Source organism: Amycolatopsis samaneae, assembly GCF_039541975.1.
GTDB classification, from domain to species: domain Bacteria; phylum Actinomycetota; class Actinomycetes; order Mycobacteriales; family Pseudonocardiaceae; genus Amycolatopsis; species Amycolatopsis samaneae.
Window position 1 is genome coordinate 1 of the sequence record NZ_BAABHG010000031.1, and the last position, 55,772, is coordinate 55,772.

General features: G+C 68.2%; 60 protein-coding genes and 3 pseudogenes (1 of these 63 running past the window's edge). 39 read left to right on the forward strand and 24 right to left on the reverse strand.

Translation table 11 applies throughout. The annotated features are described in order from the left end of the window. A pseudogene (locus ABD987_RS43630) lies at window positions 1-245 on the forward strand (hypothetical protein); the annotation flags it as partial. A gap of 615 nt (window positions 246-860) precedes the next feature. On the opposite strand, the gene ABD987_RS43635 reads toward ABD987_RS43630, so the two are convergent. From ABD987_RS43635 to ABD987_RS43645, 3 genes are all read right to left on the reverse strand, one after another. Next, window positions 861-1,142: a hypothetical protein gene (locus ABD987_RS43635; protein ID WP_345408763.1), complete on the reverse strand. Its 282-nt coding sequence runs from the start codon at window positions 1,140-1,142 to the stop codon at window positions 861-863. Window positions 1,143-1,279: 137 nt separating this feature from the next. Then, on the reverse strand, window positions 1,280-2,488 hold the full coding sequence (locus ABD987_RS43640; protein ID WP_345408765.1) for a M20 family metallopeptidase: 1,209 nt from the start codon (window positions 2,486-2,488) through the stop codon (window positions 1,280-1,282). A gap of 5 nt (window positions 2,489-2,493) precedes the next feature. Next, the gene (locus tag ABD987_RS43645) at window positions 2,494-3,315 is read right to left on the reverse strand and encodes a hypothetical protein (RefSeq protein WP_345408767.1); all 822 of its coding nucleotides are present in this window, start codon (window positions 3,313-3,315) and stop codon (window positions 2,494-2,496) included. Between the two features lie 174 nt (window positions 3,316-3,489). Here ABD987_RS43645 and ABD987_RS43650 point away from each other — a divergent pair, with 174 nt between their 5' ends. The 5 genes and pseudogenes from ABD987_RS43650 to ABD987_RS43665 all read left to right on the forward strand — a co-directional run bounded on the left by ABD987_RS43650 (window position 3,490) and on the right by ABD987_RS43665 (window position 7,283). Further along, window positions 3,490-4,455: a TauD/TfdA family dioxygenase gene (locus tag ABD987_RS43650; RefSeq protein WP_345408769.1), complete on the forward strand. Its 966-nt coding sequence runs from the start codon at window positions 3,490-3,492 to the stop codon at window positions 4,453-4,455. Further along, window positions 4,452-6,023: an NAD(P)/FAD-dependent oxidoreductase gene (locus tag ABD987_RS43655; protein WP_345408771.1), complete on the forward strand. Its 1,572-nt coding sequence runs from the start codon at window positions 4,452-4,454 to the stop codon at window positions 6,021-6,023. The genes ABD987_RS43650 and ABD987_RS43655 overlap by 4 nt, the downstream gene beginning before the upstream one ends. After that, a pseudogene (locus tag ABD987_RS44700) lies at window positions 5,993-6,109 on the forward strand (hypothetical protein); the annotation flags it as partial. The gene ABD987_RS43655 and the pseudogene ABD987_RS44700, both read left to right, overlap by 31 nt. Further along, on the forward strand, window positions 6,106-6,705 hold the full coding sequence (locus ABD987_RS43660) for an acyltransferase (protein WP_345408773.1): 600 nt from the start codon (window positions 6,106-6,108) through the stop codon (window positions 6,703-6,705). The pseudogene ABD987_RS44700 and the gene ABD987_RS43660, both read left to right, overlap by 4 nt. A 50-nt stretch (window positions 6,706-6,755) precedes the next feature. Beyond that, a complete protein-coding gene (locus tag ABD987_RS43665) occupies window positions 6,756-7,283 on the forward strand; it encodes an NUDIX domain-containing protein (protein WP_345408775.1) in 528 nt (175 codons plus the stop codon). Here the strand turns inward: ABD987_RS43665 and ABD987_RS43670 are convergent. Together ABD987_RS43670 and ABD987_RS43675 are read right to left on the reverse strand one after the other, a co-directional pair. Next, window positions 7,280-7,459: a DUF397 domain-containing protein gene (locus ABD987_RS43670; RefSeq protein ID WP_345408777.1), complete on the reverse strand. Its 180-nt coding sequence runs from the start codon at window positions 7,457-7,459 to the stop codon at window positions 7,280-7,282. The two genes, ABD987_RS43665 and ABD987_RS43670, sit on opposite strands and share 4 nt — an antisense overlap. After that, window positions 7,456-8,331, reverse strand: a complete 876-nt coding sequence (locus ABD987_RS43675) for a helix-turn-helix domain-containing protein (RefSeq protein WP_345408779.1) — start codon at window positions 8,329-8,331, stop codon at window positions 7,456-7,458. Before ABD987_RS43675 ends, ABD987_RS43670 begins: the two co-directional genes overlap by 4 nt. Before the next feature lie 307 nt (window positions 8,332-8,638). Between ABD987_RS43675 and ABD987_RS43680 the strand changes: the two genes are divergently transcribed. The 11 genes from ABD987_RS43680 to ABD987_RS43730 all read left to right on the forward strand — a co-directional run bounded on the left by ABD987_RS43680 (window position 8,639) and on the right by ABD987_RS43730 (window position 16,579). Then, on the forward strand, window positions 8,639-8,887 hold the full coding sequence (locus ABD987_RS43680; RefSeq protein ID WP_345408781.1) for a hypothetical protein: 249 nt from the start codon (window positions 8,639-8,641) through the stop codon (window positions 8,885-8,887). 578 nt (window positions 8,888-9,465) lie between these two features. Next, window positions 9,466-9,828 (forward strand): hypothetical protein, encoded by a 363-nt coding sequence (locus ABD987_RS43685; protein WP_345408783.1) that lies wholly within the window; start codon window positions 9,466-9,468, stop codon window positions 9,826-9,828. Then, complete coding sequence (locus ABD987_RS43690) at window positions 9,828-10,706, forward strand: hypothetical protein (protein WP_345408785.1); 879 nt, start codon at window positions 9,828-9,830, stop codon at window positions 10,704-10,706. Before ABD987_RS43685 ends, ABD987_RS43690 begins: the two co-directional genes overlap by 1 nt. Window positions 10,707-10,712: 6 nt before the next feature. Beyond that, window positions 10,713-11,210 (forward strand): helix-turn-helix domain-containing protein, encoded by a 498-nt coding sequence (locus tag ABD987_RS43695; RefSeq protein WP_345408787.1) that lies wholly within the window; start codon window positions 10,713-10,715, stop codon window positions 11,208-11,210. 315 nt (window positions 11,211-11,525) lie between these two features. Further along, window positions 11,526-12,050, forward strand: coding sequence for a response regulator transcription factor (locus ABD987_RS43700; protein WP_345408789.1), 525 nt, complete (start codon window positions 11,526-11,528; stop codon window positions 12,048-12,050). Between the two features lie 72 nt (window positions 12,051-12,122). Further along, a complete protein-coding gene (locus ABD987_RS43705) occupies window positions 12,123-12,929 on the forward strand; it encodes a helix-turn-helix domain-containing protein (protein WP_345408791.1) in 807 nt (268 codons plus the stop codon). After that, complete coding sequence (locus ABD987_RS43710; protein WP_345408793.1) at window positions 12,926-13,450, forward strand: NUDIX hydrolase; 525 nt, start codon at window positions 12,926-12,928, stop codon at window positions 13,448-13,450. Before ABD987_RS43705 ends, ABD987_RS43710 begins: the two co-directional genes overlap by 4 nt. A gap of 105 nt (window positions 13,451-13,555) precedes the next feature. Then, entirely contained in the window at window positions 13,556-13,810 is a 255-nt protein-coding gene (locus tag ABD987_RS43715) for a hypothetical protein (protein ID WP_345408795.1), read from the forward strand. A gap of 123 nt (window positions 13,811-13,933) precedes the next feature. After that, complete coding sequence (locus ABD987_RS43720) at window positions 13,934-14,254, forward strand: hypothetical protein (protein WP_345408797.1); 321 nt, start codon at window positions 13,934-13,936, stop codon at window positions 14,252-14,254. 4 nt (window positions 14,255-14,258) lie between these two features. After that, the gene (locus tag ABD987_RS43725; RefSeq protein ID WP_345408799.1) at window positions 14,259-15,983 is read left to right on the forward strand and encodes an alpha/beta hydrolase; all 1,725 of its coding nucleotides are present in this window, start codon (window positions 14,259-14,261) and stop codon (window positions 15,981-15,983) included. Then, the gene (locus tag ABD987_RS43730) at window positions 15,980-16,579 is read left to right on the forward strand and encodes an LppA family lipoprotein (protein ID WP_345408801.1); all 600 of its coding nucleotides are present in this window, start codon (window positions 15,980-15,982) and stop codon (window positions 16,577-16,579) included. Before ABD987_RS43725 ends, ABD987_RS43730 begins: the two co-directional genes overlap by 4 nt. A gap of 236 nt (window positions 16,580-16,815) precedes the next feature. On the opposite strand, the gene ABD987_RS43735 is transcribed toward ABD987_RS43730, so the two are convergent. Further along, the gene (locus ABD987_RS43735; RefSeq protein ID WP_345408803.1) at window positions 16,816-17,712 is read right to left on the reverse strand and encodes a LysR family transcriptional regulator; all 897 of its coding nucleotides are present in this window, start codon (window positions 17,710-17,712) and stop codon (window positions 16,816-16,818) included. A gap of 72 nt (window positions 17,713-17,784) precedes the next feature. Here ABD987_RS43735 and ABD987_RS43740 point away from each other — a divergent pair, with 72 nt between their 5' ends. From ABD987_RS43740 to ABD987_RS43750, 3 genes are all read left to right on the forward strand, one after another. Beyond that, on the forward strand, window positions 17,785-19,254 hold the full coding sequence (locus ABD987_RS43740) for an MFS transporter (protein WP_345408805.1): 1,470 nt from the start codon (window positions 17,785-17,787) through the stop codon (window positions 19,252-19,254). Window positions 19,255-19,364: 110 nt separating this feature from the next. Beyond that, window positions 19,365-20,513 (forward strand): hypothetical protein, encoded by a 1,149-nt coding sequence (locus tag ABD987_RS43745; RefSeq protein ID WP_345408807.1) that lies wholly within the window; start codon window positions 19,365-19,367, stop codon window positions 20,511-20,513. 164 nt (window positions 20,514-20,677) lie between these two features. Beyond that, window positions 20,678-20,917, forward strand: coding sequence for a hypothetical protein (locus ABD987_RS43750; protein ID WP_345408809.1), 240 nt, complete (start codon window positions 20,678-20,680; stop codon window positions 20,915-20,917). 118 nt (window positions 20,918-21,035) lie between these two features. On the opposite strand, the gene ABD987_RS43755 is transcribed toward ABD987_RS43750, so the two are convergent. Both ABD987_RS43755 and ABD987_RS43760 read right to left on the reverse strand, forming a co-directional pair. Continuing rightward, on the reverse strand, window positions 21,036-21,203 hold the full coding sequence (locus tag ABD987_RS43755) for a hypothetical protein (RefSeq protein WP_345408811.1): 168 nt from the start codon (window positions 21,201-21,203) through the stop codon (window positions 21,036-21,038). 136 nt (window positions 21,204-21,339) lie between these two features. After that, entirely contained in the window at window positions 21,340-21,642 is a 303-nt protein-coding gene (locus ABD987_RS43760; RefSeq protein ID WP_345408813.1) for a hypothetical protein, read from the reverse strand. A gap of 400 nt (window positions 21,643-22,042) precedes the next feature. Here ABD987_RS43760 and ABD987_RS43765 point away from each other — a divergent pair, with 400 nt between their 5' ends. Continuing rightward, window positions 22,043-23,104, forward strand: coding sequence for a hypothetical protein (locus tag ABD987_RS43765; protein ID WP_345408815.1), 1,062 nt, complete (start codon window positions 22,043-22,045; stop codon window positions 23,102-23,104). Window positions 23,105-23,171: 67 nt separating this feature from the next. Further along, window positions 23,172-23,642 carry a DUF4262 domain-containing protein gene (locus ABD987_RS43770; RefSeq protein ID WP_345408817.1) on the forward strand — a complete coding sequence of 157 codons (471 nt, stop codon included), beginning with the start codon at window positions 23,172-23,174 and terminating at the stop codon, window positions 23,640-23,642. 127 nt (window positions 23,643-23,769) lie between these two features. Here ABD987_RS43770 and ABD987_RS43775 read toward each other — a convergent pair whose 3' ends face one another. Together ABD987_RS43775 and ABD987_RS43780 are read right to left on the reverse strand one after the other, a co-directional pair. Further along, window positions 23,770-24,264 carry a hypothetical protein gene (locus tag ABD987_RS43775; RefSeq protein WP_345408819.1) on the reverse strand — a complete coding sequence of 165 codons (495 nt, stop codon included), beginning with the start codon at window positions 24,262-24,264 and terminating at the stop codon, window positions 23,770-23,772. An 18-nt stretch (window positions 24,265-24,282) separates the two neighbouring features. Next, window positions 24,283-25,206: an endonuclease/exonuclease/phosphatase family protein gene (locus ABD987_RS43780; protein WP_345408878.1), complete on the reverse strand. Its 924-nt coding sequence runs from the start codon at window positions 25,204-25,206 to the stop codon at window positions 24,283-24,285. A 436-nt stretch (window positions 25,207-25,642) separates the two neighbouring features. Here ABD987_RS43780 and ABD987_RS43785 point away from each other — a divergent pair, with 436 nt between their 5' ends. Continuing rightward, window positions 25,643-26,071, forward strand: a complete 429-nt coding sequence (locus ABD987_RS43785; protein WP_345408880.1) for a histone-like nucleoid-structuring protein Lsr2 — start codon at window positions 25,643-25,645, stop codon at window positions 26,069-26,071. Between the two features lie 83 nt (window positions 26,072-26,154). On the opposite strand, the gene ABD987_RS43790 is transcribed toward ABD987_RS43785, so the two are convergent. From ABD987_RS43790 to ABD987_RS43810, 5 genes are all read right to left on the reverse strand, one after another. Next, on the reverse strand, window positions 26,155-26,526 hold the full coding sequence (locus ABD987_RS43790) for a hypothetical protein (RefSeq protein ID WP_345408821.1): 372 nt from the start codon (window positions 26,524-26,526) through the stop codon (window positions 26,155-26,157). Window positions 26,527-26,586: 60 nt separating this feature from the next. Then, entirely contained in the window at window positions 26,587-26,829 is a 243-nt protein-coding gene (locus ABD987_RS43795) for a hypothetical protein (RefSeq protein WP_345408823.1), read from the reverse strand. Window positions 26,830-26,964: 135 nt separating this feature from the next. Continuing rightward, on the reverse strand, window positions 26,965-27,606 hold the full coding sequence (locus tag ABD987_RS43800; RefSeq protein WP_345408825.1) for a prepilin peptidase: 642 nt from the start codon (window positions 27,604-27,606) through the stop codon (window positions 26,965-26,967). Further along, window positions 27,603-28,019, reverse strand: a complete 417-nt coding sequence (locus ABD987_RS43805; protein ID WP_345408827.1) for a helix-turn-helix domain-containing protein — start codon at window positions 28,017-28,019, stop codon at window positions 27,603-27,605. Before ABD987_RS43805 ends, ABD987_RS43800 begins: the two co-directional genes overlap by 4 nt. A gap of 88 nt (window positions 28,020-28,107) precedes the next feature. Next, window positions 28,108-29,028: an ADP-ribosylglycohydrolase family protein gene (locus ABD987_RS43810; RefSeq protein WP_345408829.1), complete on the reverse strand. Its 921-nt coding sequence runs from the start codon at window positions 29,026-29,028 to the stop codon at window positions 28,108-28,110. A gap of 579 nt (window positions 29,029-29,607) precedes the next feature. Between ABD987_RS43810 and ABD987_RS43815 the strand changes: the two genes are divergently transcribed. From ABD987_RS43815 to ABD987_RS43830, 4 genes are all read left to right on the forward strand, one after another. Further along, window positions 29,608-30,162 (forward strand): hypothetical protein, encoded by a 555-nt coding sequence (locus tag ABD987_RS43815; RefSeq protein WP_345408831.1) that lies wholly within the window; start codon window positions 29,608-29,610, stop codon window positions 30,160-30,162. Beyond that, the gene (gene ltrA, locus ABD987_RS43820; RefSeq protein ID WP_345408833.1) at window positions 30,156-31,607 is read left to right on the forward strand and encodes a group II intron reverse transcriptase/maturase; all 1,452 of its coding nucleotides are present in this window, start codon (window positions 30,156-30,158) and stop codon (window positions 31,605-31,607) included. The genes ABD987_RS43815 and ltrA overlap by 7 nt, the downstream gene beginning before the upstream one ends. A 368-nt stretch (window positions 31,608-31,975) precedes the next feature. Beyond that, window positions 31,976-35,056 (forward strand): Tn3 family transposase, encoded by a 3,081-nt coding sequence (locus ABD987_RS43825; RefSeq protein ID WP_345408835.1) that lies wholly within the window; start codon window positions 31,976-31,978, stop codon window positions 35,054-35,056. 481 nt (window positions 35,057-35,537) lie between these two features. Further along, complete coding sequence (locus ABD987_RS43830; RefSeq protein ID WP_345408837.1) at window positions 35,538-35,966, forward strand: hypothetical protein; 429 nt, start codon at window positions 35,538-35,540, stop codon at window positions 35,964-35,966. A 35-nt stretch (window positions 35,967-36,001) separates the two neighbouring features. Here ABD987_RS43830 and ABD987_RS43835 read toward each other — a convergent pair whose 3' ends face one another. Further along, the gene (locus ABD987_RS43835; RefSeq protein WP_345408839.1) at window positions 36,002-37,348 is read right to left on the reverse strand and encodes an FAD-binding oxidoreductase; all 1,347 of its coding nucleotides are present in this window, start codon (window positions 37,346-37,348) and stop codon (window positions 36,002-36,004) included. Between the two features lie 51 nt (window positions 37,349-37,399). Between ABD987_RS43835 and ABD987_RS43840 the strand changes: the two genes are divergently transcribed. From ABD987_RS43840 to ABD987_RS43850, 3 genes are all read left to right on the forward strand, one after another. Continuing rightward, window positions 37,400-38,371, forward strand: coding sequence for a helix-turn-helix transcriptional regulator (locus ABD987_RS43840; RefSeq protein ID WP_345408841.1), 972 nt, complete (start codon window positions 37,400-37,402; stop codon window positions 38,369-38,371). A 249-nt stretch (window positions 38,372-38,620) separates the two neighbouring features. After that, complete coding sequence (locus ABD987_RS43845; protein WP_345408843.1) at window positions 38,621-38,962, forward strand: hypothetical protein; 342 nt, start codon at window positions 38,621-38,623, stop codon at window positions 38,960-38,962. Window positions 38,963-39,224: 262 nt separating this feature from the next. Next, complete coding sequence (locus ABD987_RS43850; protein WP_345408844.1) at window positions 39,225-40,100, forward strand: recombinase family protein; 876 nt, start codon at window positions 39,225-39,227, stop codon at window positions 40,098-40,100. A gap of 641 nt (window positions 40,101-40,741) precedes the next feature. On the opposite strand, the gene ABD987_RS43855 is transcribed toward ABD987_RS43850, so the two are convergent. The 5 genes from ABD987_RS43855 to ABD987_RS43875 all read right to left on the reverse strand — a co-directional run bounded on the left by ABD987_RS43855 (window position 40,742) and on the right by ABD987_RS43875 (window position 43,990). Further along, a complete protein-coding gene (locus ABD987_RS43855) occupies window positions 40,742-40,999 on the reverse strand; it encodes a hypothetical protein (RefSeq protein WP_345408846.1) in 258 nt (85 codons plus the stop codon). 198 nt (window positions 41,000-41,197) lie between these two features. Next, window positions 41,198-41,446 (reverse strand): sigma factor-like helix-turn-helix DNA-binding protein, encoded by a 249-nt coding sequence (locus tag ABD987_RS43860; protein ID WP_345408848.1) that lies wholly within the window; start codon window positions 41,444-41,446, stop codon window positions 41,198-41,200. Next, window positions 41,398-41,757, reverse strand: a complete 360-nt coding sequence (locus ABD987_RS43865; protein WP_345408850.1) for a sigma factor — start codon at window positions 41,755-41,757, stop codon at window positions 41,398-41,400. The genes ABD987_RS43860 and ABD987_RS43865 overlap by 49 nt, the downstream gene beginning before the upstream one ends. Before the next feature lie 131 nt (window positions 41,758-41,888). Further along, entirely contained in the window at window positions 41,889-42,680 is a 792-nt protein-coding gene (locus ABD987_RS43870; RefSeq protein ID WP_345408852.1) for a DUF1295 domain-containing protein, read from the reverse strand. Further along, window positions 42,677-43,990 (reverse strand): class I SAM-dependent methyltransferase, encoded by a 1,314-nt coding sequence (locus tag ABD987_RS43875; protein WP_345408854.1) that lies wholly within the window; start codon window positions 43,988-43,990, stop codon window positions 42,677-42,679. The genes ABD987_RS43870 and ABD987_RS43875 overlap by 4 nt, the downstream gene beginning before the upstream one ends. Before the next feature lie 204 nt (window positions 43,991-44,194). Between ABD987_RS43875 and ABD987_RS43880 the strand changes: the two genes are divergently transcribed. Both ABD987_RS43880 and ABD987_RS43885 read left to right on the forward strand, forming a co-directional pair. Then, on the forward strand, window positions 44,195-45,460 hold the full coding sequence (locus tag ABD987_RS43880; protein ID WP_345408856.1) for an NAD(P)/FAD-dependent oxidoreductase: 1,266 nt from the start codon (window positions 44,195-44,197) through the stop codon (window positions 45,458-45,460). A 94-nt stretch (window positions 45,461-45,554) separates the two neighbouring features. Then, entirely contained in the window at window positions 45,555-46,814 is a 1,260-nt protein-coding gene (locus ABD987_RS43885; protein WP_345408858.1) for a class I SAM-dependent methyltransferase, read from the forward strand. A 225-nt stretch (window positions 46,815-47,039) separates the two neighbouring features. On the opposite strand, the gene ABD987_RS43890 is transcribed toward ABD987_RS43885, so the two are convergent. Next, complete coding sequence (locus ABD987_RS43890) at window positions 47,040-47,630, reverse strand: RNA polymerase sigma factor (protein WP_345408860.1); 591 nt, start codon at window positions 47,628-47,630, stop codon at window positions 47,040-47,042. Window positions 47,631-47,852: 222 nt separating this feature from the next. Here ABD987_RS43890 and sigK point away from each other — a divergent pair, with 222 nt between their 5' ends. The 6 genes from sigK (at window position 47,853) to ABD987_RS43920 (ending at window position 52,981) form a co-directional block, all read left to right on the forward strand. Next, window positions 47,853-48,449, forward strand: coding sequence for an ECF RNA polymerase sigma factor SigK (sigK, locus tag ABD987_RS43895; protein ID WP_345408862.1), 597 nt, complete (start codon window positions 47,853-47,855; stop codon window positions 48,447-48,449). After that, entirely contained in the window at window positions 48,446-49,183 is a 738-nt protein-coding gene (locus tag ABD987_RS43900; RefSeq protein WP_345408864.1) for an anti-sigma factor, read from the forward strand. The genes sigK and ABD987_RS43900 overlap by 4 nt, the downstream gene beginning before the upstream one ends. A gap of 42 nt (window positions 49,184-49,225) precedes the next feature. After that, window positions 49,226-50,779 (forward strand): molybdopterin-dependent oxidoreductase, encoded by a 1,554-nt coding sequence (locus tag ABD987_RS43905; protein ID WP_345408866.1) that lies wholly within the window; start codon window positions 49,226-49,228, stop codon window positions 50,777-50,779. 103 nt (window positions 50,780-50,882) lie between these two features. Next, complete coding sequence (locus ABD987_RS43910) at window positions 50,883-51,557, forward strand: fasciclin domain-containing protein (protein ID WP_345408868.1); 675 nt, start codon at window positions 50,883-50,885, stop codon at window positions 51,555-51,557. A 116-nt stretch (window positions 51,558-51,673) separates the two neighbouring features. Continuing rightward, window positions 51,674-52,462, forward strand: coding sequence for a DUF1365 domain-containing protein (locus tag ABD987_RS43915; RefSeq protein ID WP_345408870.1), 789 nt, complete (start codon window positions 51,674-51,676; stop codon window positions 52,460-52,462). A 60-nt stretch (window positions 52,463-52,522) separates the two neighbouring features. Then, window positions 52,523-52,981, forward strand: a complete 459-nt coding sequence (locus tag ABD987_RS43920) for a peroxiredoxin (protein ID WP_345408872.1) — start codon at window positions 52,523-52,525, stop codon at window positions 52,979-52,981. Between the two features lie 271 nt (window positions 52,982-53,252). Here the strand turns inward: ABD987_RS43920 and ABD987_RS43925 are convergent. Together ABD987_RS43925 and ABD987_RS43930 are read right to left on the reverse strand one after the other, a co-directional pair. Next, a pseudogene (locus ABD987_RS43925) lies at window positions 53,253-53,537 on the reverse strand (cytochrome P450); the annotation flags it as partial. A gap of 248 nt (window positions 53,538-53,785) precedes the next feature. Beyond that, complete coding sequence (locus tag ABD987_RS43930; RefSeq protein WP_345408874.1) at window positions 53,786-54,607, reverse strand: S1 family peptidase; 822 nt, start codon at window positions 54,605-54,607, stop codon at window positions 53,786-53,788. A gap of 391 nt (window positions 54,608-54,998) precedes the next feature. On the opposite strand from ABD987_RS43930, the gene ABD987_RS43935 reads away from it, so the two are divergent. Next, window positions 54,999-55,772, forward strand: the 5' portion of a protein-coding gene (locus tag ABD987_RS43935) for a hypothetical protein (protein WP_345408876.1). The gene runs 585 nt beyond the window's last position; 774 of the gene's 1,359 nt are visible here — the first part of the coding sequence; it begins with the start codon at window positions 54,999-55,001; its stop codon lies off the right edge, out of view.

The window sequence follows — 55,772 nt, forward strand, 5'->3', positions numbered from 1 at the left end:
CCCAGACGGGCCAGCTCGACGGCACGCTGACGAAACTCAGGCGGGTGTGGTGCAGGCACCAGAACATCCTCCCTGGTGACCGGCGGTCACCTCAGGTGAGGTGTCCGGACAACCGGGGGAAGCTCAAACTCGACCGCGTCGCCGGAACCCACAACTACGGCCGCCGCATCCTCCGCAAATGGCGAACCGACGGACGGCTCAACCCCGACGAGACTCCAGGGGAGCCCGCTTCGAGCATCCGGTGAGCCACATCGACATCCACGCCGAAGAGCTCGCCGCGCAAGGCAGGAAAGGATCCCTCTCTCTCCGGTAGATTCACAGGTCAAGATCGCCTTCCCCAGGCATCCGCAGTCCGCGCACCTGGATTGATCAACACCGACCGACAACATCGCCTATCGAAAGTGAATAGAAAACGCTGTTACGGGCTATAAACCACCAGGTCAACAAGTGTCGTCCCCGCGCAGGCGGGGTTGGTCCGGTCGCCCGCCGTGCGAAGACCGAGGACCGGTGGTCGTCCCCGCGCAGGCGGGGTTGGTCCGTCGGAGTCGGTGACCGACGGCCAGCCGGTCGTGTCGTCCCCGCGCAGGCGGGGTTGGTCCCTCCTCGGCCAAGATGTCGGCGAAGCTCAGCCGGTCGTCCCCGCGTGAGCGGGGTTGGTCCGTGGACAGGGGCACGGTCGTCTCGCCTGAGCGGGTCGTCCCCGCGCGAGCGAGGTTGGTCCGATCGAGCCCTCGTACTCACCCCGGGTGTCCTTGTCGTCCCCACGCGAGCGCGGTTGGTCCCGCGGCGCGGGAGCCAGGCTAGCCCGTCCAGGACTGTAAGCCCGAGCCATATCCGATTGAGAAACTTGCGCCGACGGCTCATCCTGGCGAGACATCGATCTCGACTTCACAGGCGCCACGCTTGTCGACCTGGACCTGACCGAGTGCCGGATCCGGAGCTTGAACTGTGAACGCGCGACATTCGCCGGAACAACCTGGTTTCATCGCACCGAAGTATCCGAAGACGCCTGGTTTGTCCACGCCACCTTCAGTGCTCGCGCCTGGTTCTTCAAGGCCACCTTCCGCAACTCCGCCCATTTCAACGCAACAAAGTTTTGCGGCGAGACGAACTTTGAAAACGCCCTCTTCGCGGCCGGGCACCCCAACGAATTGGAGAATCGTACGATCCGAGAGCCAGGTTCATCATGACACACTTGCCCAGACGTGGCTACTGAACCGAGGCTGCCAATTGTCTATAATCGGCGCCCGACTCGCGCATATCAGTTAGCCACGGCGACTTATTTACTGAGCAATGCGTGTACGGCGGTGTGGTAGATGGCCTGGACGGTGGGGATGGTGTCGATCTGGATGCGTTCGTCGGTGGCGTGCAGGCCGGTGTAGGTGACGCCGAAGCCGGCGGTGGCGGGGATGCCAAGGCCGGAAAGGTAGTTGCCGATGTTCGAGGGCCCGGCGATCTTCGCCACGGGCTGGAGGCCGGCGGTGTGGGCGGCGTCGAGGAGCGCGGTGCGCAGCGGGGAGTGGTCGTCGAGGGCGTAGGCGGGCCAGGCGGTGTCGGGGCGGCTGTCAGTGGCCGGGGTGTCCGGCCAGGCGTGGTCGGCGTGGGTGACGCGGTCGCGCAGCAGTGTCTCGGCCGTGGCGGTGTCGAAGGTGGGTGTGGTGCGGATGTCCACGTTGAGCACACACAGGTCGGGGGTGACGGAGAAGCCTTGCCCACCTTCGATCGCGGTCACAGTTACTTTTCCAGGCAAGGGAAAAGCCGCGCTGGCGCCGTCCGGCAGCTCGGTCGCGGACAGGGTGGTGACCAGGTGGGCGGCCTTCTCGATCGCGCTCACGCTCGCGGTGGAGGAACTGCCGGAGTGCGCGGAGACTCCGTGGACGTGCAGGCGGGTCCGGTACACGCCGCGGCCGCCGATGACGACCTTGTCCAGGCCGGGGTAGCCGATCATGACTCCGGCGACGTCGTCGGGGGCGTGTGGTCCTTCGAAGTAGGCTTTCGCGCCGCCGAATCCGCCGGTGTGCTCGTCGACGTCGAACAGCAGCACGAGCGTGCCGTGCAAGGACTCGGCCACGGCCGCGATTCGCGCGGCGAGGTGGCAGAAGATGGCCGCGCCGACCTTGGAGTCGGCCGCGCCGCGCCCGTGGAGCCACCCGTCGGCCAACGTCGCCGCGGTCGGCGGATACGTCCAAGCCGTTTCGTCGCCGAACGGAGCGGTGTCCAGGCAGGCGTCTAGCACCCAGCGGGGCCCGGGGTGGGCGCCGCGGATCTCGCAGGTGAGCCCGACCGGTGCGCCAGCCGGGCCGGTGAGCGTTTTGGTGTCGAGGCCGCGCTCGGCCAGCCACGTCCGGACCGTGTCCAGGACACCGTCGTAGGGGTCGATGCCGCCCCGGCTGGGAATGGTGACCAGGGTGCGAGTCAGGGCCAGCACCGAATCGTGGTCGTGGTTCGCCGCGGCCAGGTGCTCGAGCCAGCTGTGGGGTTCGGTCATGCTGGTCACCTTCTGTCCGCCGGTGCCGGTTCGGTGTCCTCGGGCCAGCCTCGCACGGCGGGAAACGCCCGCACGGCGCGGGCCGTCTCAAGCTTGCGCGCGGCCGCGTAGCACTGGCGGGCGTGGTCGACGTAGCGTTCGGCCACGCCCGCCGCGAACGCCACGCCGGAGTCGAACGCCTCGGCCGACGTCACCGACGGGACCGGCACGATCGCAGCCGACTCCGAGGCGCAGAAGAACCGCTCCGGCGTCCCCGGATCGTCCTCGATGATGCCGATATGCAGAGTCTTGAGCCCGTGGCTGCGGTCGTGCGGGTCCCGGATCTCCAGCAGCCGCAGCAAATGATCGGCCAGAACCTGGTGCCGGGGAGGTCCGAACAACACCCGGTAGTGGACCAGTTCGTCGCGGGCGGCGAGCACGGTTTCGATGGTCCGCAGGTAGGCCTCGTCGCGGGAGCGGGAACCGAGGACGACCAGGTAGTGCTGGGCCCGCTGGACGACGTCGATCATCGCGTCGCTCAGGTCGTGGTGCCCGACCAGCAGCCGGGGCGTCTCTGCGGCACCGGTCAGCCGCTGATCCTGGTGGGCGAACAGGTCCTTCGCCGGGCGTCCGTAGAACTCGCAGAGCACCTTGCGGTACCGGAGGCTGGTGACGTGCCGGCCGGTCTCCCACGCCGACAGCATGCTCGCGCTGACCCCGGGATGGCCGCGGCGCTCCAGGGCGTGGCAGACCTGTTCCAGGGTGGCCGGGATCCCTTGCCGCACAAGCCTGAGCGGTGAGACGGCGTCGGTGGTCGGCCAGGTCGTGCGATGTTTCCGTCCCGCCATCGGCGTCCCCTGCTTCCCAGACGGTCAGTCGATCCCGGCTCTCATCCAGCTACACCATGTAATCACTCGGACGCAAATTGGTGCACCCCTCCCCCTGAGCTACCTGCGGTTTCGGGTCTTGTACTGACCAACCGATGCACTGCCGGTGGACAACGGTGCGCACGAGGTGGCCTGGTGAGTCAGCCATGGCGCGCCGAGGCTGTCTTCACCGAGTCGAACACCGCTTGCAAAGGGGAGATCGCCGTGATCGCAGACCGCGCCCGCGTTCCCGCGAGTTTGGCCAGCATCCTGGCCGAAACCGAGCTGGACATGAACGGCCACGTCTGGGCCCGCCACCATATCGACACCGCCCGCAGCGCAATTCGCGCCGGAGGCGACGCCTTCGTGGCAGCGCTCGCCCGGCGGATGCAAGGGCACGGATGGGCGATCGCCGCGCTGCCTCCGACCTTGCCTGAGCCGCAGCTGCGCTGCGCGGCCGCCGGGGTGCTGGCCGCGTTCGGGATCCCGTTCTTCTCCATCGACGGCGGGAACGGGCTGTGGCTGGACGGCTTGTCGTCCCCGAAGCGCCATGCGGAGGCCTTCGGCGGTCTCGGCGCGCAAGCGCCGCACATCGACGCGCCGAACGTGACCTCACCGCCGGACTACACCGCGCTGCTCATGATGCGCCCGGACCCGGCTGACGGTGGCACGTCGGTGCTGGCGAACCTGCGCGCCGCGGTAGCCGAACTCGATGACGCCGAACGAGATCTGTTGCGGCAGAAGGTGTTCTTCGAGGGACGGGCCGACGGGCTGCACGGCGTGGGCGATCCGCTGCTGCCGTTCCCCGTCCTGGAAAGCCTGGCCGGAACCGGGTGGATCCGGTGGGCGGGCACGATGGTCACCGACCCCCGCAACGAACCGTATTTCCCTGTGCTGCAACGGTTCGCAGAGGCGATCGACGCGGCCGCTGTTCGTGTTCGGTTGCGGCGCGGCGAGCTGCTGGTCGTCGATCAGCGCCGGGCAGCCCACGGCCGGGATGCTCTCGGCCCCCAAGAATCCGTCGAACCAGGGCACCGGCGGTTGTTGTGCCAGGCCAAGGTGCGTATCGAGGTCACCGCACCGGTGCAACAGGCTCTGCTGCGGCTCGGGAGCGTGGCGTGAACGCCGGCCCGGCCGCCGACGTCGCGGTCATCGGGACCGGAATCGTCGGGATGGCCGTGGCGTACCGGCTGCTGCGACGCGGCCACACCGTCACCGTGATCGGGCCCCGCCCCGGACCCGCGGCCGCCGGGCAGGCCACCTCGGCGGCGGGCGCGATGCTCTCGCCGTTCTCCGAAGTGGACGCCACCCAGCCCGAACAGCGCGTCGCGCTCGAGGTCGAACACCGGCTGCGCGCACTGGCCCGGTATCCGGCGTGGCTGGAGGAAATCACCGCCACCACCGGAATTCCAATGCCGCTCGTGCCAGGGACGTGGGTGGTGGCCACCGAGGACGAGCGCGAGAGCGTCGCCGCGATCGCCCGTGCCGCCCACGCCGCTGGCCACACCGCCGAGACCGCCGCAGGAACCCACATCGACGGCCTCCAACCCGAGGTACCGCCGGCGGTCGCGCTGTGGCTGCCCAGCGAACCCGCCATCGACATCGCCCGGCTGCTGACCGCGCTCGGCGCCGCGATCACGCGCCACCGCCGTGCCCGCTGGGTGGCTTCCGACGCTGTTCAAGTCAGTACCGGCGCGGCCCCGGTCCGAATCCGGTGCACGGACGGGAGCACTGCGGAGTCCGACCGCGTGGTGCTGGCGGCGGGCACCGGCATCCCCGCGCTGCTCGGTCCGCGCGCGACCGAACTCGGGGTTCCTCCGGTACTGGCCGGGCGCGGAGTCAGTCTCCTGCTGAACGCACCGCTCAGCATCCCGTACACCATCCGCACCCCCAACCTCGCGTTCGCGTGCGGAAGCCATCTCGTTCCTCGCGGCGACGGGACGCTGTATCTCGGCGCGACCAACCGGCTCACCCTCACTCCCGCCAAAGGCCCCGCGGCGACCCTGGACGAAATCGCCGTGCTCATCGACGACGGAACACGGCGGCTGGAACAGCGGCTAAGCGCGGCGGCGCTGCACCGCGTCCAGCTCGGGCACCGGCCCTACACCCTCGACCACCTCCCGCTGATCGGCCCGACCCGGGACCCCGCGGTGCTCGTCGCCACCGCGACCTACCGCTGCGGCGTCCTGCTCGCCCCGCTGCTGGCGGACCTGATCGCCGACGTCATCGACACTCCCGCCGCCCTCGACCTGCATCCCTACCGAGCCGGGCGTCCCATCGCCACGCCGTCCGCCACCGACCTGTTCGACACGGCGGCCGCGCGCGGGCTCGCCCAGCACCTGCTCGGCACGACCGTCCCGTCCAACGCCGCGTCGCACCGGCAGCTGACCGCCCTGCTCGGCCACGTCGTGCCCGCGCTCGTCCAAGCACACGGCCCCACGAGCGACGCCGTAGCCCGGCTGTTCTCTCGGGCTCCGGTCGTCGAGACCTTCCCCGCCCTGCTCGCTCTCCTCGAACGTCTGGAGCACCCATGCCCGGCCCCGCTACCGATCCCGCGACCACGGTCCTGCACGCCGCAGCCGTCATCGGCCACCGCGCCGTCGGCGGTGACGACCGGCTCGGCGAACTCGGCTTCGACTCCCTCGACCTCGTCGCCCTCGCCACCGCCATCGAACAGCGCACCGGCATGACGGTCCCCGACCACGTCCTGGCGACCGCCGGAACCGTCGCGGACCTCATCGCTGCTCTGACCAATCAGGAAGGCGTCGCGTCGTGACCACCATCGAACACCCGATAGTGCAGCTGACTGCGGTGGTCGCGGCCAACGCGCGCATCGGCGTCCGCACCCGGATCTGGCACCAGGCCCAGGTCGCCGACGACACCGTCATCGGCGCTGACTGCGTCCTCGGCACCGGCTGCTACATCGGTCGCGGCAGCCGGATCGGCGACCGCGTGAAGATCGGCAACCACTGCGATGTCTTCGGCGCGATCATCGAAGCCGACGCGATGCTCAGCCCGCACGTCGTACTCACCGAGGACCGGACGCCACGAGCCACCCGCCCCGACGGCCTCCTCCAAGGACCCGGCGACTGGCACGCGCACCCGGTGACCGTCCGCCACGGCGCCACCGTGGGCGCCGGTGCCCGCGTCGCACCCGGCGTCGTCATCGGCAGCCACGCGCTCGTCGGGCTCGGCGCCGTCGTCCTTCGCGACGTCCCCGCGCACGCCCTGGTGCTCGGCAACCCGGCTCGGCACTGCGGCTGGGTCTGCCACTGCGGGCACCGCCTCACCAGCCTTCTCGCCTGCCCGCGGTGCGCACGCACCTTCGAGCTGGCCGCCGACCAGCTGGGCGAACAAGCACCCGTCGGCTAAAGCACCTCCGGATTCGGCGGCCGATCACGACGTGGGTAACCTCGCGCGGCATGACGCAGGTCGAGGAGCTCACGCCCGAGGAGTACTACCGGTCACGCCCGAAACAGACCGCGGGCGCCGGCGTGATCTACCGCAACCCCGCAGGACACGTCCTGCTCGTCAAAACCACCTACGGCGCCCGGAAATGGGAGATCCCCGGCGGCGGGCTCGACCACGGCGAATTCCCCCGCACCACCGCCCAACGCGAAGTGCACGAAGAACTCGGCATCACCCGCGAACTCGGACGCCTCCTCGCGATCGACTGGGTGCCCTACACCCCGCCGATCCCCGGCGCCCCGCCCGCTCACCTGGCCAACCACCTCTACGACGGCGGCATCCTCGACGACGCCGACGTCGCCGCCCTGCGCTGCGATCCCGCCGAGATCGAGTACTTCGAGTTCTGCGATCACGACGTTTACCACGCCTACCTCGAACCGCACATGGCCCGCCGCGTCGACGCCTGCCTCGCCGCCCTGCGCACCGACCGGACGCCCGACCTCCAGCACGGATACGACCCGGCGCCAGCGCGCCCGTCTTAGTCGCGAATCGTGGTAAGCAGCGCTCGCCATGCCGCCGCGGGCAAGGCGAGCTGACCGCCCTCGCGGTCCTTGGTGTCCCGAACTCCCACGACCGGGGAAAGCCTCACTTCAACACAGCTGCCCTGCTCACCGCTGTAGCTGGAGGTACGCCACGCGCTTTCGCGGCGGTCGGTCATGTCGTCTCCCGTTTCTCGATCTCTTCGTTGATCATGGCGAGGCTGTCGTTCTGGCTATGAGCCAAGCTGAGTAGGTCCGATGCGAGTTGCTTGTATTCCTCAACGTCCGGGGCGCCATCGACGAAGCTCGCAGTCCGGTGATGTTCAAGCGAGACGATGGACGGCAGGGGCTTCGCGAAGTCGTAGAGGATGAACATGCCGAGCAACCCGCCATGCCAGTCGCCGTCGACTTCGGCAAGCCTGAGCGTGACGGTGGCCCTGTTGGCGATTCTCACGAGGTATTTGAGTTGCGGGATCATGACCTCGTCGCCGCCGATACGGCCACGGATTGCAGGGACACCGAGGAGAGCCGTAAACGGGAGCGGGTCATCGCGCAGGATCGCGTGCTGCCGACCGAGCCGGAGCGTAACTCGATGCTCGACATCCGCGGACGTAGCCTTGCGGTCGCGACTGATGATCGCGCGGGCATACTCACGAGTTTGCAACAAGCCGGGCACGTGAAGCGGCGACCACTCCGTCATCGCGACGGCTTGGGCCTCCATCTCCATCACGCCGACCAGATGCTCGGCGACGCCGGGCCGACCGGGCGTCACCCAGGTTTCCGCGCTGGGTCCGCCACGAGCCACACGCATGATCTGCTCGCGGCGATCGCCGACGACGCCAAGACACGCAAGCAGGCCGGAGACCCGCTCGGCGTCTGGCGAGACCTTCCCGTCCAGCCATCGCGACAACGTCGAATGATTCACGCCGAGTTGCGTCGCGAGCTTCCTCATCGAGACATCCGACTTGGCATCGAACTCGGCACGCAGCAGGCCAGCGAGCGTTCGCTCGCGGCTTGTCGCTGCTGTGCTTTGCGGATTGGTGCGCACCATGCACCAGACCCTACCGGTCGGACCACGACTTCACGTTAGCACCCGTTCGCGGTATTGCACCCGTGGTGCACGTGGTGCATATTGGTGCGCACCACTCCAAACCACGCACCAGCCGAGGTGTTGCATGAGGAACTTTAGGTGCTCTCTACCAGTAAGCGTATTCCCTGCCGCAGCACCGACAGTGCACGGGGTGGTGCACGTGCACCACCGGTCGGTTGCGGGAGCGCACACTGCCCAAGCTGTCCGCCGAAGGTCCGAGAGGCGCGTTGGCGCAGGTCGACGCCAGACTTCGAGAGGAATCCGGGCTGTGGATACCAAAACGTCTGCCGTTGTCGAAAAGGCACGAGGACTCGCCGCTGACCTCCCGGGCGCCATCATCCGACTCACGCACTCCGGTCACGTCGGCCCCGAGCTCGCACCACGGCTGCGAGACCTCGGCATGCGCGTGCACGACGTCGGCCAGGCGCTCATGAACGAGGCTGACCGGCTCGATCCTGAAGCGGTCGCGCTCCGCGATCCCGGCGAAGACCTCTCTCCTTCGCGTCGGCCTGACTGACGGTGCCGGAACCAGCCCGCGGGCGCGCGACAGCAGGTTCAGCTGCGCCCCGGGCACATCGGCGGCGGACGGGTGAGGTCGAGCCCGACGGCGTGCGCTTCTCGCGCCCCCCAAGGAATGCGCGCCCAGGTTCCCCCTCCCGTCTGCCGCCCCAAGCGGTGGTGGAGGCGACTCCCCCCCGACGAGTCGCCTCCACCGCTTCCTTCCCCTTGCGAGGTATTCATCATGTCCGGACAGGCTGAGCTTTTGTGGACGTCGCCGTACACGTGCGGCGGCGACGGTCTTCAGCACGAGATCACGGACGCGGCGTTTCACGCTGCCCGAACGCACGGTGTTCCGTTGACCGCGGCGTGCGGACACGAGGTGCAGTACTCCCCCGCGATCGCCGCTCCCGGGCCCGCATGCCGCGCCTGCCTACTGCTCGTGGCGCGGTCCCATGACGAGCGGCGCGACGTCCGACGACTGGCACTGGTGCCCGGCCAACGTCGGCGAAGTCCGGGTCATCGAGGCTCTCGAAAGCCTCGTTGGCACCGCCTCTGCGCACGAACTACCGCTGTACGTACCGAGAGGCCATCACGATGATCACCGACGAACATGCGACACCGAGCGGCCGAACCGTTCAGGAACCGGACTGTCACGAGGAAGCCGCTGCGCTCGAATCCCTTGTGCAGGCCGGATTTCGGCTGATTCACGTGGGCGGCCCGCAAGACGCGCCCACCAGCCTCACCTACGAACGACACCGAGGCTCTGCTGACTTCGTGTTCATCGCGTTGGACCGCGGTGCCTCCTCGATGGCCAACCGGTACCCGGCCACCGTCGAACTGGCGACCTTCGCCGAGGCGTCCGGAGAGGAACCGCCGACCCCGCTGGCGCAGGCGAAACCGGGCACGCTCCTGGAGGTCATCGCCGAAGTCCACAGGTGGCCCCGGGGTGAGGTGTGATGGGACGCCGCGGATGGGAACACCTGCCGGCGGAGGTTCGCCGGGGCATCGAGGAACGGGTCGGCAGCTCCGCGTTGCAGGTTCAGGAGCAGACCGGCCCCACGACCACCGCGTTCTCCGGCGCCATCCACGCCGGGCTCGAGTCCGTGTTCGTCAAGGTGGTCTCCCAGGACGTTCAAGCCGAGAGCCGCGCCCGGATCAACGAGGAGCGCCTGAGTGGGCTGCTACCGCGCGTGGCACCGAGGGTGTTGTGGCGGTTCTACAGCTTCCAGTGGGTTGTAACCGGCTACGAGTACGTGGACGGACATCCCGCTCGTCTGTATCCGGGTTCGCTGGACATCGAGCCCGTAGTGAACCTGCTCGCCGACATGGCCGCCCACCCGCCGCCGGGCAGCGTCCACTTCGACACGCTGGCTGCGCGCTGGTCCCGCATCGCACCGTGGCGCACGCTGGGCACCGGCAGCCCGAAGGTCCTGGACGCATGGGAACGTCGCCGTATCCGGGATTTCATCGACCTCGAATCATTCGTCTTCGAAGTGCTCAACGGCGGGACCGCGACCGCGCACACCGCCATCGACGAGTCGAACCTGCTGGTGAGCCGTCACGGGTTGCGGCTGGTCGGCTGGACGTGGGCGTGCCGGGCGCCGAGTTGGGTGGATTCCGCGCTGCTGGCCATCCGGCTCGTGGAAGCCGGGCACACACCCGAGCAGGCCGAAGCCTGGGTTCGCCGGACACCCGCGTGGCGCAACGCCGCCGCTGATTCGTTGGACGCCTTCGCCGTGTCGATGCTGGGCCTGTGGGTGCTGCGCGGCAACCCCGGCGCCGGCGCCGCTCGCCGGTACGCACGGTACCGGTTGATTGGTACCGAGGAGCTCTGATAGCCGATGGGCGCGAAAACGGCCCTGCGCGGCGAACGGCGCCAGCGGATTGCCGCGAAGCTGGCTCAGCGGTATCGCGACGGCGAGCGGTTGATCACGGCGCTCGCGTCCGAGGTCGGGCGCCGGCCGGGCACGGTGCGACGGGTGCTGCTGGAGTCCGGGATCGAGCTTGACGAAGCGATGTGCCCCGGAGTGACCGACGGCGAGGTGCGTGAACAGCTGGTCCGCCAGAGAACAACCGGCCTGTCAGTGTGTCAGCTGACCGCGCAGACCGGGCTGTCGCTGCGCGAGGTGCGTGGGCACCTGCGAGCGGCGGGGGCGTTGCGGACACCGCGCGCGATTCCTACTGCGGCCTGGGCCGAGTTGAAGCGACGTTATGACGGGGGCACGAGCATTCGCCAGCTGGCACGCCAACGGGGCTGCTCGTTCGGTACCGTGCGCGATGCGCTCAAGGCGGCGGGAGCGACGCTCCGGCCACGAGGTGCTTCCGCGAGGAAGACATGACCGTCGCGGCAGCTACGGTGATTTCCTTCGGAGCGCTGGCCGCCATTGTCACCGTGGTACTCATTGCACGCAACGCGGTGAGGAAATGTCAGGACCTCGCTGACGACATCGAATACTGCCGAGAACAAGTATATGGCGTGTGGCACGAAATAACTGACCAGCGAGCCGAGGGACCATCGCCCGCCACGCGGCCGTCCGCACTGATCGATAATGAGAGTTCCAGATATCCCCACTCCGGTCAGGTATTTCCTCGATCCGGCCGCCACCGCCTACACCCCGACCGTGATACTTCCAAGTAGATTCAGGTGACGCGACATGACAATAAACACAGCCTTGACCGCCAGGGAGACTCAGGTTCTTCGCCTGGCGGCAGCCGGGATGACCAACGCCCGGATCGGCGCACAGCTGAGAATCAGCGAGAAGTCCGTCAAATCACACCTGAGTCGTATCTTCAGAAGGCTCGGCGCGAAAAATCGAGCCAACGCCGTACACATTGCTTACGATCAAGGAATAATTTCTCCGGACACAAAAGACACCACAAGGGCGAGCGCTCCCGATACCCGTCGGAAAGAATTCACCTCGGGTGATACCCAAGATCCGATGGACGCCGAGATCTGTCTCTACGGTGGCCGATATCTCGCCATGCTGCGGCAGCGAATCATCGACCCGGACCCCCGGAGAGTGATCCACCAGGTTTTCCATGACATCGCAGAGGCGATGAAGCTGGGGGAATCATCCGTCCATCTCAAGGACTTCGAGCACGCCGTCGTGGTGGTGATCACTCCAGAAAAGGTCCTCGAGCGCGAGCTGCCCCCACCAAACGCTGACACCGCTCTATGACTGCCATTCCCCACGACACCGCGACAACTGGAAGCAGCAAGGAAGCTTGTGGCACAACACTCGACGCCCCCGATGATCGCTCTCGGGGCCGGTCTGCGCGCCGCCCGAGAGGAGCGTGGATACCGCCTGCGCGCACTGGCCGGACAGCTCGACCTCGAACCACCCGCAGTCTCCATGATCGAACTCGGCCACCGGCCGCCGACGGCGGCCTACGTGGCCCGGGTCCTGGGTTTCCTCGCGGTCGACAAGGCCGAGTACCGGCGGCTGATGGCACTGGTCCAGAACCTCGAGCTGTCGAACTGGGTCGACACCAGCGCGTATCCGGACGCCCTGATCGACTACGAGCGGAACGCGACGACCTTCCTTCTCTGGGCGCCGCGGCTATTCCCGAACCTCGTGCGAACTCCGGACTACACCCGCGAAGTCCTCGATACCGGCCTCCTGACCAGTGATGAAATCGATCAGAGCCTCATGCTTCACCTTGTTCGCCGCGACGCCGCCCTCGCCCGGGAAAACCCCGCCACCGTCACCATCTTGCTCGGCGAGCGGACCCTGCACCACAAGATCGAAGCCCCCGGCGTGCGGCAAGCCCAGCTCCAGTACCTGCTCATGCTGATCGAGGAGGGCCGGATCACCGTACGGATCATCCCCGGCGGCGGGCCACCGACGCCGACCCCGGACCTCCCGTTCACGCTCATGCACTTCCGTGCCCGAAATCCTGTGGTCAGCGTCTGTCAGGACCACTTCCACGTGTATCTCACCGAACCCGCGGCCGTGACCCGCCACAAGAACGCCGCCGACCGTCTCCTCGCCCGAGCGCTGCACCCGCCCGCCTCCCGCGCTCTCATCGCCTCTGTGCTCGCATCGGCGCCTGGGTGACCGACCACGAACTCGAGGAGGCTGCCTCGACCGCGTCGGGGCGGACAGGCCGTAATTCTCTTTCCCAGAAGGGATCCACAATGGACACAAAGGACAGTTGCCCTGGGCCGAGGGTAGCCACCTATGCGTTGATCGGCCGCGGCGAGGAACTTCTCGTGCACGACAACGGCGATGGCAGTTGCTCACTCCCGGGAACCGCGGTTCGAGACGGCGAACTGGTCGAAGCGGCGCTCCGCCGAGCCGTCACCGACCAACTCGCAACCGGGCCCGCTGATGTCGACTTCTGCACCGTCGTCGAACACGCCCTCGCACCTGAGGTCCACGGCTCGCCAACGGAGCTCGCTTTCCTCTTCGACGTCACCTTCGCCGACCAGTGCGCCGAGAAACCTACGTGGCCGGGCCGGTTTCGATGGGAGGACAACGAGAGCGTCAGCAGCAGGCTGCGCCCGCTCGCCGTGCGCACGTTGCACCTTCGAGGCCTGCTCTCAAGCAGAAATCCTTGGCATGCCTGGCTTCCATGACCGCGAACTTCGAGGACAAGCACTTCAAGTTCGCCACCGAGGCGGCCAACGTCATCTCATCGCGGTACGGGCGATCAACCCGCACGTGAAGGTAGGAGTATCCCGATGACCACCGATAAGACGTCGGCCGAGACTGCCCCGGAACGTGCAGCAGAGGCCGCGCAGGAACTCAAGGACGCGGCCACGAAGCTACGCACGGCGATCAAGGAGCGCACCGTGCCCCGCGAAGCCGGCCTGCGACTGGTCGCCACGATCGAGGCCGTCGCGGCCAAGCTGCGCGTCGACGAGCACGGCGAGGCGTGCGCGGAGAACATGGCCGACGGAAGTAGCGACGCGCTGCGAGTAGTTCTGCTCAGCTGATCGTGAATAATCGCCCCTGACCTGCGTTTCTTTGGCCTCGTCCGGCGCCCGTGGTCGTTGAACAGGTCCTCTAGCGTGCCGTAGTGTCGCCGTGTGTGATCGACACGCTACGAGGGAGGACGCGTGACGGGGTATCAGGTCGTGATCGACAAGATCAGACACACCGGGCAGGCCGCCGGACGCGTCGCATCCGGTCTCCGGGGTGCCGCGTGCGGGGCTGCGGTCCCGGCCGATGACGCCGGGATACCCGGGGCGCGGGCGGTCGGGAAGCTGGCCGAGGTGAAGCGGGCGTTGGAGGATCGCGAACGCGGGTTCGAGTCCACTCTCGACGGACACGCCACCGACATGGCCACGGCCGCAAACCGCTACGCCGGGCAGGAATCCGCCGCGGCGACCGACATCACGACGACCCCGCAGCCGACCGGCGAGGTGAAGGCGGTCTGAGCCGATGGCCACCTGGTCGGATGTCACCCGCTGGAGCCCGGGACCGTTGCAGGAGGCGGTCGGCGCGATCAACACCGCCTACAACAAACTCGTCGCCTGCTCCGACGATCTGCGCGACATCAACACCCCGTACGGCTGGCACGGCCAGGCCGCCGGCGCCGCGGCGAACAAGGTCAACGGCATCATCGACGGCCTCGAAGAACACGCCGCCGAAGTCGCCTCCCTGCGCCGCGGCGCCGGAGACGTCAGCGACGCGATCACCGGCGTGCAAAACGGCGTCAAGGAAGTCGAAGGGCTCGCCCGAGCCCACCACTTCACCCTCGGCGGCGACGGCGCTGTCATCGACGGCGGACCGCCACCGGACACCCCGGAAGAGCAGAAACACGCGGTCACCGAGGAACGCAAGCGCATCGCCACCGAATTGAAGGATCGTGTTCAGCAGGTTCTTCGGCAGGCCGCCGACATCGACGACGACTTCTGCGCGGTCCTGGACCGCATCCTCGCCGGGCACACCATCGACGCCACGTCGAACGACAACGAGAACACGTCCCTGGCCGCCGCGGGCAACTCCGGCGACGTCATGGGCGCGTTGTCGGTGCTCGCTCCACCACCACCCGACGCCAGCCCCTCGGCGAACGCCGGCTGGTGGGCGGCGCTGTCCCCGCGCCAGCGTGAGCAGGTGCTCAAACACCTCCCGCAGAACGCGGCCGACCTCGGCCGCCGCAACGGCCTCCCCGGCGAGATCCGGGACAAGGCCAACCGGGTCGTGCTCGACCAGCAACGCGGCGACCTTCAGCACCAGCGCGACGAGATCCAGCACAAGCTCGACGGCATGAAAGAGTCCGACCCACGCCAGATGAACGAATACCACGACCTGGAAAAGCAACGGGACAAGCTCGACGGCAAGCTCTCCGACCTCAGGCGGGTCGACGAGGCAGCGCACAAGCTCGGCGGCCGACAGTTGCTGGTCCTGGACACCAGCGGTGAACATGTCAAGGCGGCGGTCGCGGCCGGGAACGTGGACACCGCCCGCAACATCGTCACCTTCACCGGCGGCTTCGGATCCACGGTCTCCGGCGACCTCGGCGATTACGACCGGCGGATGGACGAAATACGCCAGGACGCCGACCGGTTGTCCGATCGCTACGGGGACGGGGGAAAGTCGGCGGCGGTAACGTGGATGGGCTACGACGCACCCCAGTCACTCGACGTGGCCTTCCAGGGCAAAGCCGACCAGGGCGCGGGCGCGCTGACTCCGTTCCTGCAGGGCCTCGACGCCTCCCGAGGCGAAGACCCCGCCCGGCTGGTCGCGCTGGGACACTCCTACGGATCCACCACCACCGGCCTCGCGCTACGCCAGGACACCGGGGTGGACGCGGCGATCTTCGCCGGGTCCCCCGGCATCGGCACCGACAACCTCGCCGACCTGAAAGTCCCGCCCGGACAGTCCTACCTGCTCCGAAACGACGGCGACCCGGTCGCGGGCCTGGGCCGGTTCGGCGGCAACCCCAGCGACCTGCCCGGCATGCACCACCTGTCCACCCACCACACCGACCCACCCAGTGGACAGCCGCTGGACACCTCCACCGGACACGCCAGCGTGGATCAGTACCTGCGTCCGGGCACCACCAGCCAGCACAACATCGCCGCCATCCTCGCCAACACACCCGGACAACTCACTCTGGAAGACCAACCCGGTTTCCAGTACGCGCAGCGAGGCGGTCGATGATCCTCACCATGAACCCCGCCCGCCCCCACACCCGCCGCGCCCGCTGGACGCTCGTCGGCCTGACCATCGCGACACTGCTAGCCGGCGGGTGCAGCACGGAAGGACCCACCGTGCCCGATACCTACACCAAGCTGATGCGACGCCCGGACATCGACCAGGCCCAGGCCACCTACACCGAGATGCTCACCGCCATCCGGGACCGGCTCACCGCCGAGTTCGGCCGCACCTGGGAACAGCGCGGGGACCTCAGCGGAGCGGCATGCCTCAACGACTACCCCGGCCTCAACGCCGACGGCGAAAGCCGCACCCTGCCCCGCTGGCTCTCCCCCGGAAACCTGCCCGACAACCAGTGGGCCCGCGCCCAAACCCTGCTCGGCGAGATCGCTACGAAATACGGCTTCCAGCCCACACCCACGATCCGCGTCGATAAGCCCGGCGAACACGACGTCGTCTACCACAAACGCGACGGGCTGCCCGACGAAACACTCCTCTACTTCGGCACCGCCAAGAACACCGACATCTCCGTGTCCACCGGATGCCACCTGACCGCCGACGCACACCGCCGCGGCGGCCCCGCCCCCTCACCCGGAACCTGAACCGAGCGACCAAGACCTGACCGTGCCTGTGAACCGGGCGTGATCATCCGGACCCGGCACACAACGTGATGTGACTACAGCCGATAGTTGTCACCAGGCGAGGTCAACGACATGCGCGGCTGGTACCCATTACAGGTCGTACCTGTCACTAAAACAGGCGCTAGTTGTCACCTGGTGCGGCCGCCCGCTGCCGCGCCGGCTGAGCGTTGTCGAGATCGGGTCGCGCGGCGGTGGTGTCAGTCGGTCCAGCGTTCGGTGTGGGTGAGGGTGTCAGCGACGGAGACCACGAGGGCGGCCGCGGGTGGGAGATCGTCGCGGCGCCAGACCAGTTCGAGGTCGAGGGTGGGCGGCTCGACGAGCGGGACAGCGGCGACCTCGGCGGTGACGAGGTGGCGGGCCATGGAGACGGGCACGAGGGTGAAACTGGCACGATCACGGAGATCCAGACGCCGCAGGCCCGGGACGGGATCCTCCTCGTAGTTAAAGGTTTCCCCGGTGACCCGTAGGGCCGTCATCAGCGCGGCGTGGTGCGCCGGTGCCAGATGCGAGGAGTAGAAGCGGAAGGTCTGACCGGCGAACTCGCGCAAGGCCACCGCCGCGCCTCCGGCGAAGTCATGGTGGGCATCGACGAGCGCGGTGAACCCTTCGTGCCGCAACGGCTGGCGCGCGTAGGCGGGCCGGTCGGGCACAGTGTGGGAGAGCACGAGGTCGAACCCGCCCTCGGCGAGCGCAGTGTCCAGGTCCGGTGACCAGCCTTCCTGGGCGTCGATGTGGATGGCCGGGTGCCGCTGCTTCACCGCGTCGATCAGGCGGGGCAGGGTGTCGTAGGCAGCCGACAGGATGTAGCCGACCCGCACGGTCCCCAGCTCGCCGCGGCCGGCCACGATGGTCTGTTCGACAAGCCGGTCGGTGCGGGCGAGGATGTCGCGGGCGGCGTCGACGAAGACGGCGCCGGCCTCGGTGAGCCGGACCGGGCGCCGCTCGAACAGCGGGGTACCGAGGCGGTGCTCCAGTGCGCGGATCTGGCGGCTCAGCGGCGGTTGGGCCATGTGCAGCCGCTCGGCGGCCTTCTGGAATCCCGCTTCCTCGGCGATCGTGATCACGTACCGCATGATCCGCAATTCGATCTCCATACCTCCAGGGTATCGGGAGGCGACCGAATCGATCTTCGACACGGAAGGGAGGCACCGCCGAGACTCGAGGTCGTGAGCGCTTCCCTTCCCGTCCGGCGGCGTCGGCTGGTCCTGGGCACCTGCTGCCTGAGCCTGTTCATCGCCAGCCTCGACAACACCGTGCTCCAGATCGCGCTGCCCAGCCTGCGGCGGGAGCTGGCCGCGCCGTTGTCCGGTCTACAGTGGACAATCGACGCCTACACTCTCGTACTGGCGTCGTCGTTCATGGCGGCCGGGGCGCTGGCCGACCGGTTCGGCCGTCGCCGCGTGTTCATGATCGGGCTGGGCGTGTTCACCGCCGGATCGCTGCTGTGCTCGCTCGCGCCGACGCTGACGACGCTGATCGTGTTCCGGATGGTGCAGGCGATCGGCGGGGCCATGCTCACCCCGGTGGCCATGTCCATCGTCACCGACACCTTCCGAGACCCGGCCGAACGCGCCCGCGCCATCGGGGTGTGGGCGGCCGTCGTCGGCCTGGCCATGGCGACCGGACCGCTGCTGGGCGGACTGCTCGTCGACGCCGCGGGCTGGCGCTCGATCTTCTGGATCAACCTCCCGATCGGGCTCCTCGCGCTGACACTGACCTGGCGATTCGTGCCCGAATCCCGCGCCGGAACCCCACGCCGCGCGGACCCGGCGGGCCAGCTCCTGGTGTTCGCGCTGCTGGCGGTCCTCACCTACACAATCATCCAAGCCCCTGACCGCGGCCTCTGGTCCGCGCGGACGCTCTGGCTGGCCGACCTCGCCATCGCGCTCCTGATCACCCTGATCTGGCACGAACGGCGCCGCGACCAGCCGCTGATCGAGCTCCGACTGTTCCGGTCACCGCCGTTCACCGGCGCGGTCGTCATCGTGCTGGCCGGTTTCGGCACCCTGACCGGGTTTCTGTTCCTGAACACGCTCTACCTGCAGGACGTCCGCCACCTCGACGCCCTGCACGCCGGACTGTGGCTGATGCCGATGGCAGTGATGACGTTTCTCGCCGGGCCACTGTCGGGACACCTCCTCGCCCGGCACGGCCCTCGCGTGCCCTTGCTGGTCGCCGGGACCGGGATCACCACGAGCGGAATCCTGTTCGCCTTCGACGGGCAGGCCCACGCCTTGTCCCTGATGCTGGGCTGCGCGGTGTACGGGCTCGGGTTCGGCTGCGTCAACGCACCGACCATCCACACCGCCGTGTCCGGGATGCCGACCTCCCGGGCAGCGGTCGCGTCCTCACTCGTGTCCACCTTCCGCCAGACCGGCGGCGCCCTCGGCGTCGCGGTCGTCGGCTCCGTCCTCGCCACCCGGCTCACCAACACCGGCGACGTCCACGCCGACACCTACCTCGACGCCGCCCGCCCCACCTGGTGGATCATCACCGGCTCCGGAATCGCGATCCTGACCATCGCCCAGCTCACCACCCGCCGTCCACACCCACCAACAACAACCGCTCCACCGGCTACCGGCAGGTCAGCGACAAACCAACGACCCCTGCCACACAACGAGCCAACCCAGCGGTGACAGATATCGCCTGCAAGTGCCAACTATCGCCTGCAGGCACAACGTGACGAGCGCACCGCCCACGCTCACCAGCTTGCGCTTGATCGAACACATGTACGATTATGCAGCATGTGACACTGGAAGCGCAGTTGTATCGCGGTGAGCTGGGGCAGTGGTGCCGGGCGAACCTGCCCGGCACCGGCACGGTGATCGCCGACGTCCGCCGCAACCTCGCCGCGGCGGGACACCCGGACCCACTCCGCCCGGCCGCCCCGGTGGCCGCCGAGCATTGGCAGCTGGCCGCCGACGCGTTCCGACAGCGGTGCACGTACCTTGTCGATGGAGCGGTTCCGGCCACCGCACTGCTCGGCGCGGTTCGAGCGGGCTTGGTGCGCCGCGGCTGGGCGGAGCAGACCTGCACTGGCCACAATGACGGGGACCGTTGGTCACCGTGGCGTCCGGGTAGCCCAGGCTGGTTCGGTGCCGCGCGCGTCGACGGCGCCGACACCGCCACCAAGCACGAGCCGGTCCTCACCGACCTACTCACCCGCACCCAGATCTACCTCGTCGACCACGCGCCGCCGGGAACCATCGGCACCCCGGGAGCGGAAGCCGGTCTCGCCCGCTCCTGCTGGCTGGCCGCCGCCTGGGAAAACGCGGCCGACGGGCTGCCCGCCGAACTGGCCGCCGTCCACGAGCAGCCCGGCTACCGCACCGAAGACCTGCGCCGCGTCGTTCCCGACGCCGCGCTCGCCGACCTCGTGACCATGACCGGCCTGCTGCGCAGCAGCGGCACGCTCGCCTACTGGCGCGGCGAACGCCTCGGCTTCGAAACCCACAACCCCCGCCCACTCGGGACGTCCCGACCGGTGATCGTGCCCCACTGGGCCACCGGCGACCTGCTCATCGGACACCGCCTGACCCTGGTAAAAGCGCCACTGCAGGTCGACGACGACCTGGTGGCGCGCTGGCTATGGCAGCTGCTCGCCTGTATCTGGCTCGACACCAACAACCGCCTCGACATCGGGCCCGCGGACCTCTACCTCGCCCGCCACGGCGTCCTCACCGGCTGGGGCTCGACCGTGTTCGCCGACAGCCTCCTCGGCGGCAGTGGCCGCGCCGAACGTGGCGGCCGCGAGGACTTCCTCCGCCTCGCCCGTCGCGTCATCGCTGCCGCCGGCGCGCAACCACCCGGGGAATGGAGCCACGAGAAGCCCACCACGGCGATGCCCGTCGACTGGAGTAGCCACACCTGGCAGCCCGCCAGCGGCAGCCGATAGCTCAACGAAACGACGACGCGCGCCAGCTCCAGCCGGTCCTTGCATCGGAGCGCACGGGCGGAGGTGCCCGGTCGGCGAGCTACCCGAAAGGGGTTCACGACGGAACAGCGTGACCCTGAACGAACGACTAGTGTTACGAAAAGGTAACGGCCACAATAGTGGTCATGCACCCCGGCTACGGCGGCGACCCGTTCGCCCAGTTCCGCGCGAACATCGACGACCTCGCCGACACCTACACCACCCTGCTGCGCGAACACGGCAACGCCGACCACGCCACCCTGTGCCTGCTGGCCACCGTGCCACCGGAGGACAAGAACTGGTTCTCGGTCACGCTCGCCTTCGCCATCGCCGAACTGGCCCAGCACCGCCTCCACACCGAGCCGAGCGGCGCACGCTTCGACTAGCTTCCGATTCCGCTGGCGCACTCGCCGATGTCGAGCTTGGTCAACCCCGCCTTCTACTCGTCGACGAAGCACCTCACACCGCCAGACGCACGTCGAGACCCGAGGGCATGCGAGAAGTTCACTCGGCCAGCCGATCCGGCACGCCATCCGGTTGGCCAACCACTTCTTCGGCGGTCACATGGAGCTCGAAGCGAGCGAGATCGTATCCACCCTCGGTCCAGGCCATGTCGCTGTTTTCCAGTCGCCACTCGCGTCCGGTGGCGCGTTCTCGCAACAGCCAGCCCACCTCTGCCACCTCCGGCCCCAGCGGGGTCGTCTTGCCCCGGCCCTCGAATCTTAGAACAGGCGTTCTATCAACGCGCAGAACCCCGGCCGCAGAACGGGACACGGTAGCGTCGTCGCGCCGCGCGGGTTTGTGCAGGTCAGGGCCGCGTCTTACGCGGTCGGCCTCCGCCGGCGCCCTGCCCAGGACGCGCTTTCTCCCAGGCCTCGATCTCGTCTTTTCGGCTGGCGGCCCAGCCGGGGTTTCCCGGATTCCGACCGACAAGAACGTCCGGTTCGGGGAAGGGATGGGTGTCGAGGTAGCGGGTACGCCAGGATGCGACGGTGTTGGGCGCGACGCCGAACCAGGTGGCGATCTCGCCCATGTCGAGGTAGCGGCAGGTCGTGTTCGGGCCGCTCGGTGGACCGTCGACGATCTTGACCGCGCGTTGCGTTGATCCCACGGAGCCGAAGCTAGCAGGGCCCGCAGGGATCGTCCTGATCGAAACGCGGCTGACGCAGGCCGCGTGCCACCATCCTGCGCTCGTGCCATCCGGCGAGACCGTCAACCTCTCCCTTCGAAGCGAGAACTGAGGGAGGGCTCCCTCAAGTTCTACTGCGGCACCGATGCGACCGCGACTGATTACCGCGACGACCCCAGGAAGTTCGTGCTCGCGGCCGATCACCAGAAACCTTGCAATCAGTCCTGTCAAGGTTTACCGTAAACATCGCGAGCAGCACTCGCAACGTTTTGATTTTGTGTCCTCGCAATGGAAAACGCGAGTTCTCAGCGAAGCCGACCGTCGCCAGGCCCGACGCGTCGACGGTGGCACCACGTCAGGAACCTCTGAAAGAAGCACGCAGATGTCTGATCCCTCAGGACCGTCATGGTGGAGGGCGCCGGCCCCTCGGGAACTGCCCGCGCTGCGGGAGCACCTGGCCGACTACCTGGCCAGCGAGCCCGCCCAGCTGTTCACAACGAGCAACGTGGAACTCGGGCGGGGCACGCTCCGGCCGAGCACTTCCGATCCCGCGCTCAGCGCGGCGTTGCTGCTGGATGACGAGCATCGCAGGCTCAGCCAGGCGCAGTTGTTCTACGTCACCGCGGACATCACGAAGGCCGTGCGGCACGCGGCGCGCAACCTCACCGACAAGTGGGACATCCAGCCGCACGACCTGCCCGCCACCACCGGCTTCATGCTCTTCGCCGCCCCGATGGGCGAGTACGTCCGCGACAACGGCAAGACCGCCTACGTCGTCGCGGTCTCCTGGGGCGAGACACAGCTCATGGCATCCTCGGATTCGGGACTGTGGCTGACGTTCTGGACCGCTACCGACTTCTCCGAGTCGGTCCGTCTCGCCCGCGCCTTCGGTGCCTCGCAGCGGGAGGCCGAACGCGGCGCGAGGGCACAGAACGCGGAATTGACCTGGGACAACGAGATCTACCTGCCCTGGGGATCGGTGACGGTCACCGCGCCCGACCCGGTCGAATCCCCGCAGGTGCGTACCGTCGATCCCACTACCTTGGCCGCGAGTCACACGACCATCGATTGGCTGCGCGTCGCGCACGCGGGCTGGGTGTTCTGCCAGCCCAACGCCTTCACCGACGTCACCGAGCAGCATCTGCCCAAGACCGCACGGCGGCGTGCCGAACGTGCCGGGCACGTGGCATCACCGGTCCGGGTGGTGTCGGTCAAACACCGGCGAACCCGCGCGGCGAAACCGACGACGCCCAGCGGCCGCACGGTCGGCGTGCGCTTCCCCGTGGACCCGTTCCTGCGCCGCCAGGCCTACGGCCCTGGCTGGAGCCTGCGCCGCTGGACAGTGGTCGCCGGGCACTGGCGCGGCCCCGAAAACGCACCCGTCCGGATCAGCACGAAGGTCACGCTCGTCGACACACCCCCGGATACGTCCACTTCGGACTGAATCGCGTCCACCGAAAGTACGGCGGACGACGTAACAACCGCGCCCTATCGCACTTTGAGGAGTTTCGATGTGCTGGCAATGCGAACATCCTGACCAAGGCAGGGCCGACTATCTGCGTCAGGTCCGGGACGTGATCGACCGGCTCGGCTGGATGGTGCAGGGAGTATCCGCGGCTGCTGGCAGCCCGCCGTGGGCCTACACCATCGGACTGATGGAAAAGGGCCTGCCCGAGCTGGTCGTCACCGGGCTGCCGCTGGTGCTGGCGGCGGGCCTGCTCAACACGATCTCCCGGCACACCCTGCACGCCGGAGCACCGGAACCCGGGGAACGGATCGCGCTGCGCGACGTGCTAGAGCTTGAGGTCGTCGCACTCGCCGAGCCGTCGGTGCACCTGGTCATGGCCGTCGGCTTGTACGGTCCGGCGATCTGGGCCCGGCAGCTGGTCTACCCCGACGACAACGGGGTGTGGCCATGGGATCCCGGCTTCCGCGACGGCAAAGGCGGCCAACCCGTGCTCGGCGAACGCAGCCGTCCCTGAACGCGGCCTCGGAACCATCGTTTACCGCCGAGCGCACATCCCCGCCCAGCGAAATTCTCTCGCTGCCCTCGTTTGCGTGCAGGACCGCAGGGTCGGAAACCGGGTACTGGCGACAGTGAAGTGGTTGTCAGGGCGTGGCGTCACGTCTGAGGCGCCGGTCGAGGCGCAGCGCGGCGGCGCGTGGCGTGATCGGGTGCCAGGTTCCGGGGATGCCGAAGTCGTCGCGGGCCGCGGCGGCGAAGGCGCGGATGGCGGTGTCGAACGTCGTCAGGGCGTTCTGGTGGTCGTCGTGGAACCGGGGGTCGATGGCGCCGCGGAAGCCCGGTCGGCTGCGGCGATGGATCACGGTGATCACATTCGCCAGCTCGACGCTCGCCGCGAGCAGCCCGTCGAGACGGGCGTTGACCGCGTCGGTGCTGAAGAACGCGGCCTGCGCGGCCAGTTGTTCCAGGTGCTCACACAAAGGCAGTGGGTCGATCGGGGCACGGCGGTATTCCCAGACCGGGCTGCGCTTCAAGGCGTAAGCCGCGGCCACGATGACTGGATAGAGCCGCCCTTTTTGTTCCGCGACAACGTAGTCCGTCGTGCTGGAGGCCTGCCCATGGTTCCTGCGTTCGCGCATCTGCGCTCCCCTGTGGTCTCAGGCTGCCTGGGGCAGCGTAGGGCGTTCGGCGAGGGCTGCCAGGTCGATCTCGGCGACTTTGGGCAGGTGATCGCTGGCCGTGAGCGCGAGCTCGCAGCGGTAGACGCGAGAAGATCGGATCGCGGGTGTGAGGGCGGTGGTGACGCGGATGTGGTCGATGTCGCGCGGGCCGTAGGGGTCACCGGTGGGCCAGTACCCGACCGTCGCGGCGAAGGGGACGTCGAGCACTGCTCCGGTGTCGTGCAGGCCGCCGGCGCGCAGGACGTCGCCGGCGGCGCGGTCGGCCCGATGGATCCGGCGGCCGGTGCGCGGGTCATAGCGCCACGTGCACTGCCAGACCAGCGCGTCGTACCAGTCCTGTCCCGCATAGGGGTCGGCCGCGTGCCAGTCCCAGCGCCCATCCTGACGGCGGATGCGGTCGCCGGTGATGCTGTTGGAGTCCGACCCGACAAACCCCGGCGGGCAACCGTCGGGGCGGGTCAGGTTCGACACGACACGGCGAGCCTCGGTGACGATCTGCGGGCTGCCGAACGGAGTCAGGTGAGCGGAGGCCGCCTGCAGCCGGATGCCACCGACGTCGAGCTCGACCTTGACCAGGCCGTGGAAGTAGACGTCGAAGGTGTAGCGCCGCAGGGTGCCGGGGAGGGGCTCGATCCCGGGTTTCCACAGCAGCCCAACCCCGAAGCCGTTCCGCCCGGGATCACACGCCACCTCGCCCATCGCGCCATCCGAATCCGGGACGTCGCAGCGCAGGCCGGTGGTGTTGGCGAGGCGCCGCAACGCGTCTTCGTCGGCGAGTTCCTGGACCGCCCACACATCGGCGTCGACGTTCCGGATCACCTCGGCCACGCGATCGTAGCGGACTTTTTCTCCTGCCCGCTCCACGTACATCCCGAACTCCAGCAGGTTGTAACTGGCCACCCGTAACAACCGTGAACTTGAGACAGTGTCGACGAGTGATCGGCCAGCCGAGCAGGCGCCGGGGAAGGTTGCTACGCGATGCTTCGCTTGGCGCGTAGGCGGTTCGTGCGAGATCGTCTTCGTCGTGACAAGTGAGCGTGTCGGCATGCGTTCCTCCGTGACCGCCAGCACAGGCCGGCGCGAGTCAAGCGAGGTGTCCCGAGTGGACCCCGCACGCCGAGACATGTCCGCCACGCCGCGGATTTGATGCACCAGCACGACCACGGAACACCCGCAGGTGGCCAATCTCACCACCTATTTCAACCGGTGCGACCACACCAAATTTGCTTCACCGAAAAGAAAAGGTGCCGCTGACAGCGTCGTCGTGTACGGTAGTCATATTGCCCGTCAAGCAATCATGCTGGCGGTGACATCCCCCGCAAAGGAGAAGCTACTCGTGGCACAGAAAGTTCTTGTCACCACACTCGATGACATCGACGGCAGTGAAGCTGCCCAGACCATCCCGTTCGGGCTGGACGGGGTGGCGTATGAAATCGACCTGTCCGAGAAGAACGCGGACGAATTGCGGGACGCGCTGGCCCGCTTTGTTTCCGCGTCACGCCGGGTCGGCGGCCGGAAAGTGCGCCTGGCGGCGGGCCAGTCAGCCAACGGCATTCCGGCCGCCGCCGCGCCGTCGCCGGTCGATCGGGAACGCTCGCAGCGGATCCGGGCCTGGGCGGTGGACAACGGCTACGCCGTGTCCGAGCGCGGACGTATCCCGCGTGAGGTGGTCGAGGCCTTCGAACAGCACGAACGTCAGCCGGTCGCTGCGGTGAAGGCGACGAAGAAGCGTGCGCCACGGAAGAAAGCGGCGTCCACGAACTGATGCCGCCGGGAGCGGGTTCGTTGGTCGAGTTGAAGGGTGTCGGGCGTGCCCGACACCCTTCAACTTTTGTTCTCTGACGGCGCTTACCGTGGTGCGGGCGCGTCGTCGAGATCGGGGTCGAGACGATCGACCGGCAGGGTGTGCTTCGCGTCCGGGCCGCTTCGCTGTTTGGTCAGGTGCACGGTCACGGCGGTGCCGTCGGCGAGCTGCCCTTCGACGGCATAGCTGCTGGCGTTGACGTTGTCTTCGATTTCCGTGGCCGCGACGCTGCGGGCCCAGCGGACGAACCTGCGGCGCCCGCTGGCATCACCGGTGTCGTAGTCACTGGAGATCGTGATGAACGGCGAATATCCGTTGGTCACATACACCGACGCGATCGTGTTCACCAGGTTGTGCGCGATAGCGTGAGCGTGAATCGCGGACAGCAAGTCGAGGTCCGTGCTCTTCTTCGTCAAAGGATCACTCCTTTACCTCGCGGTCTTCCCGCGAAAGCAGATTCCGGTCCGGTGCCGGGTTCACCAGATGTCGTCGTAGCCGAGGGACGTAGCGACGTCTTCGACGAACTCCTCGCCGTCAACGTCCGGATATTCCTGCTGGACGTCCCATCCGGCGTCCCCGACGGCATCACCGCCTTCTTCGAGCGCGTCAGCGACCTGGCCGACGAGTTCGCGGGCGTGCTCATCGTCGATTTCGAAGCGCCGCGCCACGGTGGACGCGGCGTCGTCCAGAACGTCCTCATGCCAAGGCTGGTCCTGCATCTGCTTCTCCTCCGGCCGTCTCAACGGGTTCCGGGAAGTGACCGGGCTGGCCCTCCCCGCGCCCGAGACATGTCCGGCGCAGCACAGGTTTGATGCACCCGCACTCCGGGATTTGAATGGAAGCGCCTGGGAACGCTAGTGCGGCTGTGTCAGTGCCGCGGCTGTGGCGGCGTGGAGGGTGGCGGCCACCATGGGCGGGCCCAGCGGGATCCTGCCCCCGCGCAGCCGCAGGCGCCCGGCGACCACGCCGGCCAGGCCGAGGAGGGCGGCGATCAGGTAGGTGAGCACGATCCCGGCGGCCAGCCAGGTCCAGCCGAACCAGCCGAGCACCATCCCCAGGCTCGGTGCCAGCTTCACATCCCCGGGCCCCGGCGTCGCGGTGATCAGGAACGACAGCAGGAGCAGCCCGCCCCAGATCGCACCTCCGGCCAGTGCCCGACCCCATGGGGCGAGCGCGCCCTCGAGCCACGCGGTGAAACTGACCGCCAGGACCGCGGCGACGGCCAGGAGGAGGCTGAGCCGGTTAGGAATCCGGTGTTCGAGGACGTCCACCGTCGCCGCGGGAACCCCGGCGACGACGACCAGTGCACCGAGGACGATCGCGGCGTGCGGCCATGTCGCGACCGCCGCGCCGGCGGCCGCGGTCGTGACCGCGAGTGCGACGTGGTGGCGGCGCCGCAGGCCGGCGGTAGCGGTCGCTCGCGCGATCAGAATGGTCAGCGGGGTCAGGGCGAGCCCGATCCCAACGCCGACGACGGCGTGCTCGAGGGCGGTCATCGCGTTGTCTCGTGGGTGAGCGCGCGTGCGACGTCGTCGGGCTCGACGTCAAGCGCGGCGGCCAAGGCGGTGAGCACCGCGCGGGCGGGTGGGTGACGCAGGCGCGTGCGTTCCCAGCCGCTGTAGGTGCTGGTCGGGATACCGGCCTGCTGGGCCAGCTGCGCGAGGGTGAGCCCGGCCCGTACCCGCATCCCGCGCAGCGTCGTCGTCTCCTCGGCCGCTAGGAGCTGCCCGACGTCCGCGTCGAGGGCCTCGGCCAGGGCGGTCAGCCGAGCGGGCGACGGGGATTGGCGGCCGTTCTCCCAGTCCCACACCCGGCTTCGCCCCACGCCGACCAGGCGCGCGAGTTCGGCCAGCGACAGGCCTGCGGCCCGGCGAGCCGCGGCCAGCCGCTGCGGGTCCAGGTAGGGCATAGGTCACGGCTCTCGTCGCGAAAGGACAGGCGGTCGGTGGTCGTTCAGGATAGATCGTTTTGTGCTGGTTCCGCTGCGGAAGCCGGGTTCAGTGCAGCGCCAGGAGCGTGTCGGCCAGGGTGCGGAACTCGTCGTGGTACTCGAGGCGATCCAGCCAGCGCACGGGAATCGCGGTGGCCCCGTCGCGGACGCCGAGCAGGCCACCGGCGATCGCGCCGGTGGTGTCGGCGTCGTCACCGCGGTTGACCAGATCGACCAGCACGTCTTCCAGCGGGCGCGGCTGCTGAATCGCCCAGACTGCGGCGGCCAGGGAATCGATGACGTAGCCACCGGTGGAGATCTCCTCGACCGGGGTCTGCGGCGCGGTCCGCAGGGCGCGGCGAACCTCCTCGTTGTCCACCTCCGGGATCGCGACGGCGGCGTCAAGCGCGTCAACGACGTTGGATCCGGCCAGGAGCACGGCGGCAATCTCCACGTAGGCCACGCACGCCTGGACGCAGCGGGCATCGGCGTGGGTGACGGCGGAGATCTCGGCGGCTTCCCGCCGCCGTGTCCCCGCGTCTTCGCGGGCCAGCGCGGTGGGCATGGCCCGCATGAGCGATCCGTTCCCGGCTGCGCGGGCGGCGCCGATCCGGTCCAGGACGAACGGTCCACTCCGGCCCGGGTCGCCGGTGTTCGCCAGCCGGGCCAGAGCGGCCGCCGTGGTACCGCCGATGTCCCGAGGTCCGGTGCTGCGCCAGGCCAGGAAGTGCTCGCCGACCCGGCCGAGGCTGTAGCCCTCGGCGTACGCGCGCGCCACCGCCGCGGTCAGATCGGAATCGTCAGTTCCCTGCCCAGGACGCCACCGAAACGAGCCACCGCCCACGATGTCGGCATGCCTTCCATAGCGGGCAGCGATCTCGGCCGGGCCACAGAACTCCACCGTCGCGCCCAACGCGTCACCCGCCGCGACACCGAGAAGCGCACCGCGCGCACGATCGGTCTTGCTGATCATCGATGCGGTCGTCATGGCTTCCCCTTTCGACCTCTGTACTCATTTTTTCCGAGTACAGAATAGGTTGTGCTTCCTCACACGGCAAGAGCCGTCGGTACCGACGGCTGCTCAGCGGGAAGAGCTGTCTGCGCCTTGCGTGAAACGGATTCGTACTTCGGCGCCGTGCCAGGATTCTGGGTCGGTGGACCGGGTGGGGTGGTAGTGCCAGGTGGGATGGTTGGAACTGGCGAAGCTCCGACGACAGCGGCACGGCGTGACGCGCTACCAGCCGGGATGAATGATCTGCAGCCGCACATGGGGTGGCACCCGAATACCCCGGAAAGGGGCCACTGGCCTGAATCTGAGCTGGTCAGGCGCGGTGGTAGTGGGGTGGGTGTGGATCTTTAGGCTGGTGCGGTTCGGGTTGGTGATCGTACTGGGGTGGCGGGTTGACTGCGATCGATCGGACCGCGTATCCGCGGTTTAGTGCGACACGAAGTCGCTTGTGGCGAGTGGTCTCGCAGATTGGAGGCCGGCTGATGCCGGGTGCGTAGTCCCAGGTGAGTGTTCAACGCCTGTCCCCACCCTGACATGCGTCGCTGGTAACGGCGGGGTGTGAAGCTCAGGGGAAACGCCGAAGCGGTCCCGATCCATCCGGGGTTCGCGGGCAAGGGGAAGGCCGGGCGGGTGAAGGACGTGAACCTCCGTGGATGCCTCGTCAGGATAAGCCTCGGGTGGATGGAGATAGTCACCGAGGTTGAGGGCCTGGCCGCAGAGAAGCGGCAGCGGCGATCGGGGATGAACCGCCGACCGTGGGAACACCGCTGGCCCCGGGGTATAGGAGGCGCCCAATCCGGTCGTGTCTCGTGCAAGTGGAACGTGGAAACCCCGTCAAGGTCCAGGCGAGGCGACTCGTCGGGTAGGCCGACCGCGAGGAGAGCTGAATCCCGGGGCGGGAACAGGATGCCCAAGAAGCGAAGGCCGGTGGCCGAAAGGCAACAGGAACGCGAGACAGGTGACCGATCCCTCCGTCGGTCGTCTCGTATAACTGGCCGGATACCGGTCCTGGTGGCCGGGCACGAAAGTGCGCTGACGTGTGGCAGGTGGGCCTTTGAAGACGAACTGGTGAAGGCGCTGGAACTGAAGGGCAAGTTGGACACCTCATGGTGAACGGACCGGACGACTTTCCGCCCGCGCGGGACGCCCTGAACGCGACTCCTCTTGAGTGGGATTCCGTTGACTGGCGTGCTCGCGAGCAGGAGGTACGGCGGCTTCGGCAGAGGATCTTCAAGGCGACGCAAGACGGTGACTGGCCGACGGTCAGGAACCTGCAAAAGTTGATGCTGCGTTCCTGGTCTAACACGCTGGTGAGCGTGCGGCAGGTAGCGCAGCGCAATGCTGGGCGCAAGACGGCGGGGATCGACGGGGAGGTTGCACTGTCCTCCGCGGCCAGGGCTGATCTGGCGGTGCGTGCGCACTGCGGCATCCGATCCTGGGAGCCTCGCGCGGTCAAGCGCGTGCACATTCCGAAGGCCAGTGACAGGACGAAGCTGAGACCGCTCGGTATTCCCGTGCTGCTGGACCGGTGCCATCAGGCTCGGGTCCGTAACGCGCTGGAACCAGAGTGGGAGGCGCGGTTCGAGCCCCGAAGTTACGGGTTTCGGCCGGGCCGAAGCTGTCAGGACGCGCGAGAGTCCATCCATAAGACGTTGTGCGGCGTGACGGCCAAACGGGTCTGGATTCTGGACGCGGACCTGGCGGCGGCGTTCGATCGGATCGACCATGCCCACCTCGTGTCCATGCTTGGCGGCTTCCCCGCCAAGAAAATGATCACGGGCTGGTTGAAAGCGGGCGTGTTCGAGCCGGGTAAGGGCTTCGCCCCCACCGAGGAGGGAACTCCCCAGGGTGGGGTGATCAGTCCTTTGCTCTTGAACGTCGCACTGCATGGGCTGGAGGAGGCCGCTGGGGTCCGGTTCCGTGAGACCGGTGTCAACGCCGGGAAAGCGGTGCCGGGGACACCCATTGTGGTCCGCTACGCGGATGACATGGTGGCCTGCTGTCACACCAGGCGGCAGGCCGAGCAGGTGAAGATCCGACTTGCCGAATGGCTGGCGCCCCGAGGTCTCGCCTTCAATGAGGACAAGACGCGGATCGTTCACATCCGAACGGACGGGTTCGATTTTCTCGGGTTCAACATCCGTCAGTACCGAAACGGCAAGCTGATCATCAGACCAAGCCCGGCGGCCGTTAAGCGGGTGCGGAGCAGGCTCGCGACCGAGATGCGCAGGTTGCGCGGCTCGAACGTGACGGCGGTTCTCGCCGCGCTCACCCCCATCATTCGGGGTTGGGCGGCCTACTATCGAGGGTCGGTGTCGTCCAGGGTGTTCAGCAGCCTGGACGACTATCTGTGGAAGCTCACCTACAAGTGGGCGAAACACAGTCACCCCACCAAGCCGAAGCGCTGGATCACCAACCGGTACTTCGGCAAGCTCAACAAGTTCAGGAACGACAAGTGGGTGTTTGGCGGACCACGTCAGCGGCGTCTATCTGCCCAAAATGTCCTGGACCGACATCGTCCGGCACAACATGGTCAAGGGCACGGCATCTCCGGATGACCCAGCTCTGGCTGACTACTGGGCCGAGCGGCGGCGACGGAGTAAACCCCCGTTGGACAAGTACACCCTGCGCCTGCTTTCCAAGCAGGACGGGCGCTGCTCCTTATGCGGGGACTACCTGTTGTCCGCCGAGCAACCACCCCAATCCCCGGACCAGTGGGAACGTTGGTGGTTGATGGTCATCCGAAAGGCGATCACTCATGATTACCTCGTTCATCACGGAAGACCCGGCTCACCGGACGGTGACCGAACCCGCCTCGTGCACAAGAACTGCTACCGCGAGTTGCAAGCTCGTCGGCGCAGCGAAACAGCGACTCAACCCTGCGCGCCCTTGCGGCCTGCTTGAGCCGGATGCCTGGAAAGCGGGCTTGTCCGGTTCTGAGGGGGCGGCGGCGCAGCAATGCGCCACCGCTACCCGACAGCGGGTGGTGTCGTCGAAGGAGTTGTCGGAGGCGTTCACGCCGTCGGGGGCCGAGGTGGCGTGGGCCAGGTCGAAGGTGCGGTCCGGGGCGCCCGAGCAGGTGGTGGCGCTGTTGGTGTGGTTGAAAGCGCATGCCCGGCTGGGGTACTTCCCGAAGCTGGACGCGGTGCCGCGGGTGGTGATGGAGCATGTCGCGGCCGCGATCGGCGTTGACGCGGATGTAGTGGCGCGGGTGGGGGCGGTGCGTACGGCGAAGCGGTACCGCGAGTACGTGCGAGAGTTCCTCGGTGTGCGGTACGAGGCGGCCATAGTGCGGAAGATCGCCGAGGCGGCGGTCCGGGAGGCGGTGACGAAGAAGGACAACCCGGCGGATCTGATCAACGTGGCGCTGGATGAGTTGGTCCGGGCGGGCTGCGAGTTGCCGGGGTATACGACGCTGGACGCGCTGGTGGCGGGGATCCGCACGGAGGTCAATGGCGGGTTGCAGGCGGCGGCGTACGGGCGGATGGCGTGGGAGTCCCGTGGCCGGTTGGAACGGTTGCTGGTGGTGGACCCGGCGACGCGGCGCAGCGAGTTCGACCGGCTGAAGGATCCGGCGCCGGCGGCGACGGTGTCGAAGTTCCGGGCTCGGCTGGCGCGGTTGCAGGTGCTGGACGCGATCGGCCCGACCGAGGAATGGCTGGCCGGTGTCACCGCGGCGAAGATCGCGCATTTCGCCGGGGAGGCCCGGGTCGCCGATGCCGATGACATGCGTAAAACCGGTGAGGCGAAACGGTTCACGCTGCTGGCGTGCCTGGTGCACCAGGCACGGATCGAGACCCGCGATGACGTGGTGACGATGTTCTGCAAACGGATCGCGGCGGTGCACAAACGCGGCAAGGACAAGCTGGATGAGCTGCGCGAAGCGCACCGCGGGGAGACCGAACGGCTGATCGGCGTGCTGGGCAAGGTGGTGGCCGGGGCCCGGGACGCCACGACGGTGACCGCGACGAGGCGGGGGCGGCCGGTGGGGGTGGCGCGCCGTGAGCAGCAACTGGGGCAGTCGGTGCTGCACACCCTGGAGGGCGAGGGCGGGATCGAGGAGATCGCCGCGGCACTGGAGGCGGTGACGGCGTATCACGGCAACAACTATCTGCCGCTGCTGGAACGGTTCTACCTGCCCCACCGGCCGATCCTGTTCGACATGGCCGCGTCGCTTCAGCTGGTGGCCACGAGCGCGGACCGGGACGTGCTGGACGCCCTGGAGTTCGTGCGCGAGGTGCGGGACCGCCGCGCCGAGTGGATCCCGGACGCCGTCCAGGTCGAGCGGGATGGGGCGACGGTGACGCTGCGGGCCCGGGTGGAGAACTTCGCCTCGCACGCGTGGCGGAAGGTGTTGCGGGACAAGCACAAGCCGGGAATGGTGACGCGCCGACACCTGGAGGTGTGCGTGTTCTCCCACCTCGCCGCCGAACTGCGGTCCGGGGACATCGCCGTGGTGGGCGCGGACTCCTACGCCGATTTCACCGCGCAGCTGTTGCCGTGGGAGGACTGCGAGCCGCGCTTGGCGGAGTTCTGTGAGCAGGCCGGGATTCCCGCCGATCCGGATGAGCTGGTGGCGCATTTCCGGGAGCAGCTGGCCGATGCCGCCGAGACGACGGACGCGGGGTTTCAGGTGAACACCGATCTGCGGATCGTGGACGGCCGCCCGGTGCTCACCCCGCGTCGCGGCGGTGAGCGCAGCGCCTCGGCGATCGCCCTGGAGCAGGCGATCCATCAGCGGCTACCGGAGCGCAGCCTGCTCGACATCCTCACCAGGGCCGCGTATCTGACCGGCTGGCACCGGCACCTCGGACCGGCGTCGGGGTCGGATCCGAAGATCCGCGGGGACCGGATGGGCCGCTATGTGCTCACCGCGTACGCCTACGGCACCAACCTCGGCGCGACCGAGGTCGCCCGGCACATGCGCGGCACCGTCTCGGCGCACGAGATCTCCACCGCGGGAAACAAGCACTCCACCTCGGGCAAGGTCGCCCGCTGCTCGACCGATGTGATCAACGCCTTCGCCGAGCTGGACGTCGCCGGCGTGTGGGGCGACGGCAAGGTCGTGGCGGTCGACGGGTCGCAGATCGACACGTGGGACAACAACCTGCTGGCCGAAACCCACATCCGGTACGGCGGATACGGCGGAATCGCCTACCGGCACGTGTCCAATACCTATATCGCACTCTTTTCCCGATTCGTGCCCTGTGGCACGTGGGAAGCGATCCATATCGTCGACGGGCTGCTGAACAACGATTCCACGATCGACCCTGACACCATTCATGCCGATACGCAAGGCCAGTCGCTGCCCGTGTTCGGTCTCGCCGCGTTGCTGGGATTCGATCTGCTTCCCCGCATCCGGAACTGGGCGGATCTGAACTTCTACCGTCCTGACACGACGGCCGGTTACCGTCACATCGACAGTCTCTTCGGTGACGACGTCATCGACTGGGACCTGGTCACACGCCACTGGCAGGACTTGATGCGCACCACGATCTCCATCCGCGAAGGAGCCGTCTCGTCGGTGACGCTGCTGCGCCGCCTGGGCAATCACTCCCGTAAGAACCGCCTTTACCGCTCGTTCCGGGAACTCGGGCGGGCCATCCGCACGATCACGCTGCTGCGTTTTTTGAACGATCCGCGACTGCGGGAGCAGATCACCGCGATCACCAATAAGGCCGAAGGGTTCCACAAGTTCTCGGACTGGATCATGATCGGCGGAATGCTCGGGCACAACGATCCGGATGTGCACGAGCGGATCGTGAAGTTCAACGAGCTGGCCGCCAACTGCGCCATTTATTCGTCCGCGCTGGACATCACCGACGCGGCGAACACGCTGGCCGCCGAAGGACACCCGGTCGACTTCGACGACCTCGCCACCGTCACCCCGTACCTGACCCACACCATCCGCCGCATGGGCGACCTGGTCCTCGACCTCGCCGAACCCGAGCAACCCCAGACCCGTCTCGATCTGGAACCCAAGGTGCTCTTCCGCGCCGGTGTCTGACAACACTGGCGGGGTCGCCCCGCTCGGGGGGCCTGTACTGGCAGACCAGGCCGGTTTCCGGCGGTAACTCGCTGGTCGGGCAGGATGGTGATCGCCTCGGGCACCAGGTCCGGGGCGGTGGGTGTCCCCGGCGGTCGCTGGATCGGCGAGCGCGGGGGACCTGCCCGCACAGGGTCAGTCTTCGTCGTCCTCGGCCCAGTACTCCCGAAGCTACGGTCAGGGGGCAGGTAGCTGAGCTGTAGTCCACTGACCTGGCGGCTTAGGTACGCCTAGAGCTACGGCCAGCCGCAAGGTAGCGACGTTCTAGCAGGTCAGCCGTGGGGTCGTTGACGGGAGAAGAGCCGTCCGTGTCGAGGTCCTCGCCAAGGCGCTTGGCGTGACCAAGGGCGGCTTCTACGGATAGTTCGCCGACCGCGACGCACTGCTGGCGGAGCTGCTGGACGCCTGGGAACACGAGAGCATCGACGACGTCCTGGACCGTGTGGAACGCGCCGAGGGCGACGCGCGGGCCAAAGTCTGCCTCGCGGGCCGGCTCACCCTGTCCGCCGACCGCCTGCTGCCGATCAACCTCGCCATCCGCGACTGGGCACGCCGTGACGAGGCGGTCGCCCAGCGCCTGCGCCGCGTGGACAACCAGCGCATGGACCTGCTGCGCGAGATGATCGGCACCTTCTGCCCGGACCCCGACGAGGTTAAGGCCCGCAGCCTGCTCGCCTTCTGCACGGCCATCGGCAGCCACTTCCTCGCCGCCGACCACAACGGCCGCACCCGCGCCGAGGTCATCGCCCGCGCCGCCGACCTGCTGCTCAACCTCCCGCCCGACGCCCCGGACAGGCCTGACCGCCTGGTTCCTGATCGCCGCCTCCGAATCGCTGACTCACCGGTACCTGGCCGACTTCCCGGACGGTGACCGGCCGGCGTTCCGGGACGAACTGATCGTGCTGCTCACGCGGTTTGCCGCCCGGGAATCGGATGGTTGACGTGCCACCGCCGGTCCGGGTCGACCTGGGCTTTCAGCGCGGTCAGCCGTGGCCAGTCCCCGGGGGCGAACGCGGACCGGACGTGGTCCTCGGTCATCGGCCCGAAGCTTTGGGCGAGCAACCGTCCGATCGCCTGCCCCGCGACCAGCGCCATAGCCGCCTCCAGCAGCGGCCGAACCACCTCCTCTCCGTTGTCCACGATGGACAGCACGTGCAGGGAGTACGCGGCGTCCCGGTGCGCCACCACACTCGGGATCTCGGGCGACCGGGCGAGTGCGCCACCGAGATGCCGCAGCGCGATCACCGAGAACGCCGGGGCCGACGGACCGGCCAGTGACACGAGTTTGGCGAGGGCCTGTGAGTCGAGCCCGTTCAGCAGCCGGTGCTCCGACCGGTAGGGATGCGGCTGCTTCGGCTCGTCGAACACCTCGCCCGACTCCACGAACGGCAGTTCACGCAATTTGTCGGCGAGGACCGGTCCTGCTGCCCGCAAGGGCCGCACCAGCCGCGCACCATCCTCGGCGGATCCGGCGTAGGAGATCTGGACTTGCGCGACGTGCCTGCCCCGCAAGTGTTCCGGGAACATCGGAGCGTCCGGATAGGACAGCACGGACACCGCCGAGGTCATGTCTTCCGGCACCGTGCGGGTCCACTCGTGCCAGACGTCCATGATGTCCGGAGCCTGGGCAAGATCGAAGGTCAGCCCACCGCCGTACAGCCGGGCGACCGGCACCAGCCCGATTTCCATCCCGGTCACCATGCCGAAGCTGCCGCCACCACCCCGCAACGCCCAGAACAGCTCGGAGCCAGGGGTGACCTCCTGCACGCCGCCGTCGGCGGTGACCAGCTCGAAGCGGCGCACCCAGTCCGAGGCGTACCCGTATCGGCGCCCGAGCAGCCCGATTCCGCCGTTCAGTGTGTAGGACACCGCACCGACCCCGGGTGAGCTTCCGGACAGCGGCGCGAGGCCGTGCGGCGCGGTCGCGTCGACCACCTGCTGCCAGGACGCTCCGGCCTCCACCCACGCGGTGCGGGCCTGCGGGTCGACACGGACACCGGACATCCGGCGGGTGCTGATCAGCACGCCGCCCTCCAGCCCGGCCCCACGCCCATGCCCGCTGAACTGCACGGCGACCTTGGCGCCGGTGCGGTTCGCGTACGCCACGGCGTCACGCACATCCTGTGTGCTGGTGATACCGGCGATGAGCGACGGCCGGTGCGGGTGGTTGAGCTGGTACCCGGTGGCCTCCTCGTCGAATCCGTTCGTCCCCGGGAGGAGGACAGGGCCGTTGGTGGTGAGTGCTTTGGTCATGGCCTCACATTAAGTAGCCTTGCGGACATAGAATGTCCGCAAGGAGGTCGGGTGAGTAAGGACATGCCGGGCCGGATGTTGCGCCTGCTGTCGCTGCTGCAGGGCAGACGCGAATGGTCGGGGACCGAACTGGCCGAACGGCTCGGCGTGACCGGCCGGACCGTCCGGCGGGACATCGACCGGCTGCGGGCCCTGGACTACCCCGTCGACGGGACGACCGGCACCGCCGGTGGTTACCGGCTCCGGTCGGGCCGCAATATCCCTCCCCTGCTGCTGGATGACGAGGAGGCCATCGCGATCGCCATCGGCCTGGTGACCGCCGCCGGGAGCACTGCGGGCGCGCCGGACAGTTCGATGCGGGCGTTCGCGAAGCTGGAACAAGTGCTGCCTGCCCGGCTGCGGCCCCGGCTCGCCGCGATCACCGGCACCACCACGGCAATCCCGAACCAGGGCCTGCCGCAGGTCGACCCGCCGACGCTGGCGTTGCTGGCCGCGTGCTGCCGTGACCAGGAGGTCTTGTCGTTCGACTACCGCAGCCGCGACGGCTCCCCCAGCATCCGGCGGGTCGAGCCACGCGAACTGGTGACATTCGGCGGGCGCTGGTACCTGCTAGCTTTCGACGTCGATCGGGATGATTGGCGGACCTTCCGGATCGACCGGCTCGAGCGGCCGTTGGCCACGCATCGGCGGTTCAGCCCACGCGAGCTGCCCGCCGAGACCGCGGCCGACTACGTCGCCACGGTGTTCGCACGGGCGTCCTACCGGTACACCGCCGTCATGGCCGTGCGCATGTCAGCCGAGGCCGTGCGCGCCGGAGTGTTCGGCCCATTCCGCTGGGGGGTCACCGACACCGGGCCGGGGGAATGCTCGGTCCGGCTCAGTGCGGACTCCCCGGAGCTGGTGGTCCAGCACATCGCGGCGATCGCCGCGCTCGGCGCCGGGTTCACCCTGGACGCTCCGGCCGAAATCACCGACCGCCTCCGTTCTCTCGGCGCCAACCTGATGTCGTCTTCCGGAACATGAACTGTCGGCTCGTTGTCACCGCACCACTGAGTCGCTGCCGGGTATCCGTATAGCTGTTCGGCATGAAAATTCGTTTGTTCGGTACCACTTTGGCGGCTGCCGCTTTGCTGGCAGCCGCTTCACCAGCGGCAGGCGCGGCGACTTTCCCCAAGGCGCGCAGCCGAACAACAGCACCTGCTGGCCGGCGCCCGACCCTACAGCCTCGATAATGCCACCCTGGACCGAGTCGAGCGCGTCTATCGCGAGGGGATGGACGGGCATGTCGCGTTCGAGAACCAGCTCGCCCGCTGGCAACGCGACCACCCCGACGCCGCGGGCCTGGCCGAGTTCGTCGAGCAGATCGGCCAGCTGTGCCCGTCATATCAGCGCATGCTCGACCTCGCCGCACAGCAGCGGGCGAACACCATCGAGGCGTTGATGGGCAAGTCTGACCTCCATCTCGGCCTGGATGCCCTGCTCGGCGGCCCGCTGTCCGCCGACCGTCCGGACGGTGGCACGCGGCTTGGTCAACTCATCTACGGCCCGCCACGTCGACCTCACCACCGAGCCGCTGCTGACCAGCTACAACGCCCTACCTGCCCCTGGCCGTAGCTTCGGGAGTACTGGGCCGCCTCGGTCAGCCCGGCCAGCGTGGACACCTCGCCGGCGCCGGTCTCGACGGTGCTCGCCATATCGAAGTCATCGACGAACGCGGCTGCCGTCTGCAGCGGCCATCCGTAGATTCTCACAAATGACCAGTTGTGACAGTTCTGAGAACCACCCGATCGGCACCGTGAATCCCCAGGTCACGATTCGCAGAACCCTTCGCAGAACACTAGGGTTGTGAGAACACCTTTCTGAGAAGGATTCGTGAATGGAACTCACGTCCGAGCAGGCCGCGGCCGCCGTCGAGCGGCACCCCTGCCCCAAGTGCGAGGCGGCCACGGGCAGCGTGTGCCGGACGCGGGCAGGCAAGGTCGCGGTGAAATACCACACCGCCCGCTTCGTGCTCGTGCCCGCGTTGCGCGAGGACTTGGCCGTCACCGTCCCAGCCGACCGCCGCCCCGGCTCGCCGTGGACGCCTGGCCCCGCCGTCGACGACGCAGGCGTCGAGCAACCCGGTGATCCGATCCGAATCGGCTACGCCCGCTGCTCCACCGCCCAGCAGGACCTCGACATCCAGATCGCGGCCCTGCGCAAGGCCCGCTGCCGCACCATCTTCTCCGAGAAGATCTCCAGCCGGGTCAAGCAGCGCCCTGAATTCGAGAAAGCCCTCGCGCTGGCCCACCAGATCAAACAGGCCGCGCCACACCAGCCAGTGATCTTCACCGTGCACGAGTACAAACGGCCTGCCCGCAACTCCGCCGAGCTGATGAACCTGGCCGCCGACCTACAGGCCGCCGGGATCCAGCTCGAACTGCTCACCGGACCACTGACCGGGATCTACGACCCTCACGGCGTCGGTTCGATGCTCTTCGCCGTGCTCGCCAACTCCGCCCAGCTCGACCGCAACTACATCCGCGAGAAAACCCTCGAAGGCCAACAGGCCGCCGCGGCCAAAGGCCACCACGGCGGCCGCCCCAAGGTCATCGACGAAGACGACGTCCTCTTCGCCCGCGCCCTGCGCGACAAAGGCACCCCCATGCCCGAGATCGCCAAGAAGCTCACCATCAAGACCGGCAAGAACGCCGGCCGCAACCCCTCGGTCGCCTCGCTCTACCGTGCACTCGCCGAGCAGGCAGCTTCCTGATCAGGATCTACGCGACCCAGTGGCCCCTTTCCTGGGTATTCGGGTGCCACCCCCACATCGGCGTGCTCGATGTGCGGAGAGCCGAGCGGGAAGGCGGTCCGCGCACGGGACACGATCTCGGCAAGAGTGGTGCCGCGGACGAGGAGCGGGCCGTGCGCTTCGAGATGACTGGTCACCCATTCGACAGTGCCGAGACACGGCTGGTCCGCTACGGCTGCGGCAGGTTGCATGAGACACTCGCTTCCTCGACGACCTGTCCTTCGCGAGTCGAAGCGGCGGGCCTGTCGCACTCCAGACATGCACCGCAACGGCCACCCCTGATGCAAGTCCGGGCGGCTTCGTTCGTGTGGACCACCAACGGCCGGTGATCCACCGGGGGAATATGCTCCAGAATCACCTTGCGGAACGATCATGGCGACTGCTATCGAACGCACTCAAATGCCGGATTGAGGACGTGGAGCGGCGCTGGGTGCCACGGCGGCCGGTGGCTCCCCGCGTGTCAATGTGGTCGGATCTGTCGTTTATGGTTACGCCAAGATTTATGAGAATGAACAGCATTTGCCCGCCCGATCACGGACTCGAGTACGGCCCCGTGACGGTACTCGAACCCCTGATCGGATGCAGGTGCCCGCAGAGGCGTGTTAGCCGTTGTGGAGAGCCATGTCGTCCCAGTCGCAGTCTCCGTCGTGCCATCCGCCGATGATCTGCAGGCCCAGCAGCAGTCGTAGGTTGAGTCCGATGCCGTGGTGATGGTGGTCGTGCCAGGTGCCCGGCGAAGACGTGGCAGGCTGTGTGGGTGCGGGAGCGGCGGATGCCGCGCCTGGAGCGGCCAGCAGAAATCCGAACGCCGCGGCCGGCAGCGCGGCGGTCACGAGTACGCGACGGCGAAATGTGCTCACGGTGATTCTCCTTCTCCTCAAGCCAGTACGGGACACGATCGTTCCGGAGGTGCTCGGAGAGTTTCCGGTTCGATCACGGGGAATTCGGAGTGAAAGCCCGCGGCGACAGGTCCCGTGGCGGGAGATCATGCCTGTGGGTGACCCCGGTCCCGGGCATGTCGTGGGGCCGGGGAAGTCGTGTCCAGCCGTCGTCGCGGGTCAGCGGGATGTGCTCAGCACGACGCGGAGCCGGGCGAGTCCGTCGCGGACCCGGGCCCTGTGCGTGCCGGGCGTAATGCCCAGGCGTTCCGCGGCTTGCCGGTTGCTGTAGCCCTGTAGGTAGGTGAGCATGATCGATTCGCGTTGCAGGTCGGACAACACGGCCAGCGCACGGTGGACCTGGGCGCGGTCGAGGTCGGTCAGCAGGGTTTCGGTGACGACGTCGAAGGGCCGGGGCCGGTCCAACAAGCCGGTTCGGGTGGCGCGGTCGAGGTCTGCCGTTCGGTGCGGACCCGGTCGATCGCGCGGCGGTGTGCGATGGTCAAGGCCCAGGTCCGCGCGCTGCCCCGGCCGGGGTGGAAGCCGGCCGCCTTGCGCCAGATTTCCAGCAGGACTTCCTGGGTCACCTCCTCGGCCTGCGTGCGTGAACGCAGGCACCGCAGCGTCGTCGCGAAGATCGGGCCGGTGAGCCGGTGATAGAGGTCGGTGAAGGCACTTTCGTCACCGGCTCCCACCCTGGCGAGCAACCACTCCAGCGAAGTGTGCTGCTTGGCGAGCACGCAATCCGCAGGGCAGGGAGCGAGGCGTGGGCGGTCAGGCTCGATCCTTCCCCAGGCGCCGCGGCGGGGCGCCGCGCTATCAGGAAATCGGTCCCTGCGGGCTTGCGTACTGGTGCCTGCGGGGAGTCGCGTCACTGTCCGCGCCGGGGTGGGAGGGGGAGGAATCCGCTGGTGCGGTGGATGTAGTCGGCGTAGCCGGGGCGGCGTTCGCCGATGTCGCGCTCGAGGAGCGGTTTCCCGGTTCCCTTGGCGAGCAAGGCGGTCATGACGATCGGGGACAGCACGGTGGCGGCGCCGTACCAGGTGGTGCAGGCCAGCAGGTACAGACCCCACCAGACGCAGGCGTCGCCGAAGTAGTTGGGATGGCGGGTGTAACGCCACAGGCCGCTGTCCAGTACGCGGCCGCGGTTGCCGGGGTCGGCGCGGAACCGGCGGAGCTGGTGGTCGCCGACCGCTTCGAAGACGAACCCGAGCGTCCACACGGCGATACCGGCCCAGAACGGCCATCCAGGCGGCCCCGGTGCGTATTGTCCACATTGGATGGGTAGTGAGACGAACCACAACACACCGGCTTGCGTCAGATAAACCCGGGTAAGCATGTACCGGCGCGGGTGGCTTCCCGCACGCCGCAGGATCGCGGCGTAACGTGCATCCTCGGGCCTGGCGCGATTGCGGATGTGGATGTGCGCTGCGAGCCGCAGTCCCCAGAGCACGGTCAGCAGCGTCACGGTGAGCCGGAGCGAGATCGCGCCGTGGCCCGCCGACAGCATAAAGGTGACAATCGCGACGATGGCGAATCCCAGTCCCCACAGGCTGTCGATCAGGTCGTAGCGTCCACGTCGGGCCGCGACGGCGAAGACGAGCAGAAAGAGCGCGATGGTGACGGCCAGTGTGATCGCCAGGTTCGCCGCCGGCGCGGTCATGCCGGTACCGCCGGCGCCCCGGCTTCCCAGCCGTCTCTGGTCGGTGCCATCCCACTGGAACCGTCCACAGTGGTCCGGGTGGCGAGGATCTGGTTGACGCCCATGCGGTTTTCCTCGAACGCGAGCGCGCCGCCCGCGAAGTAGAGCCGCCAGATCCGCACCTGCGCGGCGCCGGCGATCGCGGTGACCCGTTCGACGCGCTCGGCGAGCGTGCGTTCCCAGGCGCGGACCGTGTGCACGTAGTGTTCGCGCAGCGCGTGGACGTCGCGGATCTCGAACCCGGCCCGCTCCAGGTGTCCGAGCGTGGTGCCCACCGGAGACATGGTCATGTCCGGGGCGATGTAGGCCGAGATGAACGCCCCGCCGCCCGGCGCGACGTGCGCGCGGGACATCTGCTGCAGCAGCAGACGCCCACCGGGGCGGAGCATCCGGTGCAGGATCCCGGCGTAGCGCGGGTAGTCCGCGGCGCCGACGTGCTCACCCATCTCGATCGAGGCGACCGCGTCGAACGGGGTGCCGGACAGCTCACGGTAGTCGCACCACTGGACGTCCACCCGGTCGGTGAGACCGCGCTCGGAGGCTCGCTCGCGGACCAGCCGGGCCTGCTCCTGCGAGAGGGTGACGCCGGTGGCGTGGACGCCGTAGTGCTCGGCGGCGTGCAGGATCAGTGATCCCCATCCGCAGCCGACGTCGAGCAGCCGTTGACCGGGCCGCAGATCCAGCTTCCGGCAGATCAGGTCGAGCTTGGCGCGCTGCGCCTCGGCCAGCGGCTGGTCCGGGGTATGGAAGTAGGCGCAGGAGTAGGCCATCGTGGGGTCGAGGATGGCCTCGTAGAAGTCGTTGCCGAGGTCGTAGTGGTACGCGATGACCGAACGGTCTCGCGCCAGGCTGTGCAACCGTCCCCGGGTACGCGCCTCTTCGGCGGGTGGCCGGGGACGGGGCCCCAGCACCCGCAGCCTCGCCGCGATCTTCACCGCGGCGAGCCGGTCAGCGACGGTGAGCCGCGGGCGCCCAGCCCGCCCGTCGCGCACCAGCGCCCAGCAGCACCGCAAACCGTCGGTGGGGTCCCCGTCGACGTCGAGGTCGCCCGCGACGAAGGCGCGGGCCAGACCGAGCTCGCTGGGGTCCCAGAGCAGACGTCGCAACGCCCGCCGGTGCCGCACCACGACACGGGGGCCGTCGAGTGGCCCGGCGGTGCTGCCGTCCCATGCCACCAGTCCCACCGGTAGCGCCGCTCCGAGGTACCGCTCGGCCAGCCCGGCCAGTATCCCGGCGACACCCTCGTCGCCCGGCCGTTGCCACGTCGCCACCCTTGTTCCCCTTCCACACCGGCGTTCCGGTGGTTTCGATGTGCGCTCGCACCAGGTACATCGACGCGGCTCGTCCCGGAGGATTGACCGCCGACCACAATTGTGATGCACATCACATTTAACCAGCCGGGGTTGGCCGCTGTCCCGATCAGGTGGTGTGAGTACTCGACGAACTTTTACCTCGCCCCGCCGGACGGGTGCCCGATGACCCGGGAGCGGGTCGCGGTGGTCGGCGCCGGGGTGGCCGGGCTGACCGCCGCCTACCTGCTGGCCCGCCGGTACGAGGTGCTGCTGCTGGAGGCGGACGACCGGCTCGGCGGGCACGCCCACACGCACGACGTGTGCACCGGCGACGGCCGCACCATCGGGATCGACAGCGGCTTCATCGTCCACAACGGACGGACATACCCAAACTTGTTACGGCTGTTCGGCGAACTCGGCGTGGTCACCCAGGAGACCGAGATGTCGATGAGCGTGCGCTGTGACGGCTGCGGTCTGGAATACGCGGGGGCACGCGGGCTGAACGGCCTGTTCGCGCAGCGGGCCCGGGTGACGAATCCGGCTTTCCTGCGGATGCTGAGCGAGGTCCCCCGCTTTCACCGGCACGCGCACCGAGTCCTCGCCGGGTCCGCAGCCGAGGACGTCACCCTCGGCGATTTCCTCGCCGACGGCGGCTACTCCCGCTACTTCATCGACCATTTCGCGCTGCCGCTGGTGTCGGCCGTGTGGTCGGTCGACCAGCAGGCCGGTATGCGCTACCCGGCCCGATACCTGTTCACTTTCCTGCGCCACCACGGAATGCTGTCGGTGACCGGGTCACCGACGTGGCGCACGGTCGTCGGCGGATCCCGCCGCTACACCGAACGCGTCGTCAAGGAACTGGCCGCCGTGCGCCTGTCGACGCCGGTACGGTCGGTGCGCCGGCACGCGGACGGCGTCCACCTGCACGACGCGAATGGTCACCTCCACGAGGCCGACCGGGTGGTCGTCGCCACGCACGCCGATCAGGCACTGCGGATGCTAGCCGACCCGACCCCCGCCGAGCGGGAAGTGCTGGGCGCGTTCGGCTATTCCCGTAACGAGACCGTCCTGCACACCGACGCCGCCGCGCTGCCCACCGCGCGCGGGGCGCGCGCGTCCTGGAACTACCGCAAACCCGCCTGCGCCGCCGGCCAGGATCGAGTGCAGGTCACCTACTACATGAACCGGCTGATGCGGCTGACCGAACCGGTCGACTACCTGGTCACGCTCAACGCCACCCATCGCGTCGCGGACGGCAGCGCACTCGCCAGGATGGTCTACCACCACCCCGTGTACACGCCGGATTCGCTCGCGGCCCAGCGACGGCTGCCGGAGTTGGCCACCGCGCGCACCGTCTACGCGGGGGCCTACCACGGCTGGGGATTCCACGAGGACGGCTGTGCCTCGGGCGTGCGCGCGGCGGAGGCGTTCGGGGCGTCCTGGACATGAGAGCCGGACGTCTTCGCGACACCCGTCCTGCGACCACAGGACTGCCCCGCGTGTTGATGTTCCGTATCCGCCATGCCTCTGAGGAGGAAGTCCGATGAGGACGAACACCATGCCCGCCCCGCCCCGCAGTGGCGGGCCAAGGGGCGAACTCGCCGTGGTCCCGCACTCTCCGCTGCGGGCGTTCGCCGCGGAGAAGCTGTTCCGGTTCGCGGTCCGGCGGCTGCCGGTGCGGATCTGCCTGCCTGGCGGGGAACGGCTCGGCGCGGGCGGACCGGACGCCCCGGTCATGCGGATCGAACGGCCGGCCACGTTCTTCCACCGGCTGGGTGCCGACGCCAAGATCGGCTTCGGCGAGTCCTACATGGCCGGGGACTGGTCCTCGCCCGACTTGGCCGAGTTGCTCACCCCGTTCGCCGAGCGGATGGCGTTGTTGGTGCCCCCGCCCCTGCAGGCCCTGCGTCGCTGGGTGGACGCGCGGCAGCCGCGTACCGAACGCAACACAGTGGACGGTGCGCGGCACAACATCCACCGGCACTATGACCTGTCGAATGAGCTGTTCGCCCAGTTCCTCGACGAGACCATGACCTATTCCTCCGCGTGGTTCGAGGCCCCTACCGCCGGAGAGGACAGCGGTGCCGTACTGGCCGGGGCGCAACGCCGCAAGATCGACGCGATCCTCGACCTCGCCGACGTCCACAAAGGAACCCGGGTACTGGAGATCGGTACCGGCTGGGGAGAACTGGCGGTGCGCGCCGCCCGGCGCGGCGCGCTGGTCACCAGTATCACGATCTCCGGCGAACAGCGTGATCTGGCGCTGCGGAGGGTCGCCGAGGCCGGGCTGTCCGACCGGGTACAGGTGCTGTTGCGCGACTACCGGCAGGCCGAAGGCGACTTCGACGCCGTGGTGAGTGTGGAGATGATCGAGGCTGTCGGCGCCGAGTACTGGCGGACCTACTTCGGTGCCGTCGACCGGCTTCTGGTGCCCGGCGGCCGGTTCGCGTTGCAGGCGATCACCATGCCCCACGACCGGATGCTGGCCACTCGCGATTCCTACACCTGGATCCACAAGTACGTCTTTCCCGGCGGACAGCTCCTGTCCGTCCCCGCCATCGAACAGACCATCGCCGCGCACACCGCGCTGCGGATCGAGCAGCGGCGGGAACTAGGCACGCACTACGCGCGGACGTTGAGCCTGTGGCGGGAACGGTTCCTCAGCAGGTGGCCGGGGATCACCCCGCTCGGTTTCGACGAGACGTTCCGCCGGATGTGGGAGTTCTACCTGGCCTACTCCGAAGCCGGATTCCGCGGCAACTATCTCAACGTCTGGCAGTTCGGTATGACGAAGACCCGGTGATCTGCTCGCACGGGTCTGCCCCGCTTCGATCGGATTGGCGAAAGCAGGGAGCCGGGTGGGTGTGGCGGAGTTCGGCGTGGATCGCGGTCATAATGCGATCGGTCAAACCCGCCGAGGGCGAGTCTTCGTCGGTGGCCAGCAGGAGAGCGAGCTGATCCGGGTCCGGTGGCCCGGCTGTCTCCGTGTGGCTGCCACCGGGTGCGGTGAACGGGTTCGGATTGTGGTTCAGCGCCATGGTGTCATCGCCTCCGCGAGGTGGGCGCGTGCCCGGGCAATACGTCCGCGTACCGCGGTCGCGCTGGTTTCGACTGCGGCCGCGATGTCCGCATAGGACAGTCCGTGCACTTCACGCAACAGCCAGCAGGCCCGCTGGTCGGCGGTCAGCTGATCGAGCGCGGCCAGCAGCGCCGCGAGCTGGGCGCTGGTCTGCGCGGCGTGGTCCGGCCGCTGGGCGGCGTGTGGTGAAGGAAGCTGGTCGAAGTCCTCACGGCGGACGGGGCGTCGTGCGCGCAGTGTGTTGAGGCACCGGTTCGTGGTAGCGCGGCAGAGCCAGCCGAGGAACGCGGCTCCGTCGTGCAGCTGGTCCAGGTGCCGCCACGCGTTGAGGAACACCTCCTGGACGGTGTCCTCCGCGTCGCCGCGGTCGCGCAACATACGCGTCGCCAGGCCGAAAATCGGGACCTGGTAACGCGAGACCAGCTGTTCGTAGGCGCGGGTGTCCCCGTCACGAGCCCGCGCGACCAACGTGGCGTCGTCATAGTTCTCGTCGCGCCGAACCGTAGGCGAAGGGGTCTGCACCCTATTCGGGACAGTCATCGTCCGTGCCTTTCCCGGCAGCCCATGCGCATCCTTCCACGTCCGGGATGTCCGTCTGTCCGGTGAAGACACTGGACCACGGAAGTCCTCACGCCGCAGCTGTGAAGTTCTTCGGGTTGGAAATCGGTGTGTCGTCATGACCAATCCGGACAGCACCCTGGTCGCGAAGTACTGATGGAGGCATTGGTCCGCCGGGGGCCGACGCGGGTGGTGAGGACACGTATGGGCAAGCGCGTGAGCTTCTCCGCGCACGAAGATCGTGCGCGCGGGACAGAACCTGATCTCGCGGACCTGCTGCGCCAGGTCGCCGCCGGCGACGAGGCCGCGTTCGCCCGCGTCTACGACCGGGTGGCCGGCGCGGTGCTGGGACTGGCCGTACGGATGCTGCGGGATCGGGCCCAAGCCGAAGAGGTGGCCCAGGAGGTACTGGTGGAGGTGTGGCGGCACGCCACGCGCTATTCACCCGAGCGGGGAAACGCGCTGGCGTGGGTGATGACAATCGCGCACCGGCGTGCGATCGATCGGCTCCGCTCGTGGCACGCGGCCGGCGACCGCGAGGAGCGGGCCGGGCGGCTGGAACCACGACGCCCGTTCGACGAGGTCGCCGAGTCGACGTTGACGAGCCTGGAACGCGAGCGGGTGCGCGGCTGTCTCGCCGCGCTGACCGAACTGCAGCGCGAGTCGATCGTGCTGGCCTACTACAACGGCTACACCTACGACGAGGTCGCCCATGTACTGCGCACGCCGACGGGAACAGTGAAAACCCGCATCCGGGACGGCCTGATCCGGCTGCGTGACTGCATGGGGGTGGCCCAGTGAACGCCGACGTCCACATCCTGACCGGCGCCTACGCGCTCGACGCCGTCCCCGAGCCGGAGAAGTCCGCGTTCGAGCAGCATCTGTCCAGCTGCGCGACCTGCCGGCAGGAAACCGAAGAGTTCCAGGAAACCGCCGCGCGTCTGGGCGCGGCCGCCACGACGTCGCCACCACCCGAACTGCGCGAGACGGTGCTGGCCCGGATCACGCAGACCCGCCAGCTACCACCGACGATACGGAGGCGACGGACCGAGCCGACCGTGGCGCGGCCGTGGCCGTTGCGAATCGCGCTGCTCGGCGCGGCCGCCGCGGCGGCCGCGGTCACCGTGCTGGGCGTGGTCACCGCCGACACCGGACAGCGGCTGGACACCGCGCAGCGGCAACAGACGGCGATCAGCTCGGTGCTCACCGCCTCGGACGCGGTCACGATCAGGAACACCACACCCGGCAGCGTCGCCGACGGAACCACCGTGGTGCGCTCGCGCGGCCAGGGCAAACTCGTCATGTTCGCCACCGGCTTTCCCGCCATCGACCCGGCGCATGCCTACCAGGTCTGGCTGATCGGGCCCGACGGGCCGCATTCGGCCGGGCTGCTGCCCCCGAGCACCACCCAGCGGCCGGAGCCGATGCTCGCCGCGATCCCTCCCGGCGCCGACCGCGTCGGTATCACGGTCGAACCGGCGGGCGGCTCGACCCACCCGACATCGCCAGCCGTGGCGATGCTCGCGCTCTCCTGACCCGCCGTTCCCGCACGGCTCTCCCTCGAAACGGACGTCATCATGGACCATCCACCGCAACGGCTCCCGTGGTGGGAGGCCGCGCTGCTGGGAGTGCTCGCCCTGGCGGTGGCGCTGGCCGCCGGTCATCTCGTGGCCGGGTTCATCGCCAGCAACGCCTCGCCGTATCTGGCGGTGGGCAACGCCGCCATCGACCTGACACCGGTGGAGCTGAAGGACTTCGCCGTTCGCACGTTTGGCACCTACGACAAACTGGTGCTGCTCTCCGGCATGGCGCTCGTGCTCGTGGCGGTGTCCGCGGCGGCGGGGATCGCCTCCCGCCGCCGCCCGCTCCCGGGCATCGTGGTGATCACCATGTTCGGGCTCGCCGGGCTGGTTGCGGTGTACGAGCGCCCCGACCTGCCCCCGGTCGCGCTGCTCGCGCCGACGGCCAGCCTGGTGGCCGGGGTGGGAACCTTCGCGGGGCTGCACCGTCTCGCACGTACCCACGCCGCGGCGAGCACGAACCACGACAGCGACCGAGCAGCGGTCTCCCGCAGGACCGTCCTGCTCGCCGGGGCAGGTGTGGCCGTCGGCGCCGGAGCCGCCGGAGCCGGCGGGCAACTGCTGGCCGGAACCCGGGACGCCGCGTCCTCGCGCGCAGCCATCGGGCGGCTCATACCCGCCCGCATGGCCCCGGCGATCCCCGCGGACGCGGACTTCGCGAAACTCGGCACACCTACCTTCCTGACCGCCAACCGGGACTTCTACCGGGTGGACACCGCGTTATCGGTTCCGCAGGTGCGTACCGAGGACTGGAGCCTGCGGCTGCACGGCATGGTCGGCAACGAGATGCGTTACCGCTACACCGACATTCGGAACCGGCTGCTGGTCGAACGCACGGTGACCATGACGTGCGTGTCCAACGAGGTCGGCGGAACCTACGTGTCCACCACGAACTTCATCGGCGTCGACCTCGCCGACCTGCTGCGGGAATCCGGGATCCAGCCGGGCGCGGAGCAGCTGTTCTCCACCAGTGTCGACGGGTGGACTTCCGGAAGTCCCCTCACCGCGGCGCTCGACCCGTCTCGCGGGGCGATGCTGGCGATCGGCATGAACGGCGAACCACTCCCGATCGAACACGGTTTCCCCGCACGCCTGGTCATCCCCGGACTCTATGGCTACGTGTCGGCGACGAAATGGGTCGTCGACCTGGAAGTCACCACCTGGAAAGCACGCCAGGCCTACTGGCTCAAACGCGGCTGGGCACAGCAAGCACCGATCAAAACCGAATCCCGCATCGACGCCCCGAAAGGGTTCGACACCGTTCCCGCCGGAACCGTGCGGATCGCCGGTATCGCTTGGGCCCAGCACACCGGCATCGACCGAGTCGAAGTCCGGCTCGACAACAAGACCTGGCAGACCGCGACGCTCTCGACCGAAGTCGGCCCGAACACCTGGCGCATGTGGTGGACCGAATTCACCGTCACACCCGGCACCCACCAGGTGACCTGCCGCGCGGTCGACAAATCCGGATACACCCAGACCGACCAACGCGCGGGAACCGTTCCCGACGGTGCCACCGGCTGGCACTCCATCACCTTCACCACCAGGTGAACCCACAACATCCGAACGGGGGCAATCCAGCCCCGCCGTGGCAACGATGACCAGATAGAAGCGCGATTCGACAAACGAGTCGCGGTCCACAATGGAGGAAACCATGAACAAGGCTCGAATCGCCGCAACCGCCACGGCGGCGGTCGCGGTACTGTCCATCGCGGCCTGCGGCAACGACGGCAACTCCTCGGGCAGCAGCACCACCAGCGCCCCGCCTTCCGCGCCCTCCAGTCCGATGTCCTCGCCGATGCCCAGCGGTGGGTCCGGCGACGGCATGACGACCAATGCCGACGTGTTCGGCCCCGCGTGTTCGAAGCTGCCGCAGGGCAACGCGCCCGGCAGCCTGGACTCGATGGGACCGCAGCCGGTTGCCAGCGCCGCCTCGACCAACCCCCTGCTGACCAAGCTGGTCGCCGCGGTCAAGGCCACCAACCTGGTCGATACCCTCAACAGCCAGCAGGCCATCACCGTCTTCGCTCCCGCCGACCCCGCATTCGACGCGCTCGGCGACGCGAAGTTCAAGGAACTGGCCGCCCATCCCGACCAGCTCGCCCCGATCCTCCAGTACCACGTCACCGGAAAGCGATACGACGCCAAGGGTCTCGCCACCGCCGGTACCGTCACCAGCCTGAACACCGCGGGCGGTCCGGTCAAGATCGAAGGCTCCGGTGAGAACATGACGGTCAACGGCGCGAAGATCCTCTGCGGGAACATCCCCACCAAGAACGCCACCGTCTTCGTCATCGACAAGGTCCTCACCCCTGGCACCAACAAGTAGCCCTCCCACGGCCGGCACGGCCCAGCCGTGTGAATCGCGTGACCGGGCCGGAGACCCCTCGGCTCCGGCCCGGTGCGCATCAGCCGTACCAGACACCAACCACGGGGAGACGAGCCATGCGAGGTCCCGACTCATGGTCTACTGTGGACAATGCGACGACCGGGCGGTGCGACACGCACGTCGCTCCCGCGCTGTACACCGCCGAAATCCGGCATCTTCGGCGCACCGCACCCGCCCGGGACTTCACCCACCGGATCCACCTGTGGCTGGTCGATCCGGACAACCTGCCACGACTGCCGTGGTGGCTGGCGCCCTTTGCCCGGTTCCGGGCCGCCGACCACCTCGGCTCACCAGACCGTTCCATCCGGGAAAACCTGGACCACTGGCTCGCCGGGCACGGCATCGACCTCGACGGCGGCCAGGTACTGATGCTCACGCACGCCCGCGTCGCCGGCTACGTGTTCAACCCGATCACGCTCTACTGGTGCCACCGCCCCGACGGCATGCTCGCCTGCGTCGTCGCCGAAGTCCACAACACCTACCACCAACGACATTGCTACCTGCTGATCCCCGACGCCGACGGGCACGCGAGAACGCCCAAGCAGTTCTATGTTTCCCCGTTCCTCGACCCCGACGGCGACTACATGATGCGGGTACCCCGCCCCGGCGCCCGCCTCGCGATCACCATCACCCTGAACCAGGGCGGCGACACCACCCTGGTCGCGGGCCTACGCGGCACCCGCCGCGCAGCCACCCCCACCGAAGTGGTGAAACTCCTCCTGGCACAGCCGTTCCTGCCGCAGCGCGTATCGGCGCTGATCCGGCGGCACGGCATCGCCCTGTGGGTACGCCGGACACCGATCAGGCCCCGCCCGCATGCGCGCCGCGCCCCGAACGGAAAATGACTACGCTTCGCCACACCGACTGACGTGGCGCCCACGGCCGACCGCAAGGAGAACCCACCGATGAAACCCGGCGACGTGGTTGCCGATTTCGGCCTGCCCGACCAGGACGGCACCATCGTGACCCTGTCCGGACTGCTCAGCAGCGGCACGGTCGTCCTGTTCTTCTACCCCGCCGCGATGACCGGAGGCTGTACCGCCGAGAGCTGCCACTTCCGCGACCTCGGCGGTGAATTCGCCCAGCTGGGCGCACAACCGGTCGGCATCAGCGCCGACCCGGTCTCCAGCCAGCGCGAGTTCGCCCAGATCAACGGATTCGACTTCCCATTGCTGTCCGATGTGGATGGTAAGGTGGCTTCCCGGTTCGGGGTCCGGCGCCGATTCGGCCCGCTGCCGGTCAAACGGCGCACCTTCGTGATCGGTACCGACAGCCGGATCATCGACGTCATCCGCAGTGAATTCCGGATGCACCACCACGCCGACCACGCCCTCGCCACACTACGAGAAACCACCAAACGCTGATACCTGAACACCAACCAAAGTCACCGTTCGTCACCACCATGCTCGATGCCGGTGTCGACCTCCGCGACGTCCAGATCGCCGCCCGGCACGCAGACCACAAACCAACAATCGCCCGGCGATCGCTGCATTTGGGTTGTGCAGGGTGGGTTTCCTGATCCGGCAGGCGCGGTCCGGTCTCGCTACTCGAGGTGTCGGCGGATCTGTCCGTTGTGGACGGTTCACGGGCCTGGCTCATGGTCCTTCTCTTCTGTGGTGGATGGCGGTTCGTCCGCTACCAGGTGACCGGGAGCTGGTAGAGGCCATAGATGTTCGCGTCGTCTTTGAAGGGCAGCTCGTCGACATCCACCGCCAGTTCCAGGGTGGGGACGCGACGGAACAGCGTGTCGAACACGATCTGCAGCTCCATCCGGGCCAGGTTCTGGCCCGGACACTGGTGCGGACCGAACCCGAACGCGACGTTGTGGCGCGCGCCGCGTTCGATGTCGAACTCGTCCGGGTTCTCGAACGCTCGCGGGTCCCGGTTAGCCGAATAGCCGAGTGCCAGCACTCCGCTCCGCCAGCGTCGGATCGAACCGTGACGCGCAATCGCTCACCCTCGACCCGCACCTCGGTGATCACGACGTTCGCTAAGTCCAGCAACAACTTCCCGGCCCGCAGGTCCAGCTCCGAACACACAAACCAACACGATGTCGATCATGCCGCTAAGCGGACGTCCCCCCAGCCCACAGACACGCACCGTCACCACACCACAAAACCCGAACCAGAGCCAAACCTCGCGGACATAGTCATAAGAGCGTTAGGCACTCAGCGGTTTGCGTGGATCGTCCGCCGGATCCAGCCGGAGAAGGCGGACACGTTGCTGTACAGGCCCGGCCCGCCCGCGCAGGTCGGGCGCGAGCTGCCGGGGCCGGAGGTGGTCCCGATCAGCTCCCATCGCCCATCGAATCCGCGGCGGATCTGCGGGCCGCCGGAATCCCCGATGCACGCCATGGCGTCCGGCTTCGGGCTGACCGTGCACAGCCGGCTCCGGCTCGCGTAGCCGGGGGCGCACTCGGCGTCGGCGCCCCGGCGCGTGTCGAGTTCCTGGAGCCGTTCCGCGAACACCGCCTTGGAGGTGTCGTTGGTGTCGAGGACGGTGCCGAAGCCGAGGAGCCGGGTCGGGGTACCGGGCACGCCGGGCCGCGCCATGCGGACGGGTCGCTCGGCGACCGGACGGTCGAGCTTGATCAGCGCGATGTCGTTCTGGTTGTACGGTTTCTCGTCGGTCAGCAGGTAGCCGGGGTTCGTCACGGTCTTCGCGATGTGACGGACCGTTCCGCCGGAGGATCGGAACTCACTGCCGATGCGGACGGTGCCGTCCGGCGTCACCAGTCTCGGGTCCACGCAGTGGCCCGCCGTCACCACCCACTGGGGGTCGATCAGGGATGCCCCGCAGACGCCGTGCTGGCCGGTCCCGTTCACCGTCTCCGGGATCGAGGCCATGAACGAGTAGTGCTGTGTGGAGTCCTTGCCCCGCACGATGGCTTCGGCGCTGCCTGACGTCAGCAGGGTGGCGCACGCCGCGCCGGCGACCGCCACCGCGACGACTCCCGCCGCACGTCGGCGCGTGGACTTCAATGTGAACACGAACGGTGTCCCTTTCTTCGGCTTTCCGGACACGCCCAGTCTCCGCGATCAAGATCGGCTGGGACATCCGGTCAGCACGCCTCTCGCAGGTAGAGCCAGCCCCCGCTCCGAAGTGGACACCGCGCGACGGCGACGAGGGTGATGCGGCCCGCGTGCTGGCGTGTGGCGTGGGCAGGCCCCGGGGTCGCATCCGGCTATCCGCGGCGGTCCCGAATGGGGCAAACGGTGCCGGAGTTTTACGTTGCCTACTGTAAGTAGCATAAACTTCACTATGTGAAGCCCCTACGATTGCGTGAACCCCCCACGCCGGGTGGTGGCCCGCAGGGTTGGGGTGGGGCAAGGTGGCGTCATGCCCCGCTCTCCTGGTGTTGTCCCCTCTGGTTCTTCGGCCGTGGCTGCTGTGTTGTCCGCTCGTGTTGACGTGCGGGGCAAGGGGCAACTGCCCCACGGCGCGCGAGCGTTTCTGGGGATTGAGAGCTGTCGGGCGCGGCTGGTGGTGCGGGTGGACCCGGCTGAGCCGGGCAGGGTGGTGCTGGAGCTCCCGGTCCAGGCCGTGCGCGCGTTGCGCGGCCGGCATGCCGGGCTGGCCGCGCGGTACTTCGGCGGGGCGGTGCCGCATGTGCCCGCGGAGGTCGTGTTGCCCGCCGAGTTCGACGAGCGGCCTGTTCTCGACGCGGGGGTGCTCGCGGTCTTGCTGGATGGCGAGGTGACAAGCGACCGGGTCGCGGAGCAGATCACCGATCTGATCGTCGGTGACGGCGCGCGGATCGCGGAGTGGTCGCTGCAGGAGTTGCGTGCCGCGCTGGTCGAGCTGCACCGCGGCGATCGTGACGCGCTGGAGGCGATGGATGATCCGAAGATCGCCGCGGTGGTCGAGCAGGTGATCGCCGAGCTGGAGGCGATCGGGATCGAGCGGGTCCTGCCCGATCAGAGACAGGCGGTGATGCAGCAGAAGATCGCCCTGTCCTCGGCGGCGCGGCTTCGGGCCGGCGAGGTGCATACGCTCGCGCTCGCGGCGGCGACCGGACAGCCGGCTGTCGTTCCGGTGCCCGTGGAGCAGCAACTGCTTGCCCGCCTGGACGTGACCTTGGTATCGCTCGGCGTGGCGATGTCCGAACGAGCCGACGAGATCGGTGAACCCGCCGATGCTCTCCCCGAGTCCGAG

Bases quoted from the DNA above. Each gene is read 5' to 3' on its own strand.
- ABD987_RS43705 (WP_345408791.1), top strand. From the start codon at position 12,123: ATGATCGCTCTCGGGGCCGGTCTGCGCGCCGCCCGAGAGGAGCGTGGA.
- ABD987_RS43685 (WP_345408783.1), top strand. From the start codon at position 9,466: ATGATCACCGACGAACATGCGACACCGAGCGGCCGAACCGTTCAGGAA.
- ABD987_RS43670 (WP_345408777.1), bottom strand. From the start codon at position 7,459: ATGACCGACCGCCGCGAAAGCGCGTGGCGTACCTCCAGCTACAGCGGT.
- ABD987_RS43665 (WP_345408775.1), top strand. From the start codon at position 6,756: ATGACGCAGGTCGAGGAGCTCACGCCCGAGGAGTACTACCGGTCACGC.
- ABD987_RS43675 (WP_345408779.1), bottom strand. From the start codon at position 8,331: ATGGTGCGCACCAATCCGCAAAGCACAGCAGCGACAAGCCGCGAGCGA.
- ABD987_RS43910 (WP_345408868.1), top strand. From the start codon at position 50,883: ATGAACAAGGCTCGAATCGCCGCAACCGCCACGGCGGCGGTCGCGGTA.
- ABD987_RS43870 (WP_345408852.1), bottom strand. From the start codon at position 42,680: ATGACCGCGCCGGCGGCGAACCTGGCGATCACACTGGCCGTCACCATC.
- ABD987_RS43725 (WP_345408799.1), top strand. From the start codon at position 14,259: ATGGCCACCTGGTCGGATGTCACCCGCTGGAGCCCGGGACCGTTGCAG.
- ABD987_RS43795 (WP_345408823.1), bottom strand. From the start codon at position 26,829: ATGCAGGACCAGCCTTGGCATGAGGACGTTCTGGACGACGCCGCGTCC.
- ABD987_RS43690 (WP_345408785.1), top strand. From the start codon at position 9,828: ATGGGACGCCGCGGATGGGAACACCTGCCGGCGGAGGTTCGCCGGGGC.
- ABD987_RS43765 (WP_345408815.1), top strand. From the start codon at position 22,043: ATGTCTGATCCCTCAGGACCGTCATGGTGGAGGGCGCCGGCCCCTCGG.
- ABD987_RS43885 (WP_345408858.1), top strand. From the start codon at position 45,555: ATGAGGACGAACACCATGCCCGCCCCGCCCCGCAGTGGCGGGCCAAGG.
- ABD987_RS43700 (WP_345408789.1), top strand. From the start codon at position 11,526: ATGACAATAAACACAGCCTTGACCGCCAGGGAGACTCAGGTTCTTCGC.
- ABD987_RS43640 (WP_345408765.1), bottom strand. From the start codon at position 2,488: ATGACCGAACCCCACAGCTGGCTCGAGCACCTGGCCGCGGCGAACCAC.
- ABD987_RS43770 (WP_345408817.1), top strand. From the start codon at position 23,172: ATGTGCTGGCAATGCGAACATCCTGACCAAGGCAGGGCCGACTATCTG.
- sigK (WP_345408862.1), top strand. From the start codon at position 47,853: ATGGGCAAGCGCGTGAGCTTCTCCGCGCACGAAGATCGTGCGCGCGGG.
- ABD987_RS43730 (WP_345408801.1), top strand. From the start codon at position 15,980: ATGATCCTCACCATGAACCCCGCCCGCCCCCACACCCGCCGCGCCCGC.
- ABD987_RS43850 (WP_345408844.1), top strand. From the start codon at position 39,225: ATGGAACTCACGTCCGAGCAGGCCGCGGCCGCCGTCGAGCGGCACCCC.
- ABD987_RS43835 (WP_345408839.1), bottom strand. From the start codon at position 37,348: ATGACCAAAGCACTCACCACCAACGGCCCTGTCCTCCTCCCGGGGACG.
- ABD987_RS43735 (WP_345408803.1), bottom strand. From the start codon at position 17,712: ATGGAGATCGAATTGCGGATCATGCGGTACGTGATCACGATCGCCGAG.
- ABD987_RS43845 (WP_345408843.1), top strand. From the start codon at position 38,621: ATGGACGGGCATGTCGCGTTCGAGAACCAGCTCGCCCGCTGGCAACGC.
- ltrA (WP_345408833.1), top strand. From the start codon at position 30,156: ATGGTGAACGGACCGGACGACTTTCCGCCCGCGCGGGACGCCCTGAAC.
- ABD987_RS43920 (WP_345408872.1), top strand. From the start codon at position 52,523: ATGAAACCCGGCGACGTGGTTGCCGATTTCGGCCTGCCCGACCAGGAC.
- ABD987_RS43695 (WP_345408787.1), top strand. From the start codon at position 10,713: ATGGGCGCGAAAACGGCCCTGCGCGGCGAACGGCGCCAGCGGATTGCC.
- ABD987_RS43890 (WP_345408860.1), bottom strand. From the start codon at position 47,630: ATGACTGTCCCGAATAGGGTGCAGACCCCTTCGCCTACGGTTCGGCGC.
- ABD987_RS43800 (WP_345408825.1), bottom strand. From the start codon at position 27,606: ATGACCGCCCTCGAGCACGCCGTCGTCGGCGTTGGGATCGGGCTCGCC.
- ABD987_RS43775 (WP_345408819.1), bottom strand. From the start codon at position 24,264: ATGCGCGAACGCAGGAACCATGGGCAGGCCTCCAGCACGACGGACTAC.
- ABD987_RS43915 (WP_345408870.1), top strand. From the start codon at position 51,674: ATGCGAGGTCCCGACTCATGGTCTACTGTGGACAATGCGACGACCGGG.
- ABD987_RS43905 (WP_345408866.1), top strand. From the start codon at position 49,226: ATGGACCATCCACCGCAACGGCTCCCGTGGTGGGAGGCCGCGCTGCTG.
- ABD987_RS43645 (WP_345408767.1), bottom strand. From the start codon at position 3,315: ATGGCGGGACGGAAACATCGCACGACCTGGCCGACCACCGACGCCGTC.
- ABD987_RS43880 (WP_345408856.1), top strand. From the start codon at position 44,195: ATGACCCGGGAGCGGGTCGCGGTGGTCGGCGCCGGGGTGGCCGGGCTG.
- ABD987_RS43805 (WP_345408827.1), bottom strand. From the start codon at position 28,019: ATGCCCTACCTGGACCCGCAGCGGCTGGCCGCGGCTCGCCGGGCCGCA.
- ABD987_RS43715 (WP_345408795.1), top strand. From the start codon at position 13,556: ATGACCACCGATAAGACGTCGGCCGAGACTGCCCCGGAACGTGCAGCA.
- ABD987_RS43810 (WP_345408829.1), bottom strand. From the start codon at position 29,028: ATGACGACCGCATCGATGATCAGCAAGACCGATCGTGCGCGCGGTGCG.
- ABD987_RS43750 (WP_345408809.1), top strand. From the start codon at position 20,678: ATGCACCCCGGCTACGGCGGCGACCCGTTCGCCCAGTTCCGCGCGAAC.